The following is a 51,301-nucleotide window of genomic DNA, read 5'->3' as shown; positions in this document are numbered from 1 at the left end:
ATGATGCGCGAAAATACTACCCCCGGAGCAAAAACCATTTTGTTCAAAACAAGGCTTTACAACCCCAATGTGATTATTGGTTATCGGACAACCACCAATAAATCCATGCGTAATTTAAGCCAGGTGGCACAGTTGATCCGGTGGATGAAGATCCAGCGCAACGGTAGCAATTTCAAGGTGTTTACCTCATACAACGGAACCACCTGGCAGCAACGCTATTCCGGCACAATTTACATGGGCGATTGCATCCTGGCCGGTATATTTACCGAAAGTGTGCTGGCCAGCCGTACATCAGTGGCCTGGTTTGACGATGTGGAGGTTGCCTCCGGACTCAAGACGGGTGAAGTTTTCACCCTAACAGAAAGCGATCCGTTGAATGTTGAGATCTATCCCAACCCGGCCGGTGACCTGGTGACTATCCTGATCCCCGGCAACGAAGGCAAAGTCAATTTCACGATTACAGAAATTGACGGAAGACTGATCGAACAATCAAGTTTCACGGGTGACGAAACTACGCTCGATGTCCGCCACTTCAAACCGGGATTGTATGTGATCAGGCTGGAGATTGGAGGAGCGATGGTGACGAAGAGGATTGTGGTAATGTAATAATCATCTGCGATGAGGCAGTCTCAAAAGTCTTTCATTTGGATTTTCAACGTTTTTTAACCCTTGATCCCTTCCCAAAGGGATGCCTTTGGCAAAAGGGAAAACGTTGAAAATCAGGCTCCCTTTTCCCATAGGGATCCCTACGGGAAGGGACGGGGGCACTCCTGATTTTCAACGGTTCGGGTTAAATCCAGACTTTTGAGTTAGCCTCATCGCTATTCTTCAATAAGAGGCTGTCACAAGACTCTTTCAACAATTCATCAAACCAACGGTGTCTATGAGAAATACTCAAAAAGCAATCCGGTAAACTGAATACTTAAATTTTCAAAAAAATGTTGAAGGGCAGTTGATTTAAAATCTACATTTGTTAACCAATTGGAGGGTAAAAATTTGAAATGAATTGTCTTTACTGTTTTTCTTTACAGCGTTTCTCAATTTTAGCTTTAACCAAATTGTCCCTATCCTGCGGTTTGAGAAGATTCAAGCCGGTTTTTACACACCCCGTCTGCCAGGGATTAAAATCCATCACCCCCAACCATGATCCCGTTGAATTATTGGAAGATCTCCATCTGAACTTTTTGTAACACATTAATAATAACTAAAAAGAGGATTGAAAATGAAAAGAAAATTTACGCTGTTAGCAGTCATTGTCCTGCTGCTTTTGATGAAGGACAACATCCACGCCCAGGTTACCTACGGGCTTTTTCCCTGGGATGGTGAAAATAATGTGGTTTCATTCGTTAAGAATGAAATCTCCGGCGCCTGGGAATATTCAGGTATTGCCGGTTCCACCGAAATCCAAATTAATTATGGCTTTGCCCGTAATCCGGTGGATGGTGAATATTACCTGATTGGTGGAACTGAATGGCAAGGACCCACCAGGTACCTTTATCACCTCAATTCATCAACGTTTGCTATTGAAGAACCTCCGATTGCGTTATTGGTGTCGTCCAATGGTGATATTAAGCCCAATGCATTTGCCATCAGCAGCAGCGGTGAGTTTTTCATTGCGTATAGCAATGGCAGGATTGATAATTTTGATGTTAACACACTACAATCAACAGCCCATGCTGATGTGCCTGGATATGGTGCTGCCGGTTTAACCTATGATTTTGATAATGACAGGTTGTTGTATGTTACAAGTCTCGGTCCTGTTGAATTGTATGAAATCCACAGTGCCGGAACAGTCAATCATTTGTTTGATTTTAACACTCCTGGTGATTATGATAATTGTGGCGCACAGGCCATCGCCTATTTGGGTGAAGGTGTTTGCCTCGCTTCTTCGGCCTATAGCTGTGACATTCTCTACACCATCCACCTGAACAACCAGACAACTGAGCTTATAGCCCAGCCTAACGGTTCGCCATTGAGTGATTTAAAAAGCTTAATAGCTCCTAACGAAATTGATATTATTTATGTCACCGTATCTGGCGCTGGAGTTGAAGACGGTAGTAGCTGGGACAATGCTTATCCCGGCGAAATGTTGCAAGAGGCTATTGAGCAGGAGGGTATTGAACAAGTGTGGGTAGCAGTCGGCACCTACACACCTACACTTTATCTCTCTGAGCCAAAGTCTCCACCTGTGAAAGATGGCACAAGCAGCCAGAATCATTTCTGGCTCAAAAATAATGTGGCGGTTTATGGCGGTTTTGCCGGGTATGAGGAATCCTTGTCCGAACGCGTCATGAAAGACAACCCGACCATCCTGAGCGGCGACATAATCGGTGATGACGACTATTCGGTATTTCCTGGCGATTATATGGAGGACAATGTGCAGCACGTGATTTATCTTCCGGAAGGGCTTGATCTCTTTCACTCAGCCGTTCTTGACGGATTTATCATCGAAGGGGGAATTGCGGGAGAGGGTTCTCAAACAATCCCGTTCGGGGGAGGATTGTACTGTGAGAGCAACTCACCCCTAATCCGCAATTGCATTTTCCGCTACAACGCGGCCCTTGGTGGGGGAGGGGGTTATATTGGCGGTGAAGTTTTAGATATGACTTTTGTCAACTGCATCCTGTCAAAAAATTTTAGTTTTGATAATGGAGGAGGTTTCTATGTAGATTGGGGAGCTTCCCTGACATTGACAAATACTACAGTGACAGATAACCATGCTGCATGGGCTGGTGGCGGGATCTTTTCAATTGCAGCCAATGTAGCCATACATAACAGTATCATCTGGGGAAATACTGCCGAAGAAGAAGGAAAACAGATATCCGTCATTCAAGGGGGTAAAAAAGGGTACGGAATCAACATGAATTATTCCTGTTATTCCGATGGAGAAGGTGATATTGATGATTATTGGGAAGAAATTGAGTTCAACAACTGCATTACACAAAATCCGCTGTTTGTCAATCCACTGAACGGCGATTACCGGATGATTGGCTTGTCCCCCTGCGTTGACGCCGGCAATAATGTATACAACAATTTGCCTTTCGATATCCGCGGTGCAGGATATGACCGAATTTTAGACAAAAATGCCGCTAAAGAAGCCATCATTGATATGGGCGCTTATGAGTATAAAAACGGGGAAGACCCAAATCCCAATATCATTTTTGTTGACAAAGACCGTCCTGATGATAGCGGAGACGGCTTTAGCTGGGAATTTGCCAAGAAAACCCTCCAGGGCGCGCTGGATATAGCAGGTGCAGGATTCCAGATCTGGGTAGAAGCCGGTACCTACACCCCAACCTATGATTATGGTGAGGAGGGTGAAGAACAGAACCTGTATCATTTCAGGATGCAGAATGGAGTGGCCATTTACGGCGGATTTGCCGGAAATGAAGACCCGGAAGTCTTTGACCTGGCTGACCGCGATTTTGAAGCCAACGAAACCATCCTCAGCGGCGACCTGCTTGGAAATGATGAATTCGATGTGACTGAAGGCGGGTATCAGAATGGAACCGGCGATGACAACTGTTATCATGTGTTTTACCATCCTGAAGCATACACGCTGGACAATACCGCTATTCTTGACGGGTTTACCATTATGGGTGGGAATGCAAGCTCTGCGGATAATAATCCCAATTATAGTGGTGGTGGCATTTTGAATTATGACAATTGTTCTCCAACACTCACAAATCTTAAAATCATCGCTAATTATGCCCTGCTTAATGGTGGAGGAATTGCAAATATTGCGTCTTTTCCTGTTATCGAAAATGTTGAAATTATTGGTAATTACGCTGACTATAACGGGGGTGGGATTTTTAACAACGGCTCTTCTCCCGGTATGACTGATGTCATTATTAATGGCAATTATTCCAATCATAATGGTGGTGGAATTTGTAATAATGAGGGAGATTATAATAATCTACCATCGTCTCCCAATCTTACCAATGTGTTAATAGAAGCCAATTATGCTGATATAAATGGTGGAGGTATGTATAACAACGGCTCATCACCGATCCTGAACAAAGTTGACTTCATAGATAATGTTGCTGAAGCCAATGGAGGAGGAATTTGCAATAACCAGGGCGTTTTTGCACTTCAACCTTCATCACCCATTCTTACAGATGTCACAATCCAGGGAAATCATTCCACCAATGGTGGAGGGGTATATAACAATAACAATTCGGCTCCCAAATTCACCAATACTTTGATTCATGACAACCAGGCCAGTCAAAATGGTGGAGGTATTTACAATTTTAATTCTTCATCTCCGGAATTCAACAATACAATAGTTATTGACAATCAGGCCGGTCAAAATGGTGGAGGTGTATTTAACAATGACGATGCTTCTCCGGTTTTTATCAATACTACAATCAATAGAAATATAGCTGGTAAATCTGGTGGAGGTGTTTACACCAATTATTATTCAACGGCAACATTTTATAATGTTCTTATCACGAATAATGAAGCCGGTTTAAATGGAGGTGGTTATTTCAATAACCAATCTTCTGAAACGACACTGACCAACGGAACCATTTCCAAAAACAGTGCAGGCCAGTATGGAGGGGGTGCGGCCAATGCAAATGAGGGAGTTGTTACGCTTAATAACTCTATTGTGTGGGGCAATACAGCTACCGGGCTTGAAGGAGACTACGGACATGAATTCTATGTGGTATATGACGCTGCTACAACCCTCAATTATTCCTGTTATTCCAATGAACCGGGGGATGTTTTTGTGGAAGATGGTGGCGTAAAAACGAACACCTTTACAGCAACCAATAACAACACTACCAATGACCCTCTTTTCACAGATCCTGAAAATAACGATTTCATTATTCCCCGAGAATCCCCCTGCGCCGATACCGGTTTGGACGATTACTTTGATATTGAAGAAGAAAACGACATTCGTGGAGTAGGCTATCCCAGAAAAGTAGATAAAAATCATCCAAACGAAATTGGCACTATTGACATGGGCGCCTACGAATTTGGTCCACAGGATGCCTGCTTCAATCCTGATGATGGCGGTGAAATAGGCGAAGTCCAGACCATCCCGGCCAACACCCAGCCTGAATTGCTCTTCAGCATTTCCGAACCATTGGGATACTATGGTCCGCTGGAATTTAAATGGCAGTTCAAAACAGAGCTATCTGACTGGACAGATATTGAGATCAGTGGTACACACACCAACACGTATCAACCTGATGTTCTGACCCAAACCACCTGGTTCAGGCGACTGGCGCAGGTAGGTTGTGTTTCACCCACCTGGGGAAATCCCGCTATAAGCAACGAGGTGAAAATTACTGTAAGCAATTGGCCCTATCCATGGGAAAAATGCAACACAAGCCCGGCAGCCAACGGCTCATCAGATTATAATCCTGAGTTGAACGGGGGTACTTTCCAACTCACCGCCACCGGCCAGTCCACCACCCTCAATGATGTGTATCATTTTGTTTACCAGGATATTTGCGAATCTAAGGTAACAGTTATTGCACGTTTGGCCGATGTTGAAAATGGCGGCTGGGCTGGCGTGATGATGCGTGAAAGTTGTTCGCCCGGTGCAAAAACCATCCTGTTCAAAACAAGACTGTACAATCCCAATGTGTTTATTGGGTACCGTACACTTGACAACAAAGCCATGCGCAATGCGAGCCAGGTAGCGCAGCTGATCCATTGGATGAAGATACAGCGCAACGGCACTAACTTCAAGGTGTTTACCTCTTATAACGGCACAACATGGCAGCAGAGGTATAGTGTAAATATCAGCATGGGAACATGCATTCAGGCCGGTATCTTTACCGAAAGCGTGCTGGCTACGCGGACTTCGGTGGCATGGTTTGATCATGCGGATGTTGCAAAAGGACTGAAGATTGGCGAAGAATTAACCACGTCCGACAATGATCAGGCACAAGTTGAGCTGTATCCCAACCCGGCCGATGACCTGGTTACGATCTCCATCCCCGAAAATGAAAGTGAGGTCAGCTATTCCATTACTGATATGGATGGAAGGGTGATCGAACAATCCGGTTTTACCGGCAATGAGGCCGTGCTCGATGTGAGCAGCTTCAAGCCTGGGTTGTATGTGATCAGAATGGAGATAGGAGGGGAGGTTGTAACAAAGCGGCTTGTGGTGATGTAAAAGTCTTCCAGCGATAGGATCGCCTGGAGCGATCCTATCGCTATATATTACCTACCAATAATGTTCTAACATTCTATTTACATGATGTTCAGGCGAGGCGCTGCCTCGTCTGTTCTATTATGGCAGGCTCCAGCCTGCGAGATCAGTCTGATTTGTTTTTTAGTCGCTCATATAATAAAAAAGTTGTTTATGACCCGATGTTCATACGAGGCTCTGCCTCGTCTGTTCTATTATGGCAGGCTCCAGCCTGCAAGATCAATCTGATGATTTTCTTTGTCGCATTGACAGTTTTTTTCTGACCCGATGTTCAGACGAGGCTCTGCCTCGTCTGGATTATCAAGGCAGGCTCCGGCCTGCAAGATCAACCTGATGATTTTCTTTGTCGAACTGACAGTTTTTTCTCGGCAGAGCCCTGACAGGCAGAGCCTGCAGAAATAGATACGGCTTAGGCTGGAGCCTAAGCCGAACACAGAGAATAAATCAGCCGGGGGTTCATCTCCGGCTGTTTGAATGTAATGGTGAAGCTAATGGTGAATGGGATGGCTTAGGCCGGAATCTTTTGTGGGATTAAAAAAGAAAGCCCGTCAATAATATACAGCCAGATTTTGAAGCCAGTTAATTCTTTTTTTTTCACTTCCTGAGCAGTCATATCTGTTTTCAGCTGCCTGAAGACATAGAAAAGAAATGAGCAGAAAAAAATGAGTAGAACAAAGCCGTCTATCCTTTCAAGTGCAGCATTTGCGGAGAAAAAATTGTTGGCAAGTAAAAAGAGCAACAGCGCTGCTGCGAATGAAAGCGGAATTTCTTTCCACACAGTGCTTGATTGAACCACCAGTGGAGAAATCAGGCCTGCAATTCCGAGGATGGCGAACAGGTTGAAATTGTTGCTCCCAATGATGTTACCAAAGACGATATCCGCCTGTCCCTGCATTGCTGCAAAAACATTGACAACCAATTCGGGCATGGAGGTACCGAAAGCCACCACGGTAAGCCCGATGGCGAGGTCAGATACCTTGAATTTCCTGGCCAGTGACGATCCGCCATCCACCAGCCAGTCAGCTCCTATGATAAGAATGGAAAATCCCAGAACGAGAAGTAAGATTTGTATAAGCATCCCAAAATAGTTTTGAAGTTGGTACGATTATTTTTTTGTAGTTATGTTCTTTCGATTGTCCTGGTTAAAGCAATACTTTTTCAAGGGATTGCGCCAAAGTGTGTTTGTCATCAGTAATCATTTTCAATCAGGCTAGTCCAGTTTATCCAGCAGGTTATATTTAATCTGTCTTGTCTTCCATCTTTCCCTGGCAAATTTTTGCATATCGGTGATGGTGTCTTTTTCGTCCAGTATTTCCAGCCCCAGCAGAGTTTCGATAATATCTTCCATAGTTACAATACCATCCAGCCCGCCATATTCATCCACTATTAGCGCTATATGTTCCTTTTTGTCAAGCAATTCTTCCCACAGGGTGAATAAGACCATCGAACCCGGAGCAAAGATGATGTCTCTCTTAATGTCTTTTAATTTCAGGTTATGATTGTCTTCGGCCAGCTTTTCAAAAACGGTTTGCCTGAAGACATAACCTGTGATATTGTCATCGTTATCAGAATAGACTGGGATACGGGAAAACTTCAGGTAATCCTTGTTTTTGAGAAAATCATTCAATGTCAGATTTTCATCTGCTACCGCCAATACCACTCTTGGAGTCATGATTTCAGTTACTTTGACATTTTTAAGTCTAAGAATATTCTGGATGATCTTGTTTTCTTTTTCTGTAAAAACGCCTTCGTCAACGCCTATGCTTGCCAGGGCTGCAATTTCCTCCCTGCTGGTTGTTAACCCGCTGTTGCTGCCGGAGAATAGCTTTGTGATTATAATCGAAAGCAACACCAGCGGGTAAGTGATCAAAATCATAATTTTGATCGTGTAGTAGGATACCTTTGACAGGCTTCTCCAATATCTGGCGCCAATTGTTTTCGGAATGATTTCAGTAAATACAAGAATCATGATCGTTAAAACAGCTGAAACAACACCGAAATAGGGTTCCCCGAATACTTTGATAGCCTGTGCACCAACTCCGGCAGCACCGACGGTATGTGCGACCGTGTTCAACGTTAAAATGGCAGATAAGGGCTTATCAATCTTTGTTTTTAATTCGATGTAAAATTTTGCCCAACTATGCCCATATTCATTTTTTACGATAAGGAACGATTGTGGCGTGGTGAGCAGCACCGCTTCCATAATGGAACATATGAATGAAACAAAAAGAGCCAGAAAAAGATAAAGTAGTAGTGCCGTCATAATGTCTTACCTTGATTTTTGTTGAAACTTTGCTTCGATTTGCCCTGAAACCAACCAGAATAGCATGTTGATCAAATAGCGTCTGAAATGCCATATGGCACTGGAAAAAGTCACAGGGTGATTTTCATAAATACCGCTTGAGCATTTAGGCATGGCATTTCGAATTTGGCAGTAAAGATAGGTATAATCCAGATTATTAAAAACCGATTTAAAATGTAAGGCAATTGAACATCAGTTTTACGATTGAGCTCATCAGATAGTGGCTTTGTTCCTCCATCATTCAGTACTAAATCAATTGCTCAAAAAGTTCTCCGCTGATCGTCATTTGAAATGTTGCTTTGAACTTCAGTGCATTTGTCATTGAAAGTCTCATTAAATCAACACAACAACTGGTAATCATTTTTCCAGTGTTACTGTTAAACCATTGGAATCAGGATGCAGATTGGCGGGGGGATTTTGGCTGGACAAATGGTGATGAAGCAGATCGTTTCAACCTCGTTAGGTTTTTGCCAAAGTCATTCGTTGGAGGAAATCTGACTGGGTTTCTAATAGAGAAGGCGATTGCAGAAGGGGCTTCAGCCCCCAGGCCGGATCAATAATAAAGCAAAAGAAAAATGACCGGAATAATAATTCCGGCAATGGTTATGACTGCCCCCCGGCGGGTAATGCCGTTTTTCCCTTTCAGGATAAAAAGTCCTGTAATCGCAAGGACGATCATCCCGATGGCAAAGGCATCCGAAAACCAGACCCACCATTTTTTAGGGTTGTAGTGCAGAAAATTTACTGCGTGAAAAATGGGTCTTCGCATTACTTTTTCAATCTGGCCTTCACCCGTGTTGATGTCGATCAACGCACTCCCGCCATGGAGAAACACCTTAAGCGTTTCTTCATTGGCCATCATGTGGTGCTTGTAGCTATCCGCTTCACCCACTTTTTCCAGAAGGTCTTTTACCTCCTGTTTTGTAAGTTTGGGGGCAATGGGATGACCGATTTCGATGGTTTTATTGATGTAAACATAACTTGGGTTCCAATCTCCAATATGGTTGATTGCAATACCTGAAAGTCCGTAAATGATGCACATTGCCACGAAAAAATAACCCAGGTCGCGGTGAGTTGCCCTGTTCCATTTGCGCCATTTGATTTGTGCCATAATCTTAATAATTAAAAAAGGCCGGTAACCTAACCGACCTTAAAAGTTTTAGAATCATGACGATTACTTGATTTCAACAAAACTGGAAGCAATCAGCGAATAAAATGAAAGATGATCATCTTCAGTTTCAGCCAGCATTTCGCGGTAGTTGGCAATCTGATCCCATTCATACTGAACATCTTCTTCGCCATGTTCATGTCCTTCTTCCCCTCTGTGAATTTTCATTTCTGATTCCGGATTATCTGCACGGAGTTCATTTTCCCAGTTTTGCAGGTAGGCTTCATCAATTCTCAACTCGTCGAGCACGCCTTTGACCTCAACCATACTTCCTTCGAGTTCCACGGCAAATGCAGAAATATCGTCACCGGCTTTAATCTGCAAACGATCATCAGGATTTTCGCCAACAATAAACATGCGTTTGCCTCCTTCTTTACACACATGAACAACAACGCCCTGCATAGCCACTTCTTTGCCAACGTATTCGTCCGGGGTAGCCCAAAAATCGTCAACGGTGACTTCAGGAATTTCCGCTACTTCGGCTTCGTCTTTCGGTTTTTCCGGTGCGTTGCCACATGCTGCAATGAAAATCGCAGCAACAGCCAATAAAGTGATTTTTTTAAACATTTTTCCTCCTAATTTAGTTATGTTACTGATTTGATTAGTGATAACCTTTTGGTTCATTAAATTTGTGCAAAAATATTTTTTTTTGGCGAACAAAACCGGGTAAATGAAATTTTTCTGTTAAAATTGCAGTTCACTTTAATTATTCAATGAAATATGGAAGAAAATACGTTAGGAATTGGCTCAAGGGTTAAACATCCCGATTTTGGCGTTGGAGTAGTCATTCAGGCCTCCTCTGATTATTTTGAAATTGTGTTTGCTGAACATGGCTGGCGAAGGATAAAAAGGGATTTTGGCGGCCTTGAAATTATCGAGGTCATGGAACCCGATCGTGACCTGGTCAGCCTCGAGCAGGTGGAAAGCATGATGGTGAAAGTGTTACGACGATTTTCCGACATACAGGAAACAGTGGAAATGGGGGAGAAGTGGATCGGTGGAACCATGATTTTGGAACCGGGACGAAAAGATCTTTCAAATAAGGAAATTCCTATCGAAGCTTTTTTTCACAAGATTGTAATGGTCCGCGACCGGCTAAGGGTAATGGAGCAACGTATCAACAGCAGCGAACTTTCCGACGAAGATAAGGTGAACCTTCAGCAGTACATTACCCGGATTTATGGCAGCCTTACTACCTTCAACGTGTTATTCAAATATAAGGGAGATTATTTTACTGGGGAAAAAACTACCTGAAGATAAGTTTCATTTTCTGATCATGAAACATTGATTTCAACCCCGGTCAACTACCTTTTGATTATTGCTCGGGGGCTGTTTTTCTCATCACCTTAATCCACCAGGCAATGATGAAGAGTATGCCAGGGATCAGGAATGGTAAACCATAATAGATTAATGATTTACTGGCGGAAATGCCTTCGTTTAGTTGCACATAAAATGGCAATAAAACAGCGGATATGGTCAGGAGTAATCCCCCAATAATTTCGATAAACCAACTGAGGATGTATGCGATCAGGCACATCGAGAATAGAATGATTACAAAAGTGAGTTCTTCTCCCTGTATGTCAAATTCTAAAAATCCGGTTGCTGTGAAGTAGGATATAAAAAACACCATTCCAAGCAGGCCGGTGAGCCTTGCCGCCCACCTGTACTGCCTGTATTTGATCATTAAAAGAAACCGTTTCATTATTTCTGAATTTTAGTTGCGAAGAATCTGAGCCGGATTTTTAACCAATTCCTTCAGTAAAGCATAATTCATCACTTCGAGCATCGAGTCCACGTAAACAAAGCTCAGTCCTGTAATGTACTTCTCAGGGATTTCTTTGATGTCCTTTTCGTTTTCACGTGATAAAATGATGGTATCGATCCGTGCTCTTTTGGCGGCCAGAATTTTCTCTTTTATCCCGCCAACCGGAAGTACTTTTCCACGAAGAGTAATTTCACCGGTCATTGCTATTTTATCCCTGACCTTGCGTTGCGTAAAAACTGAGGCAATGGCTGTGAGCAGTGTTATACCTGCCGACGGTCCATCCTTTGGGGTTGCACCTTCGGGTATATGAACATGCAGGTTGTATTTTTGAAAAATATCCGGGTTGATATTGAGCCAGTCAGAATGCGCCTTGATATACTCATAAGCAATGGTGGCCGATTCTTTCATGACTTCGCCCAGGTTTCCGGTCATAGTCATCAGCCCTTTTCCCCGGCTAAGGCTTGCTTCCACAAACAGGATTTCACCACCTACAGCTGTCCATGCAAGACCTGTAACCACTCCGGCAACCTCATTGGTAATCCGCTGATCTTTCTGGAATTTTGGGGCGCCAAGAATTCTGGAGATTTCAGCAGGTGTAATCTTTTTTTCATAGTCTAAATTTTCTGCGATAAACCGCGCTCTGCTTCTGATCAATTTGGCAACATTTTTCTCGAGCAAACGCACTCCTGACTCACGCGTGTATTCTTCAATAAGGGTTTGTAAAGATTGTCTGCTAAATGACAGTTGAGAGGCTTTAATGCCATGCTCTTTAAGTTGTTTTGGAATGAGGTAACGTTTGGCAATTTCAATTTTTTCCTCCAGCAAATAACCGCTGATGTCAATTACCTCCATACGGTCGCGCAAAGCCGGATGAACCGTGCTGAGCGTATTGGCAGTGGCAATGAACAATACCCTCGATAGGTCGTATTCCAGTTCAAGAAAATTGTCATAAAAAGTGGTGTTCTGCTCCGGGTCAAGTACTTCGAGCAGCGCTGCCGAAGGGTCGCCATTGATGTTGGCCCCGATTACTTTGTCAATTTCGTCAAGCACAAAAACCGGATTGGATGATTTGGCTTTTTTAATGCTTTGAATGATCCTTCCCGGCATGGCGCCGATGTATGTTTTTCGATGGCCACGAATCTCGGCTTCATCCCGCAACCCTCCTAACGACATGCGGATATATTTCCGCTCAAGTGCCCGTGCAATTGACCGGCCCAGGGAGGTTTTGCCAACCCCCGGAGGTCCTGTCAGGCATATGATCGGAGACTTCATGTCCTTTTTTAATTTAAGCACTGCCAGATACTCGATGATGCGCTCTTTGACTTTCTCCAGGCCAAAATGATCTTTGTCCAGTATCTTCTGAGCATGACTCAGGTCGAAATTGTCGTTGGTAAATTCGTTCCATGGCAATTCAACAAGTGTTTCCAGATAGTTTACCTGGATAGAATAATCCATCGAATTGGGGTTAATCCGGTGAAGTTTGTTTACCTCTTTATCAAATACCTCCTGTACCTCTTTGGACCATTTTTTTGCAGCAGCCAGCTTTTTCAACTCCTCGACCTGTTGCTGCTGGCTTGACCCGCCCAGCTCCTCCTGAATGGTTTTTAACTGCTGGTTGAGAATGTAGTCGCGATGCTGCTTATCCAGTTCATGTTTCACCTTGTCCTGGATCTGGTTTTTCAGCTCCAGCATCTGTAATTCTTTACTCAATGCAGAAAGTACATTTGTAGCGCGCTGGTTAACATCAGAAATCTCAAGCAGGGTCTGCTTTTCTGAAGTGGTAACATTCAGGTTACTTGAAATGAAATTGACCAAAAATACAGGGCTCTCAATGTTCTTTATGGCAAATGCAGCCTCACTTGGGATATTTGGCGAAATAGTAATTATCTGAATCGAAAGATCTTTTAGCGAAGAAATCAGCGCCTGAAAATTCTTGTCATGGACAAACCGGTTTTGTGATTCATAAGCAGAAACTTTGGCCATAAAGTAGGGTTCGTCGGTAATCATTTCATCGAGTTTAAACCGCTTTTTACCCTGGATGATCACTGTGGTGTTTCCGTCAGGCATTTGCAACACTTTCATAATCGATGCTACTGTCCCTATCCCGAAGAGGTCTTCCGGTTTTGGGTCTTCAATTTCTGCTTCCCTTTGAGCGATTACGCCGATGGGCTTCTTCTTGTTGTAAGCTTCACGTACCAGCCGGATAGACTTGTCTCTGCCAACGGTAATTGGAATTACCACGCCCGGAAAGAGAACTGTATTGCGCAAAGGCAGAATTGGTAATGTTTCAGGAACATCCTCCGAATTGATCAAATCCTCGTCTTCCTGCGAAAGTAGTGGGATAAATTCAGTATCTCCCTCAATGATCTCGCTCAGAATAATGCTGTCATGGCTTGATTGTCCAAACATATTTAAAATGGTGTCAAATTGTCAATTAAAATTTATTTTTTGCCTAACGATGAATGTTAAATAGGCAAATTGAAAGCAATTGGTGATGTTTTATTTAATAACAAATTAAAAATCAAATCTTTAAGTAATAAAAACTAAAGAATGAAACTCTCAATGCCAAACAACATGCCAAATGAATGAACTGGGTCTTAAGAAAATGGCTGATAGTGAGGATTGAAATAAAGGTGTGATGGCTTTCATTGCGTTAAATTCAATGCTCATCAGTCCTATCAATGTAAGAACAGCATTTCGTTATTAAGTTGTGTAAAGGCCGATTAATGATTTAAAATTTGCTTTGAATACAATCGGGATTTTTTTGTGATGGCCCGTAGCTTGTTGTTTTGATTACATTTTTAGGAATGATTAGCCCTATTGACATGAAAATTAGTATCTCCTGTTAATCCTGGTTAATTTGTGAACGTGCCTGAGGATTGCTTCATCCTCTTCAGTAAAATCAACCCCACGTCGTTTGTAAACTAATCTTGCAACATCAATGGCCTTGTCGGCATCATAATGTGAGAAACCGGCTGTACCTCCCCATGAAAATGACGCGATGAAATTGCGCTGAAATCCTGCACCGAAAATGTTTGCATTCACACCAATTACAGTACCAGTATTAAACATGGTGTTAATTGCACATTTGGAATGATCGCCCATGATCAAACCACAGAACTGCAGACCGGTGGACATGAATGTTTGGTTCGGATAATTCCACACTTTCACTTCATCGTAAGTATTTCTGAGATTTGATGAATTTGTGTCTGCCCCAATATTGCACCATTCACCGATCACAGAATTTCCCAGGAAGCCATCGTGAGCTTTGTTCGAATAACCCATAATTACAACGTTGTTTAACTCACCACCCACCTTGGAATAAGGACCCACTGTGGTCGCTCCATAAATCTTGGCTCCCATTTTCACAACTGCTCCTTCACAAAGGGCAAAAGGCCCGCGTATCATGGCGCCTTCCATTACCTCTGCATCCTTACCAATAAATATTGGACCAGTGGAGGTGTTCAGTATTGCGCCATTCACCTTTGCACTTTTGTCAATAAAAAGTTTCCCTTTGCCGAGGACAGTGTTTGAAGAATCAGGTTTTTGGGCACTACGCCCACGGGTCGCAATTGGGAAATCATGCACAATGGCCTCATGGTTATGGGTGAAAATATCCCAGGTGTAGTTCACCTTTATAAATTGCTCACGAAGAGTGATGGATTGTATCTTGTCACTGTCCTGTTCTAGTGTGCCGTCCAGGTTTTCAGTGTTGATGTTCTGGGCAATAATACACTCTTCATTAACAAGCGACTCATTTTCACCAAGCTTCCTGATTTTTCTGATCAACTCTGGGGTTGGTAAAATTGAGGCATTGATCAGTATTGTTCCTTTGGAAGTTTTTACAGGGTATTTCTTTTCCAGATAATCCTCGGTTAGGGTGGTCGTTTTTTCCTTGAGTAAACTCTCCCACTTTTCCCTGATGGTAAGAATCCCAATCCTGAGGTCAGCAACAGGCTTTGTAAATGTTAGCGGCAAAAGGTGGTTGCGCGCATAATCATCAAATAGTACATAATTCATACAATGATTTTTTTTGGCAAATGTAGTATTTTTCCTTTCGCGTTTATCTTCAACCAATCAAAAAATGCTTTATCACCAGCTAAACGCTGATCTCCAAAACAAAAAAGCCCTCAGTTAATCTGAGAGCTGATAAATTTATTAGGTACCTTTCGGTAATTATACTTTGTTTTCGAGATGCTTTTTGTATCTGCTCCTGAATTTATCAACACGACCGGCGGTATCAATCAACTTCATTTTACCCGTAAAGTAAGGATGTGAAGTGTGTGAAATTTCAAGCTTGATCAATGGATATTCTTTCCCGTCTTCCCACTTGGTGGTCTCTTTACTTGTTGCAGTGGACTTGCTTAAAAATGAGTATCCGTTTGAGATATCCTGAAAGACCACGAACTTGTATTCTTTTGGATGAATGTCTTTTTTCATGATAAAAAATCTATTTAATTTGGGGGTGCAAAATTAGTATCTTTAAATTTAAAAACAACAAGCAGGAAAAAAAAATTATTTCAATGCTGATAAAAACTGCAAGGTATCAACTCCATCAGCATAATCAGAAAGCTCTGGAAATTGAGTTTTTCCGGGTGAAACCGAGTTTTTATAAAAATTTGGTTTTCCTGCGGAGACAATGGCCTGTAATTCGTTGCTTCTGCTTTGCAAAAGTAGTTTCAGATCATTGAGACTATTGTACTTTTCATAAAATAGAATTGACATCGGGGAACTAATTCTTGAGTCCTCTTTTAAGATAAGGAAGCCGTTGTCCAAATGGGGAGTTTTATTAATAAGATAAACCGCTTTGTTATAGTCGTAATTGTTTTTGTACCTGTGATGATTGATCACATCAATAAAATCCTGCAATGATTCGTAAAGTTTTTCGAATTTATAGTTTTTCGGTACATATAGCTTCGAAACATTCCGGCAGCCCAATCCGAAATACCTGAAAATATCCTCGCCTAATCCATGCAACTCCTCGTCAGATTCATTGCCATTAATTACTGCAGCAGAATTCCTGTTTTTCCGGATAATGTGGGGGTATTTTTCAAAATAGAATTCGAAATATCGTGCTGTATTGTTGCTCCCTGTAGCAATTATGGCATCAAAACCACCAATCGTACCCTCAGTGAATGTTACCAGTTTGCTGAACCCGGGTTCAATTTTGACAAGAATCCGGTGGAGAAGCGGAAGTAATTTTTTATCATCCGAAGAGAGTTTAGCCAGCAACTGATGACCTGAAATCAATACACTGAGGTAATCGTGAAAACCAACAAGTGGAATATTACCAGCCATGACTACACCAATTTGTTTTGGCGATCGATGCTCTAAGGACCTGGTGCAGTATTTTTTAACCCACTTCTCGAGTTGAGAAACCCTGAGGGATAAACCAATGGCGTTAAGTGCAAATTGAACATCATCAGGAGTGAACCAGGGATTGTCATACTGACTGCTTTGAACCAACTCTTTCAGTTTCCTGATGTCGCTGGCCAAACTACGAAAATACTCAGGATCGGGATTCCTAAGTACTTCACCCAATTTGGCAAATGCATTTATTCTGTTGACGAGGTTCACTTTTTCGGTCAATATTATTGAGGCTGCAAAGCTAAACAGAAAATGAGCACCTGTGCAAAAACCATCTCATTTTTTTCGAAGATGGATGTAAGGATGGGGAATTGAATAAAAATAAAAAATATTTTAGTCAAAGTTTGTTTTAAAGAAAATAAGTGTACTTTTGCACCCGCAATTTCAGAATGCATGTATGCCAATTGTTAGTGAAATTGCACTTTGTTTTTTGAAGAGAAATTTTAAGGAAACCTGATAAAATGAGGTAGTTAAAGGTTTCTAATGGTACAGTAGGTTCAATTGGATCAACTGCCATTTTGCCTCGAAGATCTTGGTGTATCCTTCCTTTTAATTTCCCTCTGATTTATTAACGGCATTTTGCCAAACGAAAAGTTTCAAGATTTTTTATCAATAATCTTGTTTGGTTAAGAATAATTGATACTTTTGCACCCCCAAAAAATTGGGGATTTGTTTAATGAAATTAATATTAAAAGTCTGATTATGCCGACGATACAACAGTTAGTTCGCAAAGGACGCAAGAAGTTGACAGCAAAAAGTAAGTCTCCCGCTCTGGATAGTTGTCCACAGCGGAGAGGCGTTTGTGTTCGTGTTTACACAACAACACCAAAAAAGCCGAATTCGGCCATGCGTAAGGTTGCAAGGGTTAGGCTTACTAATGGGAAAGAGGTGAATGCTTACATCCCGGGCGAAGGTCATAACCTCCAGGAACACTCGATCGTGATGATCCGTGGCGGTCGTGTTAAAGATCTTCCAGGTGTTAGGTACCATATTATCAGGGGTGCTTTAGATACCTCCGGTGTTGATGGTCGTAAGCAAAGAAGGTCAAAATATGGAACCAAACGGCCAAAACAGAAATAATCATTCAATAAAATAACATTCTTAATTAGGAATACTAATGAGGAAAGCGAGACCAAAAAAGAGAATTGTTCTTCCCGATCCAAGGTACAACGATCAACTTGTAACAAAGTTCGTGAACAACATTATGCTTCGTGGTAAAAAAGAGACGGCTTACAGTATCTTTTATGAAGCAATGGATCTGGTAGAAGAAAGAACAAAGGAAAACGCTTTGGAAGTTTGGAAGAAAGCACTTGCAAATGTCACTCCATCTGTTGAGGTAAGAAGCCGCAGGGTGGGGGGTGCTACATTTCAGATACCAACAGAGATTCCACCTTCACGCAAGCAGTCCATAGGTATGAAAAACCTTATTCTGTTTGCACGCAAGCGCAACGAAAAATCAATGGGAAGAAAACTTGCCGCTGAGATCGTTGCTGGATTTAAGGAAGAAGGTGGCGCTTACAAAAAGAAAGAAGATACACACCGTATGGCTGAAGCTAACAAAGCCTTCTCCCATTTCAGGTTTTAATCAATTAAATTGCAGCAAGATCAGTAATTGAGATGCTAAACGAGTTGAAAAATACTAGGAACATCGGAATCATGGCGCACATTGACGCGGGTAAAACCACGACAACTGAGCGGATTCTGTATTATTCCGGCATCAATTACAAGATCGGTGAAGTGCATGACGGAGCTGCTACCATGGATTATATGGTGCAGGAGCAGGAGCGTGGAATTACGATTACCTCTGCAGCAACAACTGTTTTTTGGGATTTCAACAGCCAGCAGCACAAAATCAATATCATCGATACACCCGGACACGTTGATTTTACAGTTGAAGTTGAAAGATCATTAAGAGTTCTTGATGGCGCCATTGCTGTATTTTGCGCTGTCGGAGGTGTAGAACCACAATCGGAAACTGTATGGCGCCAGGCTGATAAATATCATGTTCCTCGGATCAGTTTCATCAATAAGATGGATCGTTCCGGGGCTGATTTTTTTAATGTGGTTGATCAGATTAAAGATAAACTCGGGGCAAATCCGATTCCGCTTCAAATACCGATTGGGGAAGAAGATAACTTCAGAGGAGTTGTTGACCTGATTACAAACAAAGCGTATGAATGGGAAGTTGATTTTTATGGAACCAAAATCATCGAAGTTGAAATTCCTGAAGAAATCAAAGAAACTGTTCATGATTATCGTACCCGATTGATCGAAGGAGTTGCTGAAGAAAGCGACGAATTGTTGGAGAAGTTTCTAAAAGACCCCAACTCTCTTACACCAGACGAAATGCGTCAGGCGATAAGAAAGGCAACCCTTGAGTTGAGAATTACACCGGTGATGTGTGGCGCTGCATTCAAAAATAAAGGGGTACAAAAGCTTCTTGATGCTGTCGCTGCCTATCTCCCCAGTCCCCTCGACCTTCCGCCCGTGGTTGGGATAAATCCCTACACCGAAAAGCAAGAAACAAGAAACGCTGACCCAAGCGAAAATTTTGCAGCTCTTGCGTTCAAAATCAAAACCGATCCATACGTCGGCAAAATTGCCTTTTTAAGGGTTTATTCCGGAGCGATACAATCCGGAGAGCAGGTGTTGAACGCTAACACCGGCAAGAAAGAACGCATTACCCGTTTAATGCAGATGCATGCTAACAAATATCAGCCCCTCGAAAAGGTTGAAGCTGGCAACATTTGTGCTTTGGTTGGGTTTAAAGAAATCAGAACAGGCGATTCACTTACTGCTATTAATCATCCTCTTGTTCTTGAAAATATTAAATTTCCGGAACCGGTAATAAACATGGCAGTTGAGCCTAAAACACAGGATGATGTAGAAAAACTTCAATCCCATCTCGTCAAAATTGCCGAGGAAGACCCGACATTTAAAGTCAGATTGGATGAGGAAACTGGTCAGACCATAGTTAGTGGTATGGGCGAGTTGCATCTTGAAGTCAGGTTAGATGAACTCAGGCGCGATCACAACATCGAATGCAACCAGGGGAAACCGCAGGTGTCGTACAAAGAAGCATTCCGGAATTCGATAATTTACCAGGAAATCTATAAGAAACAAACAGGTGGCAAAGGCAGATTTGCCGATATCACTTTTGAAATCGGACCTGCCGATGATAAAGAAGTCAGAGGCCTTCAGTTTGTTGATCAAATTAAAGGTGGCGCATTGCCCAAAGAATATATAAACGCAGCAAAACGTGGATTTGAAATGTCGATGATGAATGGAGTGCTTGCTGGTTTTTCGGTTTACAACATGAAGGTAGTCCTCAAAAACGGCACTTTCCACCAGATCGATTCTGATCCGCTCGCTTTCGAAATTGCAGCCAAAATAGGTTTCCGAAATGCTGCCCGTTCGATGAGTCTTACACTTCTTGAACCAATTATGCGCCTTGAAGTAATTACTCCCGACCTTTACATAGGAGAAATAAGCAGCGACCTCAACAGGCGCCGTGGACATATCGAAGACGTTGAATCCAAATATAATGCTCAGGTTTTAAGAGCAAAGGTGCCATTGGCTGAAATGTTTGGCTATGTCACCCAACTCAGATCTTTAACCTCAGGTCGTGCGAATTACAATCTGGAGTTTTCTCATTATGCCGACCTGCCAAATGAATTACTGGAGCAGGTTTTATACAAAATCAAAGGATACGTGGTAAAAGTTTAAAGCAAAATTTCAAATCATTTAATAAACATTTACAGTGAGTCAAAGGATAAGAATAAAACTGAAGTCATACGATCACAATCTGGTGGATAAATCAGCCGAGAAGATCGTCAAGACTGTGAAGACTACCGGAGCTGTTGTTAGCGGACCTATACCTCTGCCAACAAACAAGAAAATCTTTACAGTAAACCGTGCGACTTTTGTGAACAAAAAATCAAGAGAGCAATTCGAGCTCTCCTCCTACAAAAGGCTGCTTGACATTTACAGTTCGACTACAAAAACCATTGATGCCCTCATGAAACTTGAGCTGCCCAGTGGTGTTGAAGTGGAAATAAAAGTTTGATCTAAGGAATTGAAAGATTAATTTGGCAACATAAAACATTATCGAATAATGTCAGGAATAATTGGAAAGAAAATTGGAATGACCGGAATCTTTGATGAGAATGGCAAGAATGTGCCATGTACCATCGTTGAAGCAGGTCCATGTGTGGTAACACAGGTAAAAACAAAAGAGGTTGATGGCTATGATGCCATTCAACTTGCTTACGAAGACAAGAAGGAAAAGCATACCAACAAGCCCCTGGCTGGTCATTTTAAGAAAGCAGGTGTTACACCTAAAAAGATAGTAAGAGAGTTTACCAGGTTTGAGCCGGGTCATCAAAAAACATTTGGTGAAGAGGTCAACGTTGATGTATTTATCGAAGGTGAATTTATTGATGTGGTTGGTATTACGAAAGGTAAAGGTTTCCAGGGCGTTGTCAAAAGGCATGGGTTTAGTGGTGTTGGTGGAGCCACACATGGTCAGCATAACCGTCTCAGAGCCCCTGGTTCAGTAGGTGCATCTTCATGGCCTTCACGTGTTTTTAAAGGTATTCGCATGGCTGGTCATACCGGACATAGCAGAGTTAAGATGATCAACCTCAAAATAATGAAGATCATCCCCGAAGAGAATTTATTATTAATCAAAGGATCGGTTCCAGGACCAATAGGATCATATTTAATCGTAGAAAGATGGAGCTAACAGTTTATAAAATCAACGGCGAAAAAACAGAACGTACTGTCGTGCTTGACGATTCCGTATTTGGAATTGAACCAAACGATCATGCCATCTACCTCGATGTGAAGCAAATCATGGCAAACAAACGCCAGGGTACGGCCAAATCAAAACAAAGAGGCGAAATTGCTGGAAGTACGCGTAAGTTAAAGAAACAAAAGGGTACCGGTGGAGCACGTGCCGGTAGCATTAAAAACCCATTGTTCAGAGGAGGAGGTCGTGTTTTTGGCCCCCAACCTCGTGATTATGTCATGAAGCTTAATAAAAAACTCAAACGCCTTGCACGTAAGTCAGCATTGAGTTACAAAGCTGAAAACGGAAAAATCCTGGTTTTGGAAGATTTCAGTTTTGATCAACCCAAAACGAAGAGTTTCCTTGAAGTGCTCAAAGCATTCAAGTTAGATAATACCAAAGTGTTGCTTCTGACACCCGGTGTGGACAACAACATCTACCTCTCAACGCGTAATCTTGGGAGCGTTACCCATCTGAACGCCAAAAGCATCAACACTTATGAGGTGCTCAAGGCAAACCAGATCATGATCCTCGAAAGTTCGCTTAAAGATGTTGAGGAAATGTTTAATAACTAATTGATAGACCTAATCCAAAACAGGAATAAATCATGAAAATTCTAATCAGGCCGATTATAACCGAGAAGTTCACCGAAGTGGGCGAAAAGATGAACAGGTATGGTTTTATCGTTCAAAAAACCGCCAATAAACTGCAGATCAAAAAGGCTGTTGAGGACTTGTACGGAGTTAAAGTTGAAGCTGTGAATACGATCAGGTATTCAGGCAAAAACAAATCACGAAATACCAAATCAGGCGTGATCGTTGGCCGAACTGCATCATTAAAAAAGGCTATAATTAAAGTAGCCAGTGGAGAAAAAATTGATTTTTACAGCAATATTTAAGATAAATGGCTTTAAAAAAATTCAAACCGACAACATCCAGTCAGCGCTTCAAAGTAATCAGTGCGTTTGATGATATTACTACCGACAAACCTGAAAAGAGTTTGCTGGAAGTTAAAAAGAGATCAGGTGGTAGAAATAATAGTGGTAGAATGACCATGCGCTACATGGGTGGTGGTCACAAGCAAAAATACCGGATTATCGATTTCAAACGTGATAAAGAGGGAATGCCCGCCGAAGTGCTGACCGTTGAGTACGATCCAAACCGCAGTGCACGTATTGCGTTGGTATCTTACACCGATGGAGAGAAAAGATACATTCTGGCGCCAACCGGAATAAAAGTAGGACAAACCATTGTTTCAGGAAAAGGAGTTTCACCCGATATCGGCAATACACTTTATCTGAGTGAAGTCCCTTTTGGAACGCTGGTTCATAACATCGAACTTCGTCCAGGACAAGGTGGGAAGATAGCAAGAAGCGCAGGCTCCTATGCACAGTTGATGTCAAGAGACGGCAAATTTGCCATTCTCAGGTTCCCTTCGGGCGAAACAAGAATGATACTCCAGGCTTGCAGGGCTACCATAGGAACCATATCCAACCAGGACCACAACCTTGAAGTATCAGGAAAAGCAGGACGAAGCCGTTGGCTGGGTCGCAGACCTCGTACCAGGGGTGTTGTAATGAACCCGGTAGATCACCCCATGGGTGGTGGCGAAGGCAGAGCGTCAGGTGGTATTCCAAGATCAAGAAAAGGGATACCGGCAAAAGGCTATAAAACACGTTCAAAGAAAAAAGCTTCGAGCAAATACATTATTGAAAGACGGAAAAAGTAATTCTTAAATCAAAGATAAGATGAGTCGTTCGCTTAAAAAAGGTCCTTATATCCATTTCAAGCTGGAAAAGAAAATTGTTGAGGCACAGGAATCCAAGAAAAAGAGTGTGATCAAAACCTGGTCAAGGGCTTCAATCATCTCCCCGGATTTTGTCGGATTAACCATTGCGGTGCACAACGGGAACAAATTTATACCTGTGTATGTAACCGAAAATATGGTAGGTCATAAACTTGGTGAATTTGCACCAACACGTCAGTTCAGAGGTCATTCAGGTAAAAAGGATAAAGGCAAAAAATAAAGGAATCAAATCATGGGTACACGAAAACATAATACAGCAGAAGAGAGGAAGTCGGCAAGAAAGACTCTGTACATTGCAAAACTGAACAATTGCCCCACATCGCCAAGGAAAATGAGGCTCGTAGCCGACCTTGTCAGGGGTAAAGATGTTGAAGCTGCACTCAATATTCTGAAATTCACTCAGAAAGAGGCTTCAGGAAGACTTTACAAACTCATGCTTTCGGCCATTGCCAACTGGCAGGTGAAAAATGAGGGAGTCAGAATGGAGGAGAATAACCTGTACGTGAAATCCATTATGGTGGATAGCGCACGACAGCTCAAACGGATAAGGCCTGCTCCCCAGGGACGTGCTCACAGAATCAGAAAGCGTTCGAATCACGTTACCTTAGTGCTGGACAGCCGCAACAAACCGGAAGTTCAGGAAGTAGAAAACATTCAAACAGAAAAATAAAGTAATCATCAATATTTCAATACTTAATGGGACAAAAAACTAATCCAATAGGTCTTAGGTTAGGCATTATCAAAGGATGGGATTCCAACTGGTATGGCGGAAAAAACTTCAGCGAAAAGCTGATCGAAGATGACAAGATCAGAAAATACCTGTTAGCCCGTCTTTCGAAAGCCGGCGTTTCGAAAATAATGATCGAGCGTACACTTAAACTTGTAACAGTTACCATTCATACAGCACGACCTGGTATTATCATCGGGAAAGGCGGACAGGAAGTTGATAAGCTGAAAGAGGAGCTGAAAAAACTTACAGGTAAGGAAATTCAAATCAATATTTCAGAAATCAAACGTCCGGAGTTGGATGCTAATTTGGTGGCCAACAACATAGCCAGACAGATCGAAGGACGTATTTCATTCCGCAGAGCCATCAAAACATCGGTAGCCTCCACAATGAGAATCGGTGCGGAAGGTATCAAAGTGTTGATTAGCGGAAGGTTAGGAGGTGCTGAAATGGCTCGTAATGAGATGTATAAAGAAGGTCGTACACCATTACATACTTTAAGAGCCGACATTGACTACGCACACGCCGAGGCGCACACAACTTACGGACGGATTGGAATTAAGGTTTGGATTTGCAAAGGCGAAATATTTGAAAAAATCGACCTTGTTCCAATGACCGGAAGTGAAAAGAAACCAAAAGGAATTTCAGTCGGTCCAGCTCCCGGACGTCGTCCAAGGGCAAAAGCAAGGTTCAACGAGAAATAAAAATCATAATACTCTGACTAACATAATACATAGAAATAATGTTACAGCCAAAGAAAACTAAATACAGAAAGCAGCAAAAGGGCAAGATGAAAGGAAATGCTCAACGGGGCCATGAACTTGCTTATGGTTCTTTCGGTATCAAAACCATGGAAGAGGCCTGGCTCACAGGACGACAGATCGAATCTGCCCGTCAGGCAGTAACACGTTACATGAAACGTGAAGGCCAAATCTGGATTAAAATATTCCCGGATAAACCAGTGACCAAGAAACCTGCTGAAGTGCGTATGGGAAAAGGAAAAGGCGCCCCCGAATACTTTGTTGCCCCGGTCACTCCCGGACGCATATTGTTCGAAGCCGATGGCGTACCATTGGCCGTTGCCAAGGAAGCTTTGAGACTTGCTGCCCAGAAATTGCCGGTAGCCACTAAATTTGTCGTCAGAAATGATTACGTAGAATAATACCTGAATAGCAATGAAACAAACTGTTATAATAGAATTGTCAAATGATGATTTACTCGAAAGATTAGAAGAGGAATTAAAACAACTCTCCAGGCTTAAGTTGAATCATGCGGTATCAGATCTGGAAAATCCACAAAAGATTGTTTATTACCGCAGAACTGTAGCACGGTTGAAAACAGAAATTCGAAAAAGACAACTTGAAGGAAAATTAAAATAATTCAGCATAATGGAAGATAAATTAACAAGACCATTACGGAAAGAAAGAACCGGTCTGGTAGTAAGTAACAAGATGGAGAAAACCATCATCGTTCAGGTTGACCGCCGGGTGAAACACCCGATTTATGGAAAATTTGTCCATAAAAGTACCCGTCTGATGGCCCAGGATGATAACAATGAATGCAACATCGGCGATACCGTGCGCATTAGCGAAACCAGGCCATTGAGCAAAAATAAGTGTTGGAGATTAACCGAAATTATCGAAAGAGCTAAATAGTCATGATACAGAAAGAATCAAGATTAACAGTTGCCGACAATAGTGGAGCAAAAACAGTGTTGTGTATCAGCCTTCTTGGCGGCACGCACAGGCGCTATGCCTCCATTGGCGATACCATTGTGGTTAGCGTGAAAAGTGCCATTCCTTCAGGAAATATTAAAAAAGGTACTGTGTCAAAGGCTGTGGTTGTGCGAACCAAGAAAGAAATACGCCGTCCCGACGGCAGCTACATCCGCTTCGACGACAACGCCGTTGTATTGCTGAACAATGCTGGAGAAATGTCCGGAACACGTATCTTCGGACCTGTTGCCCGCGAATTAAGGGAAAAACAATACATGAAGATTGTTTCACTCGCACCCGAAGTGCTTTAAATATTGAACAATGATGAAAAAGCAAAAACTGCATATTAAAAAAGGCGATAACGTTTTGGTGCTCTCAGGCGATTCCAGAGGACAAAAAGGGAAAATTCTTGTGGTTGACTCTGACAAGAAGACAGCCATTGTTGAAGGAGTTAAAATGGTAAGCAAGCACACCAAACCAAACAAAGATAATCCTCAAGGCGGGATTGTTAAAAAAGCATCGCCAATCCATGTTTCAAATCTGATGATTGTTGACGGCTCTGGAAAGGCTTCACGCGTTGGACGCAAAATGGATGAAAAGAAAAATAAACTGGTTCGCTATTCTAAAAAATCAGGGGAGGTAATTAAATAATGAGTTACGTACCAAGACTAAAGGAGAAATATCGTGGCGAAATTCATCCTGCATTATTGAAGCAGTTTGAGTTTAAAAGCCCGATGCAAGTACCCAGACTACTTAAGATAGTAGTTAATCAGGGACTTGGCGATGCTATCGCCGACAAAAAACTGATCGATTCCGGACTTTCCGAAATGTCGATGATCACAGGTCAAAAAGCTGTTGCTACAAAATCGAAAAAGGACATCTCCAACTTCAAACTCAGAAAAGGAATGCCCATAGGTGTTAAAGTGACTCTGCGCGGTAATATGATGTATGAATTTCTTGATCGTCTGATCTCGGTTTCGATACCACGTGTGAGAGACTTCAAAGGCATTAACGATAAAGGTTTCGACGGCAGAGGCAATTACACACTCGGTGTAACTGAACAGATCATTTTCCCGGAGATCAACATCGACAAGATTACCAAGATCAACGGGATGGACATTACTTTCGTTACTTCAGCCAGCAACGATAAAGAATCACTTGCTTTGCTCAAAGAATTCGGACTACCATTTAAAAATCAAAAATTATAACTGATCTATGGCAAAAGAATCAATGAAAGCCAGAGAAGTCAAGAGGAAAGCACTCGTTGACAAATACGCGGAGAAACGTGCAGCACTTTTGGCAGCCGGAGATTATGAAGGGCTGCAGAGAATCCCTAAAAATGCTTGCCCGATACGTCTTCACAATCGTTGCCAGCTTACCGGCCGGCCAAAAGGTTACATGAGGCATTTCGGAATTTCACGTATCAATTTCCGTGAAATGGCGCTGAAAGGACTAATCCCGGGCGTAAAGAAAGCAAGTTGGTAAAATCAGCATTAGAAAATAAATAATTAATCAAGGAAATATGTTAACTGATCCCATTTCAGATTATATCACAAGAGTCAGGAACGCCATAATGGCCGGCCATCGTATTGTGGAAATTCCTTCATCAAACATGAAGAAAGAGATCACCAAGATCCTCTTCGAGAAAGGATACATCCTGAACTATAAGTTTGTTGATGATCAATTTCCTCCTGTGATAAAAATCGCATTAAAGTATCACCCCGTTACCAAACTTCCGGCAATCAACACTTTGAAAAGAGTGAGCCGTCCCGGACTGCGTAAATTCGTTGGTGTAGATGAATTGCCGAGAGTTTTAAACGGACTCGGTGTTGCAATCATCAGTACATCATCAGGATTGATGACCGATAAAGAAGCCAGGAAACAGAATGTTGGCGGTGAAGTAATTTGTTACATCAGCTAAGGAAGGAGAATAAAATGTCACGAATAGGAAAATTACCGGTAAATATCCCCGCAGGCGTCGAAGTCAAAGTATCCGACAAAAACCTTGTTACAGTAAAAGGTAAGCTCGGAACACTCGAACAGCAGGTTCATCCGGATATAACTGTAAAAGTTGAAGGCAACACCATACACGTGCAGCGCCCAACAGAACAAAAGAGGCACAAATCAATGCACGGTCTCTACCGTTCATTACTCTCCAACATGGTTCATGGAGTTTCTGAAGGCTATAAGATTGAGCAGGAGCTTGTAGGTGTTGGTTACAAAGCTACAGCTACCGGAAGAGCGTTAGAACTTTCATTGGGATTCTCCCACAACGTTGTGGTGCTGATGCCTAATGAGGTCAAAGTCGAAACGGTCACCGAAAGAAGTAAAAACCCAATCATTACGCTGACCTCACACGATAAGCAACTTGTTGGACAAATTGCTGCCAAATTGCGCTCACTGCGTAAACCCGAACCATACAAGGGTAAAGGTATTAAATACAGAGGCGAAGAGATTAAGCGCAAGTCTGGTAAAGCTTCAGCTAAATAGAACATTGAGTTAAATAAGTTTATCAAATAAGATAAAACCCATTGAGAAAATGGCAATTAAAGACAAAAAGAAATACAGAAGATTTCGGATCAAAATGCGGATCAGAAAAGGTGTTTTTGGAACCTCCCAAAAGCCAAGAATGACCGTGTTCAGAAGCAACAAAGAGATTTATGCTCAGTTAATTGATGATCTGAATAACAAAACGTTGGTTTCTGCCTCTTCGATAAACAAAGATTTTGAGAAGGAAAAGATGACCAAGATCGAGCAGGCTAAACGGGTAGGAACCCTGGTTGCTAAAAAAGCCACAGAGGCCGGTATCGAAACCGTTGTTTTCGACAGGAATGGATATTTGTATCATGGCCGAATTAAAACTCTCGCTGATGCAGCAAGAGCCGCAGGTCTAAAATTTTAATTAAACTATGGCAAACGTAAACGTAAAGAGAGTAAAATCAAGCGAAATCGAATTTAAAGACAAGCTTGTTCATATCCAGAGAGTTACAAAAGTAACCAAAGGAGGTAGAACATTCAGTTTTTCTGCAATCGTAGTTGTTGGAAATGAGCAGGGCGTAGTTGGTTATGGCTTAGGAAAAGCTAAAGAGGTTACTGCTGCTATTGCCAAAGGAATTGATGATGCAAAAAAGAACCTGATCAGTGTACCCATCCTCAATGGGACTTTGCCACACGAAGGAATGGGAAAATACAGCGGAGCGAAGATATTTATGAAGCCAGCTGCGGCAGGAACCGGGGTAATTGCCGGAGGAGCCATGAGGGCCGTTCTGGAAAGTGTCGGTGTAAAAGACGTGCTGGCCAAGTCTAAAGGTTCGTCTAACCCGCATAGCGTTGTCAAAGCTACGATAGACGCTTTGATGAAAATGCGCGATCCATACACCGTTGCGCAGGTAAGGGGTGTAAGTCTTGAAAAAGTATTTAACGGTTAATCAAGGATAAATAATGAGCAAGATCAGAGTAAAATTGGTGAGAAGCGGCATCGGTCGCCCGTCGAAGCAAAAACTAACCTTGCAGGCACTTGGTCTGACCAAACTGAATAAGGTAGTTGAGCACGAAGCAACCCCCCAGATACTGGGTATGGTTGATAAAGTAAAACATTTACTTGTAGTTGAAAACGTATAAACTTTGCAAACATTCTTAAAACGATGGATTTATCAAATCTGAAACCAGCAGAAGGTTCAACAAAGAACAGAAAAAGAATAGGTCGCGGACAGGGATCGGGTAGGGGCGGAACCTCCACCAGAGGTCACAAGGGCGCCAGATCAAGATCAGGCTATAAATCTAAAGCCGGTTTTGAAGGTGGACAGATGCCATTGTATCGTCGTATTCCCAAAGGCGGCTTCAAAAATATTAACCGTGTAGAATATCGTGGTATCAACCTCGATGCACTTCAAAAGCTTGTTGACGAGAAAAACATCACCGTTTTCGACCTCGATGTGTTATTCAACAATGGCCTCGCCCAAAAGAAAGACCTGATCAAGGTGTTGGGAAGAGGCGAGTTGAAAACCACCATCGAAGTGAAAGCGCATGCTTTTTCAAAATCAGCAATTAAAGCAATAGAGGACCAGGGAGGTGTTGCAACAAAAATCTAATTCTTGATGAAAAAATTTATAGAAACCATTCAGAATATTTATAAGATTGAGGACCTGAGAACCAGGATAGCCTATACCTTAGGTATTATCCTGTTGTATCGTTTAGGTTCTTTTATTGTGTTACCCGGTGTTGACCCGGCCATGCTTAGCTCTTTGCAGCAACAGGCATCCTCTGGTTTACTCGGATTGCTCAATATGTTTTCAGGAGGTGCATTTTCCAATGCTTCCATTTTTGCGCTTGGTATCATGCCCTACATTTCGGCATCCATCGTTGTGCAGTTGCTTGGAATGGCCATACCATATTTCCAGCGATTGCAGAAGGAAGGGGAGAGTGGCCGTCGGAAAATCAACCAGATCACAAGGTATTTGACAGTAATTATTCTTATTTTCCAGTCGCCGGCCTACATCGCTAACCTGGTAATGCAACTTCCACCGGAAGCCATTTATCCTTTTGATCCGGCAACTTCCTCGCATTCGGTCTTTTCATTCTTTGGCATTTCCTCAATCATTATGCTTACCGCAGGTTCATTGTTCGTAATGTGGCTGGGTGAGCGTATTACAGATAAAGGTATTGGTAATGGTATTTCAATCATCATTATGATCGGAATCATCGCAAGGTTACCATTCTCATTGTTTGCCGAATTTGTTTCAAGACTTGAGGAGCAGGGTGGTGGACTTGTAATTTTTATTGTTGAAATTATCGTTCTTGTCGGAGTGATCCTGTTGACTATTCTCCTGGTACAGGGGACCCGCCGAATCCCGGTGCAATATGCCAAGCGGGTGGTAGGTAATAAACAATATGGAGGAGTTCGTCAGTACATACCTTTGAAAGTGAATGCTGCCGGAGTAATGCCGATCATTTTTGCACAAGCAATTATGTTCCTGCCGCTCACGCTGGCCCAATATGCACAAAGTGATGCGCTGACCGGTTTTGCTTCAGTATTTACTGATTTCACCGGTTTCTGGTACAACTTCACTTTCTTTATCATGATTGTGTTGTTTACTTACTTCTATACTGCCATCACGGTTAATCCTAACCAAATGGCTGATGATATGAAAAAGAACGGTGGTTTTATCCCGGGTATCAAACCAGGAAGAAAAACTGCCGAATTTATTGATAATGTAATGTCGCGAATTACTTTACCGGGGTCATTATTCCTCGGACTGGTTGCCATTATGCCTGCATTTGTAGGTCTTGCCGGTGTCAGTCAGCAGTTTGCGCAATTCTACGGTGGTACCTCCCTTTTGATTCTGGTTGGGGTTGTACTCGATACATTAGACCAGATCAACAGTCATCTCTTAATGCGTCACTATGATGGATTGACCAAATCTGGAAGGATTAAGGGAAGATCAGGAATGTAAGTTCTTAACCCTCCTGAAAATTTCCGGAAATGATTCATTTGAAGACCGAAGAAGAGATAGAATTAATACGCGAAAGTTCTTTACTTGTTGGTAAAACGCTTGCTGAAGTTGCCAGGTTTATTGCACCCGGAGTAACTACCGGAAAGTTGGATAAGATTGCAGAAGAGTTTATTCGTGACCATCATGGAGAACCTGGTTTTAAAGGTTATCATGGATTTCCGGCAACACTCTGCACCTCTGTAAACGAAGTGGTAGTGCATGGTATTCCGGGAGGATACGTGCTAAAAGAGGGTGACATTATCTCAATTGATTGTGGAGTGAAAAAAAACGGATTTTTTGGCGACTCTGCCTATACATTTGCCGTTGGTGAAGTTGATAATGAGATTTTGTTGCTCATGCATCGAACAAAGGAGTCACTCTACCTTGCTATCGAATCAGCAATTGCAGGTAACAGGATTGGCGACATCGGATACGCAGTGCAGCATCACGTCGAAAGTTTTGGCTACACAGTGGTTCGTGATTTAGTTGGACACGGCCTTGGCAGGGCACTTCATGAGAAACCTGAAGTTCCAAACTATGGACGACGTGGTAACGGCAAGGAATTAAAGGTCGGAATGGTGCTTGCAATCGAACCGATGATCAACCTGGGAGTAAAAAATGTTTACCAGGATAAGGATGGATGGACGATCAGGACTTCAGACCATAAGCCTTCTGCGCATTACGAACATGATGTGGTGATTCGCAGAGGCAAAGCGGAGATTTTATCAACATTTGATTTTATTGAAGAAGTTTTAAAGAGTAAAAATAATTAGTAACAGTATTTTTTGCGAATGGCAAAGCAGGCATTAATAGAACAGGACGGAACAGTAATTGAATCGCTGGGAAATGCGATGTTCCGGGTCGAACTTGAGAACGGGCACGTGATCATTGCTCACATCTCCGGCAAGATGCGGATGCATTACATAAAAATTCTACCTGGCGACCGTGTGAAGATAGCCATGTCGCCTTATGATTTATCGAAAGGTCGTATTACATTCAGATACAAATAATTGATAGCAATGAAAGTAAGAGCATCAGTAAAAACGAGAACACCGGACTGCAAGATTGTCCGTCGTAAAGGGAGATTGTACGTGATTAACAAAAAGAATCCAAAGTACAAACAAAGACAAGGTTAATAATAATTAAACAGATAAATTACTATGGCACGTATTGCAGGTATTGATTTACCAAAAAATAAGCGGGGCGTAATTGGTCTGACCTATATTCATGGTATCGGCAGAAGCCTGGCAACGGAAATCCTTGGCAGAGCAAGTGTTGATGTGAATAAAAAGGTACAGGATTGGACTGATGACGAACAAAACAGCATCAGAGCGCTCATCAGCGATGATTACAAAGTGGAAGGTGCACTGCGCTCCGAAACACAAACAAACATCAAGCGTTTGATGGACATTGGCTGTTACCGCGGTATCCGCCATCGTCTTGGCCTGCCACTCAGAGGACAGTCAACAAAAAACAATGCCCGTACCCGTAAAGGAAGGAAAAAAACCGTTGCAAACAAAAAGAAAGCACCAAAAGGCTAATTCATCGCATCTTGTCAACCTTTTGGTTACGTTGCATAATTAAAGTCATCAAGGAAAATAGAATATGGCAAAAACATCGAAAACAAGTAAAACCACGAAGAAACGGATTGTTAAAGTTGATACCCAGGGTAAAGCCTTCATCAACGCTTCCTTTAACAACATTATCGTAACCCTCGCCAACAACGACGGTCAGGTTATCTCGTGGTCATCAGCCGGAAAAATGGGATTCAGAGGCTCAAAGAAAAACACCCCATATGCTGCCCAAACCGCCGCCGAAGATTGCTCAAAGGTTGCATACGATCTGGGTTTACGTAAGGTGAAGGTGTTCGTTAAAGGACCTGGCGCCGGAAGAGAATCTGCGATCAGAACCATCCACTCTGCTGGTATTGAGGTGCTCGAAATTAACGACATCACCCCATTGCCACACAACGGATGCCGTCCGCCAAAACGCAGAAGGGTTTAATTATTATTGTTTATCAATTAAATTTTACATAGAAATGGCAAGATACATTGGGCCAAAAACAAAGATTTCAAGAAAATTTGGAGAACAGCTCTTCGGATCAGATAAGAATTTTGAAAAAAAGAACTATCCACCGGGACAGCATGGTTTGAACAAAAAACGCAAAAAACCTACTGAGTACGGTATTCAGTTAGCCGAAAAGCAAAAAGCCAAATATACTTACGGTATCCTGGAGCGTCAGTTCCGTAATACATTCGAAAAGGCCAGCCGCAAGAAAGCAGGTATCACAGGGGAAGTGTTGCTGCAACTTATCGAGACCCGTCTTGACAATGTTGTTTTCCGCCTTGGAATAGCTCCAACCCGTGCTGCTGCGCGTCAACTCGTGTCACATCGTCACATCACAGTTAACGGCGAGGTAGTCAACGTACCATCTTATGCAGTAAAACCCGGGTTTGTGGTTGGTGTTCGCGAAAGGTCAAAAACACTCGAAGTGATTACCGATTCCCTGGCATCGCGTCGTTCGCTTTTGCCCTGGCTTGAATGGGATCAGGACAAAGTGGCCGGTAAAGTACTTAACTACCCGCAAAGGGACGAAATACCAGAAAACATCAACGAACAGGTGATCGTTGAGCTTTATTCAAAATAACACCCATCAATTATTTGCAAACCTAAAGGTTTAATTATGGCAATTTTAGCATTTCAAAAACCTGAAAAAGTAATCATGCTCGAGGCAAATGATTACAAAGGTAAATTTGAATTTCGTCCTTTGGAACCCGGTTTTGGAATTACCATCGGTAATGCCCTTCGCAGGATTTTGCTCTCTTCTCTCGAAGGTTTTGCGATTACCAGTATCAAGATCGAAGGCGTTGACCAGGAATTTTCTACGATCAAAGGCGTTGTAGAGGATGTGGTTGAGATTATTCTCAACCTCAAACAAATCCGCTTCAAACGTTTGGTTGAACAGGAAAGTTCTGAAACCGTCAAGATTGTGATCAAAGAACAGGAAGTGTTCAAAGCTGGTGATATCAATAAGTATTTATCCGTTTTTCAGGTACTTAATCCCAATTTGGTGATTTGTAATCTGGAGCCCTCTGTAAAGTTGACCATGGAAATGACAATAAACAAGGGCAGAGGGTACGTACCGGCTGATGAGAACAAAGACCCCAATGCACCCATCGGAACCATTGCCGTGGACTCGATTCATACTCCAATTGTCAATGTGAAGTATGAAGTTGAAGATTTCAGGGTTGAACAAAAAACTGACTACGAAAAGCTTATTTTCGAGATCACCACCGATGGATCCATTCAGCCGAAAGATGCGCTGAAAGATGCTGCCAAGATTTTAATACACCACTTCATGCTTTTCTCTGACGAAAAGATAGCTGTGGAAAAAGAAGAAAAGAACGTTACTGAAGAATTTGACGAAAATTCGCTCCATATCCGTCAGTTGCTCAAAACCAAGCTGGTTGATCTTGACCTTTCGGTCAGGGCACTCAATTGCCTGAAAGCAGCAGATGTTGAAACTATGGGTGATCTGGTAACCTTTAACAAAAATGATTTACTGAAATTCAGGAATTTTGGGAAGAAATCGCTCACCGAATTGGAAGAGTTGGTTAGAAATAAAAATCTTGAATTTGGAATGAATGTTTCGAAGTATAAATTAGACAAGGAATAATCGAACAATGAGACACCTAAAAAGTTTTAATCATTTAGGCAGGACAAGTACACACCGTAAAGCGATGCTTTCGAATATGGCCACATCGCTCATCCTGCACAAGCGAATAACGACAACTGTGGCCAAAGCAAAAGCGCTCAGGGGCTATGTTGAACCGCTTATCACAAAATCAAAGCAAGATACAACACATTCGCGCAGGATAGTATTCAGCTATTTACAGAGCAAGGAAGCAGTAACTGAGCTTTTCAGGGAAGTTTCGCCGAAAATTGCTGATCGTCCGGGGGGATATACCCGAATTATCAAAACCGGCAACAGGCTTGGTGATAATGCAGATATGTGCCTGATCGAACTTGTTGACTTTAACAAGGTTTATGTTTCGGGCGATTCCGCTGCTGCTGAAAAAGCTGCAGGTCGTCGCAGAAGAAGAGGTTCAGGTAAAACTAAAAAAGAAGTTGCAGCTGTACCGGTAGTTGAAGAAGCTAAGGCGGCTCAACCTGAAATAGTTGAAGAAGTTCAGCCAGTTGAAGATATCGTTGCTGACACTTCGCCAGCTGAAGTTGAACCTGCTGAAACACCTGTTGCTGAAACAATTGCCAATGCAGTAGAAGAAACTGAAAAGGCACAACCTGAAAGCGAACCAGAAGAAAAGAAACCTGAATAGCCACAACTATTCATCATATTGAATTTATTCGGGATAAGGCGTAATTCGTATGCTTTATCCCTTTTTCATAAAAAGTAACCAATAAAAAATTTAATTATGAGTACAATCGTAAATATTCATGCAAGACAAATCCTCGACTCAAGAGGTAACCCGACCATTGAAGTTGAAGTTTTAACCGAAAATGGCGTGGTTGGACGCGCTGCAATACCCTCCGGTGCATCTACTGGTATCCACGAAGCTGTTGAACTTCGCGATGGTGAGAAAGACCGCTATTTGGGAAAAGGTGTTCTGAAAGCTATAAACAATGTGAATACCGTTCTGAATGAAGAGTTGCATGGGTTCTATGTCTTCGATCAGATAGAGATTGATCAGAAGATGAACGAACTGGATGGAACACCAAACAAAGCCAACCTTGGCGCCAATGCCATTCTTGGCGTATCGCTTGCCTGTGCTCATGCCGCTGCAACCGAGTCCGGTCAAACCCTTTACCGTTACATCGGTGGCGTAGGAGCCAACACGCTTCCGATCCCTATGATGAACATTCTCAATGGCGGCTCACATGCCGACAACAGCATCGACTTCCAGGAATTCATGATCATGCCGGTTGGTGCACCCACATTTGCTGAAGCTCTCCGTATGGGCGCTGAAGTATTTCACAACCTGAAAAGTGTTTTAAAAAATAGTGGTTATTCGACTAACGTTGGCGATGAAGGCGGTTTTGCTCCAAATCTCAAGTCCAATGAGGAGGCCATTACAGTAATTCTGAAGGCGATAGAAAAAGCAGGCTATAAACCCGGCGTTGATATTTACCTCGCCTTAGACCCTGCAGCCTCTGAGTTTTTCATTACCGAAGAAAATGTTTACCACCTCAAATGGTCAACCGGCGATAAATTAACCCCTGCGCAAATGGTAGATTACTGGAAAGCCTGGGCTGACAAGTACCCGATCATTTCCATCGAAGATGGCATGGCCGAGGATGATTGGGACGGCTGGAAACTGATGACAGAAAAAATGGGAAGTAAAATCCAGCTGGTTGGCGATGATCTTTTTGTTACCAACACCGAAAGACTGAAAATGGGCATTGACAAAGGAATTGCCAACTCAATTCTTGTTAAGGTAAACCAGATTGGAACACTCACCGAAACCATTAATGCCGTGAACATGGCCTACCGCAATGCTTACACAGCAGTAATCAGTCACCGTTCGGGCGAAACCGAAGATACAACCATTGCTGATCTTGCAGTGGCTTTGAACACCGGATTGATCAAAACCGGATCAGCCAGCCGTTCCGACAGGATTGCAAAGTACAACCAACTCCTTCGCATTGAAGAGCAACTTGGAACCGCCGCTTACTATCCCGGCAAAAATTTCAAGTACGCCAGATAATCCAAAATAATTCTGAAAAAAAGCTCCGGTTTCCGGGGCTTTTTTGTTTTTTGGAATTTAGTTCTACTTTAACCCAACTTGCAGTTTTTATCCTCCGAATTGTTAAAAGATTAAAATAGTTGTATAAAAAATCGCTATTTAAATATCTCATTAGTGTTTTCGGTAGATTTGTGATGAAGGTAAGTGTTTCATTTTCAATGTTGGTCTTGTTGGGAATTTGGTTTGTAGTGCTCAGGGGGGTGGCCTTGATAAAGGTATGTGGCAGTACCTTTGGCGCATGTATTTCAGGGTAAGTTTACGTCATAATCCGGTTACCGGAAAACATTCGGGCTATTACCGTTTGGTTGAAAGCTACCGCAATACATTGGGGCGTGTTTGTCATCGCACCATTTTGAGTGTTGGTTTTCTGGATGGGCTTAGGACTGATGAGCTGAACCGGATCCAGAAAGGGTTAAACGAACGGGTTCAGGGACTTGGGAATGAACTATTTGCTCATGACTGTGATCCCAGGATACAGGCCTATGTTGATGACATTTACGAGCAAATTGTTGCAAAACAGCGACTTGACATTCACCGCAAGCCATCTCAGACAAAAGACTGGCAGACCATAGACATGAACTCTGTACGTAACAAAAATGTGCGTGAAGTGGGAGCAGAATGGTTGTGCTATCAGGCCATCAGGCAATTGGGCATTGACACTTTCCTGGAAAACCGGGATTGGGACGATGATGATGTTTCGCTGGCCATGACCCATTTGATCAGCCGGGCAGTATATCCGGCATCAGAGCTAAAGACCAGCCGGTGGATCAAAGAAAATTCTGCCGTTTGCGAGCTAACCGGTTTTGAAATCAACCGCATCACCAAGGACGCTCTTTATCGCATTAGCCATAAGCTCTTTGCCGAGAAAGAAGCCCTGGAGAAGCACCTCTCGTGTCGTACCAACGAGCTGTTTGATTTGCAGGACAAGATCATGCTGTTCGATCTGACCAATACCTATTTCGAAGGCGAAAAGCTTCACAGCAGTTTGGCGCGTTATGGCCGGAGTAAAGAAAAACGAAACGATGCAAAACTGGTTGTACTGGCCTTGGTGATCAATCCCGAGGGGTTCATCAAGTATTCCACCCTTTTTCAGGGTAATAAATCCGATAGTACCACTCTGCCGCACATCATCGAAAAATTACGCAAGGCAACATCAACAGGCGCAGGCAAAGCCCTTGTGGTGATTGATGCCGGTATAGCTACCCAGGACAACCTCAAACTGATCAGTGAAAAAGGGTACGATTACCTGTGCGTATCACGTTCGACACTGAAGGAATATACAGTGAATTCGGCAAATAACCAGGTAGTCATACACGATAAAAAGCATCGTACCATTGAACTTTGCCATGTGCAGGCCAATGAAAGCACCGACTATTTTCTTCGGGTAAAAAGTCAAGGTAAAGAACACAAGGAACGCTCGATGAACAGCCTGTTCAAAGACCGTTTTGAAGAGGGATTGCAAAGCATACAAAACAGTTTATCCAAAAAAGGTGGGGTAAAAAAGCTCGAAAAAGTGCATGAACGCATCGGAAGACTCAAACAAAAATACCCCTCCATCCATCGCTATTACCAGATCGACATCACAAGCAACGAAAAAAACATCGTCACATCCATCTCATGGGAACTCAAACCAATTACCGATCCCGATCACACCAGTGGCATCTATTTCCTGCGCACCTCAATTTTACCCGAAAACGAAATCATCGTCTGGACGTTCTACAACATCATCCGAGAGGTTGAAAACACCTTTCGCACACTTAAAACCGATATAGACCTGCGTCCGATCTTTCATCAAAATGACGACGCCACCATGGCACACCTCCATCTGGGACTGCTGGCCTACTGGCTGGTCAACACCATACGTCATCAGCTTAAGAAAGCGGACATCCGTTCGGGTTGGAGCGAGATCGTGCGCATCATGAACACCCAGAAATGTCTAACCACCATCGCTCAAAACAAACATGACGAAATCATCAATATACGCCGTTGTTCCGAACCCGAAGAGAAAGTAAAGCTGATATACACTGCCCTCAAATACAAACATGCCCCCTTCACCCGCAAAAAATCTGTAGTGCTCAAACCAACACCAAAAAAAATCCTATCCCCTCAAAACAAGTCAATTATCAGAATTTAGCTGCAAGTTGGGTTAACACAATTGTTTTTTCTGCCTTTCTACCCCACCCCTAAAGTGAGAATGCAGAAAAATCAATTCAAACTCCCTTAAGGGTTGGGGTAAATTTGAATTGATTTTTCATTCATGGTTTTGATCGGTTAAAGTAGATTTAGATCACTTCATAATGCTTAAATGTCTATTTTTGCTCTCTCAACTTTTAAAGCTACATTTTTGACAATTTGCTTGTAAAAGATAAACGACTAAACATTAACTAATTAAACTATGTCGCTTACAGAGCAGCATTTTAAACCATTCCGCGATCATATCATCGGTATTGACCAGGAATTTCAGTCACCTTTTGGTATGCAAAAAATCTTGTATGGTGATTGGATTGCAAGTGGCCGCCTGTATCACCCCATCGAAGATAAGCTGTGCAATCAGTTCGGGCCTTTTGTTGGTAATACACATACCGAAACCAGCGAAACAGGCACGTTGATGACCAACGCCTATCATCTGGCACATCGAAAAATTAAAGAGCATGTCAACGCAGGTCCGGATGATGTGATTATTACCGCAGGGTCAGGGATGACTACGGTGATTAACAAGTTTCAGCGCATCCTCGGTTTCAGAACAATGAAAAGTATGGATGCACACAACTGCCTGCCCGAAGAAGAGCGTCCGGTAGTTTTTATCACCCACATGGAACACCATTCCAATCATACCTCATGGTTTGAAACTATTGCTGATGTTGTGCAACTCAAGCCTGACAAGAATTTGCTGGTTGATATGAACGAACTGCGCATCGAGTTGGATAAGTACAAGGATCGTAAAATGAAGATTGGCAGTTTTACTGCATGTTCCAATGTCACCGGTATTTCAACTCCCTACCATGAAATGGCTAAAGTGATGCATGAGAATGGCGGGATATGTTTTGTTGACTTTGCTGCCTCGGCCCCTTATGTTGACATGAACATGCACCCCGATGATCCGATGATGGCGTTGGATGCCATTATGTTTTCGCCTCATAAATTCCTTGGAGGACCCGGCACTCCGGGTGTATTGGTTTTTAATTCATCGTTATATAAAAATCCGGTTCCTGATAACCCCGGTGGCGGAACGGTTGACTGGACAAATCCCTGGGGTGAATTCAAGTATGTGGATGATATTGAATTGCGTGAAGACGGCGGCACCCCTCCATTTCTTCAAACCATAAAAGCCGCACTTTGTATTGAGCTGAAAAATAAAATGGGTGTTCATCAGATCGAACAGCGCGAAAAAGAACTGGTGAAGATCGCTTTTGAAGAAATGCCTAAAATTCCTGGTATTCATATCCTGGCCGATAATGTAACCGATCGGCTTGGTGTCATCTCATTTTACTTTGATGATATTCATTTTAACCTTGCTGTGAAATTGCTTAACGATAAATTTGGAATACAGGTCAGGGGAGGCTGCGCCTGTGCAGGTACTTATGGCCATTTTCTGCTTGACGTAAGTTACGACAAATCCCGGCAGATTACCGACCTGATCAATCACGGCGACCTCTCCCAAAAGCCAGGATGGATCAGGTTATCCTTACATCCAACCATGACCAATGACGAACTTTACTTTATTATTGATGCACTGAAAAGCCTAAAAAAGCATCACAAGGAATGGGGAAAGCAATATGTGTACAGTTGCAAAAAAAATGAGTTCCGCCATTTCCGCGAACCAGAGGATAGAAGTGCCCTCGTTGAGCATTGGTTCGATTTATAAGCGGGTTTAGGATTTCGTGTAGAATTGTCACTTTTTACATGAAAATTTTGCAATATGCTGACAAATATGCACTTACCAACTGTTTTGCTGTTTTACCTTAAAGTCCGACGTTTTTTTATCTCTCTCTCTCAATATTTATTTCTCAATCAATATTTTACTCCATAAATTGGGTTTGATTAGTTGAGTTGCTGGTTTATTATTTGCCAATTCCACTCCATCTGGTATTTTTTTTGCCCACCGCTTAGTTGAAAATTAATCTGATGTTTAACTTAAAATTAGGAGGACAAAACCATGACATTAGTAAAATTCAGAAACAGAGATTTGTTCCCGACCATGTTCAGGGAATTTTTCGACAGGGACATTTTTGATGCAGCAAATGCAGGCTTCAACGACTCGACCATGCCGGCGGTAAATATCAAAGAAGGAAAAGATGATTTTGTGGTAGAAGTTGCTGCTCCGGGGATGAAGAAAGACGATTTCAAGATTGAATTGGACAACAACATGCTGATGATTTCCTCGGAGAAAGAAGATCGCAGGGAAGAAACCAAAGAAGGGCAGTACACACGCCAGGAGTTCAGCTACCGGTCGTTTAAACGTACGTTCACGTTACCGTCGACAATTGATGAAAAAGACATCAAAGCAACCTACAATGATGGTATTTTGAACATCGTATTACCAAAGAAGGAAGAAGCCAAAGAGAAGCCAAAAAGGATGATCGAAATTGGGTAATCCGCATCGGATAGACGGGAATTAACGGGGGGTAAAAACATCCCCCGTTTTTTTTATGTAAAGAGTTCGAAGACCGTGATTTCTGGTAAAATGCCCACCCTTCCTGGATAGCCCACAGTTCCAAGTCCGCGGTTGACGTAAAGGTATTGACCTGTGGAGTTGTTTTCATACAACCCTGCCCAGTATTTATACGCATATTGAGCAGGGCTCCATTTGAAATTCTTCATTTCGACACCAAACTGAAATCCGTGGGTATGTCCCGAGAAGGTTACATCAATGTCAGGATGTTCAGTGCTGATTAATTTTTCCCAATGCGAAGGGTCATGCGAAAGCAGAAGTTTTACATCAGCATCATCTGTATTCATTTTTGCTTGTTCAATGTCGCCGTATTGTGGAAAACGGGCAATGGCACCCCAGTTTTCTACGCCAATAATGGCAATTTTTGCTCCATCGCGTTCTATGATTGCATGATTATTTTTTAGCAGTTTCCATCCAATGCGACGATACAAATTGAACAGATCGGTCATATTTTGGGTTTTAGCCTCTGCAGAAGGCCATCGCGAATAGTCGCCATAATCATGGTTCCCGAGTATGGCGAATACCCCGTAGTTGGCATTAAGTGTGGAAAGAATTTTTTCAAAACGATATGCTTCATCGGTTTTGTAATCCACCAGGTCGCCGGTGAAGAAGATTACATCGGGTTTCAGTTCATTGATCCGGTTGAAAGCCACTTCTAATTCGTCTTTAGCAGACCAGCTCCCGAGATGGATGTCCGAAATTTGTATGATCCTTAATCCATCAAAGGATTTGGGTAAATTTGGAAGTTTGAGTCGGTGCCTGTGAATTTTAAAATCGTGCACCCATTTTATCATTCCGGCCAAAAGTCCTGTAAAAAGCAGCCCTCCGCCCACCAGACCAATTTGTTGGATAAAACGGCTACGGGTAATCAATTCCCCGTTTTGCTTTGCAGTATCTTTCTGGTGTTTGCTGTGGATTTTCTTGATTAACAACCTGGAACCTTTGATAATGTCAGCCAAAATAAGGAATAATACCGGAAGTAACTTCGCTGCATAAGCACTAAATATGAAACCCTGTAAAAGAATGCTTAATCTCTCATCTGCAATCAATTCAAAAGCAATCATCCGGCTGCTGACCGTGATAGACAGAACAATCAAAGGAAGCCAATATAGAAGAAACAACAGGGATTTGATGAGGTTACCCTGCCTCTTGAACCAGGTATCAAAGGATCGCCAGAGGTAATAATCACTCAAAAACAGGATGACTAAGAAAGGGAAACGTCCGGCTTCTTTGGGGAATTGATTAAGGATAACGAGGTAAGAAATAACGAGGAACAGGATGAAACCTGCGACTTTAAAAACTCTTTTCATGAACTCAATTAAAATCTAATGCCTAATAAACAGCAGAAGAGTGTTTTTGTTGCTTCTTAGGTTTTTTTGAAAATATCATCGAAAAAATTTGCTTGTACTACTTGTTTTAGTATTTTTGCACCCCCAAATATGATATTTGGGAGTTCATTGATGGCATGATAATTATCTCAAAGGAGAGGTGCCTGCCAGACCGAAGTCAGGCTGGGGTGAGTGGCTGAAACCAATCCCGTACATACGGGACTAAACTGTCGTACCTATCAGTTCTTTTTCATTCTTGGAGAGGTGGGTGAGTGGCTGAAACCAACAGTTTGCTAAACTGTCGTACCTAAATACGGGTACCGGGGGTTCGAATCCCCCTCTCTCCGCCAGTTCTTTACAAAATTCGGGGTATAGCGTAGTCCGGTTATCGCGCCTGCTTTGGGAGCAGGAGGTCGTAAGTTCGAATCTTACTACCCCGACAACTGAAAATCAAAAGGTTAAGCGTTCAAAGACACTTAACCTTTTTTGTTTGGTGTAAACATGGTGTAAACATTACCAACTGGAGCAAGATTTCACTCTGAAAAACCATTTAAATTCAAAAATTGCCCTGGAATCATTCAAATTATAGCCAAAAAAGGCCAAATCCGTTAAGGTTTGCCCTGAAAAACAGCATATTTTGCCCTATTTTTAATCGAAAAAAAACTTAGTTGTTTGATAATCAATGATTAAACCCTCTCAAAAAACATTCGCAGAATTTTGATTGTTAAAAGAGGCCGACCCGCCCCGAAACCGGATTGCAATTGCTTTTCATCTTTCAAAATGGATTTGTGACGGAAAGCACTGAAAACCAATAAAAAAGGCCTCAATATTGAGGCCTCTAAAATGTTCTTAGGAATGAATTTCTATTTCTCTAAAAATCCTCTTTCCTTTATGAAGGTATCAAAATCCAACATCATTGCTCCAATATCTCCTTTGTCAAAATATTGGGTTGCAGTTAATGGTTTGCCTCCTTTTTTGTAGTTCTGGAGTACATAATCTGCGATTGCTTTCGCTACATTTTCGCCGGTAACCTCCTCAACTCCGCCCAATCCTGGGCAGCCATTGCATTCAATTACATAGGGTTTCCCGTTGTCGGTTGCATCTCTCATTATATCAACTCCGGTAACTCCAAGCCGGAATATTTTAGCACAATCAATGGCCATTTGGCGCTCCTCTTCAGTTAGTTCAACTTTTTCACCTGCTTTTGATTTGCTGTAATTTGCCCGAAAATCTCCGTCCAGGGTAAATTTTTTGTAAGCAAATATTTTCGGCTCCTTTGTTTCAGCTCCAACTACAAAAACCCGTAAATCTCCTTTTGGTTGCCCGGTATCAATGTACTGGTTAAGAACAATTGAAATATTCTGCTTTGAGAAAGCTGCAAGGGTGGTACTTGCTGCCAGTTCGCCCTCAAGCCAAAAAACTCCATCGCCTTTGGAACCGTTCAAAGTTTTACCCACTGCCGGCAGGCCGCCCACAAGATCAAGCGTTTCTTTAAAGTCCTTTGGTTTGAAACTCATAACCTGTTTGGGTATTCTGATACGGTTTGCGCTCAATATCTGGCATGTCCGAAACTTATCGCTGCAAGCTCTTAGGCCGGGTTCCGTGCCAGTTGAAAACTTTTGCATGTTCTCATTTATCTGTTTGACAATGTACAAACCATGCTGAAAAATTTCAGTTCCGGCAATACGTGGAATTAGCGCATCAAACTCTTTTGATTTGATTTGAATACTTTCATCGCCGGACTTTCGATAAAGCCTGTCAAATCCTTTATTGGTTGCTGACAGGTAGCAAAAGAGGTCAACCGGTGAAATTATCTCAACTTCTGGTTTCTCTTTGTGTGTTTTTAATTCGTGGGCTATTCTCCTAACTGAATAGTCCTCAATTCTCGATAAAATCAATACTTTCATAATAGTTCAATTTATTTGGTTAATAATTACGCTTTTGGCGTTGTTGGAAAAAAGTTAGCAATAATCTTTTTCAGGTTGCTTTCTGGTATTACGTCCTGGTTATCCTCAATCCATTGCAAGGCCTCCGTTTTGGTTATTTTTTTCGGAAAATCCAAAGCTGAATGAAGGTAAAAATTGCCATTACTCGCATAAAGAGCGTTTGCAAAAAAATCTTTGAAAACTACAACCGATCCGTAAGGAATAGCGTTACCGGGCTCCGGCTTAATACCGAAATGTTTTTTCAGTATTTCCTGGTATTTTGTTTGGGAAATGGTGTTGCTGTGGATTTCAACAAATTCAATTGCTTCACCCTGATTACATGGCAAAATCTTAAATTGTTTGGGTGGGTCTTCCTGGAGGATGAAAAACCGTCCGTTTTTAAATTTCAATAGCGCCCGTTTTCCGGATTGGCCGTTTGCTTCTAAAATCTTTTCTGCTTTCACGGTATCGTATTGGATACCATTTACTAATTTAAACATAATGGTTTGATTTTGAAATTATTAATTTAAGTTTAAAAATTCCTGCAAATACTGGTTTGGTGTAATATGTAAACCGTTTTCCCTGTTGAGGTCTTCGGTTAAAATTCTCAAATTGTAGCTTGTTATGACAGGATGTTTTTCGGGTGCAATAATCCAGTTCTTTGGGTTAAGTTGCTGCCATTGTTCCCGTATCAGGTCCGGAAGGGTCTTTTTGTGTTCCTGGAATAATCGAGGGTTAAAGTTGATCAAATAATCAGCCAGGTCTAACCCTTTTGCCCGGTCGCCTGGGGTGCAATTCTTTTCCAATAGATCAGAAACAGTTATTCGGGTTCCTGGGAATTCCCGTAGAAGTTCATTTGCTTTGTTGCTCCATCGGTCGAAACAATTCAGATCAGGCCACAAAACCACTTTGCCGCCGGCCAACGGTTTGAATTTTTCTGCATTGATATTGGTTAAGCTGCCAACGGCTAACCAGGTGAATTGAGGTAGATAAACACTGGCAATAATGGCTGTCTTTTCACTTTCAACAATTGCAGCGGGTGTTGATTTATTGACTGTCAGCAGGTGTTCACCAAAGTAGCATTGTTTCAAATTGAAGTTTTGCAATTTGGCGGCCTTGTGTACCCAAGTAATATGGGCAAAAGGTAATTTGATCCTTTTGCCTGTGGCCTGGTCATAAAGCATAATTTTTCCGGTGTGGATCATTCCGTTTTGATCAATCTGCCAAAATACGGTTGCGCCTGGCCAGTGCTTACTGGTTCCGATATGGTAGCGGTTAACAAGCTCGTTCACGGTTGCCAGGTCAAACAGTGAGCTTAACCAGGTGGTAAAATTGTTCTGGTTGTAGTTCTTTAGTGACTGCCTGAATAGTTTCTGGCTTATGTAGGTCGGTGGCTGTGGCTTTGGGGGTGGTGGTGGGTTCCAGTGGCTTTGTTCCTGGTCGGTCAAATACCCGGCTTTGTATGGGTTCAAATGATAACCACAATTTATTTCCCGGTCACAACGTCCGAAACGCTCCGGGAGTAGTTCGCCGGTTTCGCTATCAAAGTAGCGGACAAATCGCTGTTTTCCGCACGCCGGGCAAAGGTGTTTTTTGCTGCCTGGTTGTAATTGATATTTGAATTCTGTTTTCATTTAACTGGTTGCATTGTTTGCATTATTTGCATTTTGCGCTCAAAGTGCAAGAAGTGCAAGAAGTGCAAGGGGTGTTTAATATTTCTTTTTATATTTTCCATGTTCGATCCGGTCAAAAAATGTTCGATCATTGAGAAAATATTTCAATGATCTTTCACTGTATTCAAATTGTTCTGCTATCCTCAAGGCGGTATCTGTTTTGAATTCATCTGGTAATTTCAAATAGATTTCCCTTTTCCTTTGGTCTAATCCCTCAATTGGGGTATTATTCAGGATTGCATTAACTCGCCGGGCTGTTTTGCGGAAATATTCAGTTAGCTGAATAGCTGATTCAGTGGCCGAAACTCCAATCTTTTGGGGGTGTAAGTTTTCGTAAATCTCAATTACTTTGTTTTTGTCACCCGCTTCATAAGCTGTTTTTAGTTCGTTGAAAATTTCCGCTCCATTTGATAAATTTGAGGTGTCCGGGTGGCATTTAAATGAAGCTTTGCGAAAAAGAACCTGAATATCCAATTCAGCATAATTCTCTTTTTCATTTACACCGGTGGCCTGTTGAAGTAGTTCAAAGATCAAAGCAAAGCGGATACAATAAATTTCCAACTTTGAATAAATGCCGGCTAAAGTATCGCTATAAGTATCGTTAATAATATCAGTATTCCGCTTTTGCCATGCTTTCAGAACATCTTTAGCGGTTTCTGAAAACTCCAAGGTTGTTGGCAGAATATCCCCGCTTTTATCCGTTCTTAATGGCATATTGAGCAATTTGTTAACAACCTGGTTCCAATAAGCTGTTAAGCTGTCTGATAGTTCGTTTTCGCTCCAGTAGTGTTTTTGCAATGTTTCAGGAAGGGCAAACAAAATTCGATCAATAAAACCGTTCTGGGCCCGGTTATCTCTTTGCAGCTCCTGGAGTATTCCGGGCTGAATGGATCCGCAAACAGAAATTGAGGGTTTCGTTATTAAAATAGGATCCTGGTTTTTTCGATCTATTGTTATGGGTGTTCCTGAAAAGTTGCTTAACCAAAATTCGGTTGCACTGCCTGTACTGTATCGGTTGAAGTTTTTTACCCATTGGTTGAGCTCATCAGCATAAACGCCAAGGCCTCTTAAATTGAACCTATGAATTTCGCTCAATGCTTCTGGTGTAAAATCGGAAATAATTATCCTTTTCCAAAATGGTTTTGCTGGTAGTTCTTCAACTCCATCAACTTTGGCACGGTTAAGAATACCCTGGTATTCTGCTTTAGCTTTACAGTATTCTTTGTGGGTTTCGCTATCCTTTTTCAAAATTGGTTCAATCCCAAATTTCAAAGGGTGTGTTTTATTTGTTCCGGAACGTCCAACTAAAGCAATGTAGAGGGTTGCGCCCTCTGTCCAGTTGTTCATAACCTTAACCCTGTGAGTATTCCCTATGGCAATGGCAGAAGCAAAAAGCATGGAACAACCGACAAAATCAATTGGAAATTTCAGGCTTTCATTCGTGGCTTTGATAATCCATTGAATTTGATCCGGAAAAGCGGCAACCGGAAAACTGTTATCAAATTCCTGCAATATGCTTTCCATGTGGCCTGAAATTAATTCGGGTGTAATTGCCTGGTTCATGGCTTACATTGTTTCTTTGTTACTCAAAAGCCATTGATCAATTGCTTTGCGTTCAAAGAACCATTGTTTCCCGGTGGGTTTGTAAGCTCCAGGGATACGGCTTTCCATGCTCAATTTATAGAGGAATGATTTTGAAAAGCCGGTGTATTCGGCTAATTCCTCAAATGTAAGTACCGGCTTTTGGGATAAAAGCAGGGTTTCAATTTTCGCCTGGCGGCTTTCAATTGAATTTAGCTTGCTAATAATTTCAATATTTTCCATTGTCGTGTTTTTAAATTCACGGCAAAGGAAATACACGGGCAACCCTTTTCCGGGTTGTAAAAGGTTAACTAATTTTCCAACCCTTTTTTAAATCCATAATGAAATCAACATAATTTATTAATTCTCTGGGAATTACTTCACTATTCTCATGTTTTGGAAGTCTTGAAGCTATTGGGGTTTTTCCCTTTGTTTGAATATCAAATTTATCAGCTAATACGGTCCAAAGTTTTGGGGTTTTCCTGTCTGCAATCCCAGGAAAAGAAAATTGATTAACTCCATCTACCTCTAAATTATAGAATCCATAAAAAAGCTTGACAAATAAATTCATCGAACATTCCCATTTGATTTTTGTAAATGATCTGTCAGGGGTGAAAATCTTTTCAAAGTTCTCTTTTGTGGTTTCAAAGCATCGGCCATTCAGCCCGAAATACACAAATGAAATATATTCCTGCCTCTGCTTTTCGTCTTTTATCGGCAAACGTATGTAGCTGGCTGGGGGTGAATTTTTGCGTTGTTCAATTTCACTGGTTAATATTTTGATCAAACTGTTAAATGATTCCATCAATTTATCATACTTATTCCTGACCTCTAAAGCATAATAGTTGAATACTTTTTCAATCCTTTTTATCCAGTAATTGATTTCTTTGATATCCCATTCCTTTTTGAATTGCTCAACAAATGTTTTTTGATTTAAAATTGAAATATCTCTGAACTCGTGCGAAATTTCTTTTTCCATTTCATCAAACAGGATCAGTTTTTCATTTTCATTTGTGAAAAGCTGCCTTTCAATTTCAATTTTCCCATCAAATTTTCTCACTGCCAAAAACTTCAAGTAAGTATTAACTGAAAAACCAGGAACCCATTGATCCAGCATAAAAAAGTTTAACCAACTATCAGTTTCAATCCCTTGCCATTTCTTAAACATTTGGTGGTATCGGTTTTTGAAATATTCATGTATTTCACTGGTTTGGAAATCAAATTGCCGACCGTTAACAGTTACACTATTAATCAAAATAAAACAGGTTGCAAATGTATCGTTATTGTCCTGGAGTTTAAAGTACTCCTTTGCCCGTTTTGTTAACTCAAGTAGCTGTTTTTGTTCACTTTCGCCGGCTTTATTAAGTACTGGCAAAGATTGTTCTATCAAAATGCTCAATTGGTTAAAACTGGGTTGTGTTTCTGTTTCATGCTTTTTCAAACCGGGGTCTAATTTAAGCAGTATTTCCACAATCTGTTTATGTAGCTTCGTTACTATTGGGTTCAATTGTTCTGGTTTCATAATTATATCAATTTAGCGGCTGCTGCTGTTTTAGTTGAATTATCAAAGCTATCCAAATAGGTTTGTGTTACGCTTTCGTTTGCGTGTGCCATCATTTCCGAAATTATGGCCGTTGGTATCATTTCCTTTTTGAGGATTGTAGCAAATGAATGTCGGGCAACATAACTGGTTAACCTTTTATCAATTTCCAATTTCGCTGCTATGTCATTCATTTCCTCATTTACCTTTTTCAGTGCTGTTTTAATCCGGGTTTTGATTTGCTGCGGGCTTTGGTGGATTTCCTGGTTAAGTATTGGGAAAATGTATTTGCTGCCAAAATTCTGATTGGTGTAAATATCAATAATTTTCAATGCTTGTTCTGAAAGTGGAACCCTGACAATTCGTTTTGTTTTTGACCTGTAATAAACCAGTATTTTTTGCCCTTCATCAGTAGAAATATTTTTGGGCTCCAGTTTTGCAAGGTCAATAAAATTCAATCCAAAACATAAGTAGCTTAAAATCCAATAGTTTCTGCTATCAAACCCTGGTTTGCCTTGCTCAATTTCATGGTGGTAAATTTTTAAAAGATCAGTTTTTGAAATTGCCCTTTTTTCGGTTTGAAGGTTCAACTGGCTCCAGTCAAATTTTTCAAAAGGATAGTTTTCTAAACCTTCTTCTTTTCTGGCTTTGTTGAATAAAGCTCTCAGGGTTCTTAACCTTACACTGATTGAAGTATCTTTTTGACCTTCTGACTGGCATTGTTCAACAAATTGGTTAATTTTTTTCAAAGTCAGGTTTTTCATTTCAATATCAGTTTCTAAGAATTTAACAAACTGGTTTTTTGTATCTAAATAGGTTGCGGCATTTCCTACTTTGTTGGCTGCTATTAACCGATTGTAGATTTCATCAAAGTATTTGAAAAGCATTAACCTTTCTTTACTTTCTTTAAACCTTTCAACAAATTCATCATGGGTAAAACCCTTGTCATTATTTTTCCGGTTTAATTCCATACAAATTTCCCTGGCTTTTGACAGTGCCTCGTCCAGTCGTCTATTGGCTTTGTCATAATTAGGGTATGTAGTTTTAAAACATGAGCTATTTTTATTCCATTGATTTTTTAAACAATGGAAATTGTCAGGAAATCTGAAATTTCTTACTTTTCGATCAATGGTTAATCGAAGTAAAACAGGGCTGGTTTTATCCTTTAGTTTTTTACTGGTGAAATGAATAATTTTGAGGTTTGCCATAGCTTTAAATTTCCTTTGGTGTAAACATAGTGTAAACAAAAGTACATAAAATTTGATTAACAAAGGAAAATAAAGAAAATATTTGCTTAATATAAATAATTGAATAACAGTCAAATAGGATATAAAATGAAAATATTTGAAAAATATAGGAAACAAAAAAAACCTGTTTTGGGAGCAGGAGGTCGTAAGTTCGAATCTTACTACCCCGACAAGTGAAAATCAGAAGGTTAAGTGTTTATAAATGCTTGACCTTTTTTTATTTGGTGAAAACATAATTTGGTCGGTTATCGCGTCCCGACCTGGGGTCGGGAAGGT

57 protein-coding genes and 3 tRNA genes are annotated in these 51,301 nt (G+C 41.7%); 43 read left to right on the top strand and 17 right to left on the bottom strand.

The genetic code is table 11. The features are described from left to right. Both IH598_03685 and IH598_03680 read left to right on the top strand, forming a co-directional pair. Positions 1-606, top strand: a 606-nt coding sequence (locus IH598_03685; GenBank protein MBE0637600.1) for a T9SS type A sorting domain-containing protein, incomplete at its 5' end; no start/stop codon positions are given. A 616-nt stretch (positions 607-1,222) separates the two neighbouring features. Further along, positions 1,223-6,130, top strand: a complete 4,908-nt coding sequence (locus IH598_03680) for a T9SS type A sorting domain-containing protein (GenBank protein ID MBE0637599.1) — start codon at positions 1,223-1,225, stop codon at positions 6,128-6,130. A 544-nt stretch (positions 6,131-6,674) separates the two neighbouring features. Here IH598_03680 and IH598_03675 read toward each other — a convergent pair. The 4 genes from IH598_03675 to IH598_03660 all read right to left on the bottom strand — a co-directional run bounded on the left by IH598_03675 (position 6,675) and on the right by IH598_03660 (position 10,203). After that, on the bottom strand, positions 6,675-7,244 hold the full coding sequence (locus IH598_03675) for a hypothetical protein (protein ID MBE0637598.1): 570 nt from the start codon (positions 7,242-7,244) through the stop codon (positions 6,675-6,677). 132 nt (positions 7,245-7,376) lie between these two features. Then, on the bottom strand, positions 7,377-8,429 hold the full coding sequence (locus IH598_03670; protein ID MBE0637597.1) for a DUF21 domain-containing protein: 1,053 nt from the start codon (positions 8,427-8,429) through the stop codon (positions 7,377-7,379). Between the two features lie 592 nt (positions 8,430-9,021). Continuing rightward, positions 9,022-9,579, bottom strand: a complete 558-nt coding sequence (locus IH598_03665; protein MBE0637596.1) for a PepSY-associated TM helix domain-containing protein — start codon at positions 9,577-9,579, stop codon at positions 9,022-9,024. Between the two features lie 63 nt (positions 9,580-9,642). Then, positions 9,643-10,203, bottom strand: coding sequence for a hypothetical protein (locus IH598_03660; protein MBE0637595.1), 561 nt, complete (start codon positions 10,201-10,203; stop codon positions 9,643-9,645). Positions 10,204-10,356: 153 nt separating this feature from the next. Between IH598_03660 and IH598_03655 the strand changes: the two genes are divergently transcribed. Continuing rightward, positions 10,357-10,890, top strand: coding sequence for a hypothetical protein (locus tag IH598_03655; GenBank protein ID MBE0637594.1), 534 nt, complete (start codon positions 10,357-10,359; stop codon positions 10,888-10,890). Between the two features lie 61 nt (positions 10,891-10,951). Here IH598_03655 and IH598_03650 read toward each other — a convergent pair whose 3' ends face one another. The 5 genes from IH598_03650 to IH598_03630 all read right to left on the bottom strand — a co-directional run bounded on the left by IH598_03650 (position 10,952) and on the right by IH598_03630 (position 16,978). Further along, positions 10,952-11,338, bottom strand: a complete 387-nt coding sequence (locus IH598_03650) for a hypothetical protein (protein MBE0637593.1) — start codon at positions 11,336-11,338, stop codon at positions 10,952-10,954. 12 nt (positions 11,339-11,350) lie between these two features. Then, on the bottom strand, positions 11,351-13,810 hold the full coding sequence (gene lon, locus IH598_03645; GenBank protein ID MBE0637592.1) for an endopeptidase La: 2,460 nt from the start codon (positions 13,808-13,810) through the stop codon (positions 11,351-11,353). A gap of 423 nt (positions 13,811-14,233) precedes the next feature. Next, positions 14,234-15,421, bottom strand: a complete 1,188-nt coding sequence (locus IH598_03640) for a GlmU family protein (protein MBE0637591.1) — start codon at positions 15,419-15,421, stop codon at positions 14,234-14,236. 156 nt (positions 15,422-15,577) lie between these two features. Then, a complete protein-coding gene (locus IH598_03635; protein MBE0637590.1) occupies positions 15,578-15,841 on the bottom strand; it encodes a type B 50S ribosomal protein L31 in 264 nt (87 codons plus the stop codon). A gap of 75 nt (positions 15,842-15,916) precedes the next feature. Next, positions 15,917-16,978: an acyl-CoA reductase gene (locus IH598_03630; GenBank protein ID MBE0637589.1), complete on the bottom strand. Its 1,062-nt coding sequence runs from the start codon at positions 16,976-16,978 to the stop codon at positions 15,917-15,919. Between the two features lie 492 nt (positions 16,979-17,470). Between IH598_03630 and IH598_03625 the strand changes: the two genes are divergently transcribed. From IH598_03625 to IH598_03445, 37 genes are all read left to right on the top strand, one after another. Then, positions 17,471-17,848, top strand: a complete 378-nt coding sequence (locus IH598_03625; protein ID MBE0637588.1) for a 30S ribosomal protein S12 — start codon at positions 17,471-17,473, stop codon at positions 17,846-17,848. A gap of 37 nt (positions 17,849-17,885) precedes the next feature. After that, complete coding sequence (gene rpsG, locus IH598_03620) at positions 17,886-18,353, top strand: 30S ribosomal protein S7 (GenBank protein ID MBE0637587.1); 468 nt, start codon at positions 17,886-17,888, stop codon at positions 18,351-18,353. A gap of 32 nt (positions 18,354-18,385) precedes the next feature. Beyond that, positions 18,386-20,494: an elongation factor G gene (gene fusA / locus IH598_03615; GenBank protein MBE0637586.1), complete on the top strand. Its 2,109-nt coding sequence runs from the start codon at positions 18,386-18,388 to the stop codon at positions 20,492-20,494. Between the two features lie 34 nt (positions 20,495-20,528). Then, on the top strand, positions 20,529-20,834 hold the full coding sequence (gene rpsJ, locus IH598_03610) for a 30S ribosomal protein S10 (GenBank protein ID MBE0637585.1): 306 nt from the start codon (positions 20,529-20,531) through the stop codon (positions 20,832-20,834). A 48-nt stretch (positions 20,835-20,882) separates the two neighbouring features. After that, entirely contained in the window at positions 20,883-21,512 is a 630-nt protein-coding gene (gene rplC, locus IH598_03605) for a 50S ribosomal protein L3 (protein ID MBE0637584.1), read from the top strand. Continuing rightward, the gene (gene rplD, locus IH598_03600) at positions 21,503-22,132 is read left to right on the top strand and encodes a 50S ribosomal protein L4 (GenBank protein MBE0637583.1); all 630 of its coding nucleotides are present in this window, start codon (positions 21,503-21,505) and stop codon (positions 22,130-22,132) included. The genes rplC and rplD overlap by 10 nt, the downstream gene beginning before the upstream one ends. 32 nt (positions 22,133-22,164) lie before the next feature. Further along, positions 22,165-22,455 carry a 50S ribosomal protein L23 gene (gene rplW / locus IH598_03595; protein ID MBE0637582.1) on the top strand — a complete coding sequence of 97 codons (291 nt, stop codon included), beginning with the start codon at positions 22,165-22,167 and terminating at the stop codon, positions 22,453-22,455. A gap of 5 nt (positions 22,456-22,460) precedes the next feature. Continuing rightward, positions 22,461-23,285: a 50S ribosomal protein L2 gene (gene rplB / locus IH598_03590; GenBank protein ID MBE0637581.1), complete on the top strand. Its 825-nt coding sequence runs from the start codon at positions 22,461-22,463 to the stop codon at positions 23,283-23,285. Between the two features lie 19 nt (positions 23,286-23,304). After that, the gene (gene rpsS, locus IH598_03585; GenBank protein MBE0637580.1) at positions 23,305-23,583 is read left to right on the top strand and encodes a 30S ribosomal protein S19; all 279 of its coding nucleotides are present in this window, start codon (positions 23,305-23,307) and stop codon (positions 23,581-23,583) included. A gap of 12 nt (positions 23,584-23,595) precedes the next feature. Further along, complete coding sequence (gene rplV / locus IH598_03580) at positions 23,596-24,033, top strand: 50S ribosomal protein L22 (protein ID MBE0637579.1); 438 nt, start codon at positions 23,596-23,598, stop codon at positions 24,031-24,033. 26 nt (positions 24,034-24,059) lie between these two features. Beyond that, entirely contained in the window at positions 24,060-24,794 is a 735-nt protein-coding gene (gene rpsC, locus IH598_03575) for a 30S ribosomal protein S3 (protein ID MBE0637578.1), read from the top strand. 38 nt (positions 24,795-24,832) lie between these two features. Continuing rightward, positions 24,833-25,252 (top strand): 50S ribosomal protein L16, encoded by a 420-nt coding sequence (gene rplP / locus IH598_03570; protein MBE0637577.1) that lies wholly within the window; start codon positions 24,833-24,835, stop codon positions 25,250-25,252. Positions 25,253-25,265: 13 nt separating this feature from the next. Continuing rightward, a complete protein-coding gene (rpmC, locus tag IH598_03565) occupies positions 25,266-25,469 on the top strand; it encodes a 50S ribosomal protein L29 (GenBank protein ID MBE0637576.1) in 204 nt (67 codons plus the stop codon). A gap of 9 nt (positions 25,470-25,478) precedes the next feature. Beyond that, entirely contained in the window at positions 25,479-25,745 is a 267-nt protein-coding gene (gene rpsQ, locus IH598_03560) for a 30S ribosomal protein S17 (protein ID MBE0637575.1), read from the top strand. A 2-nt stretch (positions 25,746-25,747) separates the two neighbouring features. Next, positions 25,748-26,116, top strand: a complete 369-nt coding sequence (gene rplN, locus IH598_03555; protein ID MBE0637574.1) for a 50S ribosomal protein L14 — start codon at positions 25,748-25,750, stop codon at positions 26,114-26,116. Positions 26,117-26,144: 28 nt separating this feature from the next. Continuing rightward, positions 26,145-26,456, top strand: a complete 312-nt coding sequence (rplX, locus tag IH598_03550; GenBank protein ID MBE0637573.1) for a 50S ribosomal protein L24 — start codon at positions 26,145-26,147, stop codon at positions 26,454-26,456. Then, the gene (gene rplE / locus IH598_03545; GenBank protein MBE0637572.1) at positions 26,456-27,013 is read left to right on the top strand and encodes a 50S ribosomal protein L5; all 558 of its coding nucleotides are present in this window, start codon (positions 26,456-26,458) and stop codon (positions 27,011-27,013) included. Before rplX ends, rplE begins: the two co-directional genes overlap by 1 nt. A gap of 7 nt (positions 27,014-27,020) precedes the next feature. Further along, on the top strand, positions 27,021-27,290 hold the full coding sequence (rpsN, locus tag IH598_03540; GenBank protein MBE0637571.1) for a 30S ribosomal protein S14: 270 nt from the start codon (positions 27,021-27,023) through the stop codon (positions 27,288-27,290). A gap of 37 nt (positions 27,291-27,327) precedes the next feature. Next, a complete protein-coding gene (gene rpsH / locus IH598_03535) occupies positions 27,328-27,726 on the top strand; it encodes a 30S ribosomal protein S8 (protein MBE0637570.1) in 399 nt (132 codons plus the stop codon). A gap of 14 nt (positions 27,727-27,740) precedes the next feature. Next, positions 27,741-28,295 (top strand): 50S ribosomal protein L6, encoded by a 555-nt coding sequence (rplF, locus tag IH598_03530; GenBank protein MBE0637569.1) that lies wholly within the window; start codon positions 27,741-27,743, stop codon positions 28,293-28,295. 49 nt (positions 28,296-28,344) lie between these two features. Further along, positions 28,345-28,707: a 50S ribosomal protein L18 gene (rplR, locus tag IH598_03525; protein MBE0637568.1), complete on the top strand. Its 363-nt coding sequence runs from the start codon at positions 28,345-28,347 to the stop codon at positions 28,705-28,707. Between the two features lie 7 nt (positions 28,708-28,714). Continuing rightward, complete coding sequence (rpsE, locus tag IH598_03520) at positions 28,715-29,233, top strand: 30S ribosomal protein S5 (GenBank protein MBE0637567.1); 519 nt, start codon at positions 28,715-28,717, stop codon at positions 29,231-29,233. Positions 29,234-29,246: 13 nt separating this feature from the next. Further along, a complete protein-coding gene (gene rpmD, locus IH598_03515; protein ID MBE0637566.1) occupies positions 29,247-29,426 on the top strand; it encodes a 50S ribosomal protein L30 in 180 nt (59 codons plus the stop codon). A 23-nt stretch (positions 29,427-29,449) separates the two neighbouring features. Beyond that, positions 29,450-29,896, top strand: a complete 447-nt coding sequence (gene rplO / locus IH598_03510; protein ID MBE0637565.1) for a 50S ribosomal protein L15 — start codon at positions 29,450-29,452, stop codon at positions 29,894-29,896. Positions 29,897-29,902: 6 nt separating this feature from the next. Continuing rightward, positions 29,903-31,258 (top strand): preprotein translocase subunit SecY, encoded by a 1,356-nt coding sequence (gene secY / locus IH598_03505; GenBank protein MBE0637564.1) that lies wholly within the window; start codon positions 29,903-29,905, stop codon positions 31,256-31,258. 29 nt (positions 31,259-31,287) lie between these two features. Then, on the top strand, positions 31,288-32,070 hold the full coding sequence (map, locus tag IH598_03500) for a type I methionyl aminopeptidase (GenBank protein ID MBE0637563.1): 783 nt from the start codon (positions 31,288-31,290) through the stop codon (positions 32,068-32,070). A gap of 18 nt (positions 32,071-32,088) precedes the next feature. Beyond that, positions 32,089-32,307 carry a translation initiation factor IF-1 gene (gene infA / locus IH598_03495; GenBank protein ID MBE0637562.1) on the top strand — a complete coding sequence of 73 codons (219 nt, stop codon included), beginning with the start codon at positions 32,089-32,091 and terminating at the stop codon, positions 32,305-32,307. A 9-nt stretch (positions 32,308-32,316) separates the two neighbouring features. Then, entirely contained in the window at positions 32,317-32,433 is a 117-nt protein-coding gene (gene rpmJ / locus IH598_03490) for a 50S ribosomal protein L36 (GenBank protein MBE0637561.1), read from the top strand. Between the two features lie 24 nt (positions 32,434-32,457). Further along, positions 32,458-32,838: a 30S ribosomal protein S13 gene (gene rpsM, locus IH598_03485; GenBank protein MBE0637560.1), complete on the top strand. Its 381-nt coding sequence runs from the start codon at positions 32,458-32,460 to the stop codon at positions 32,836-32,838. A gap of 64 nt (positions 32,839-32,902) precedes the next feature. Then, complete coding sequence (gene rpsK, locus IH598_03480; GenBank protein ID MBE0637559.1) at positions 32,903-33,301, top strand: 30S ribosomal protein S11; 399 nt, start codon at positions 32,903-32,905, stop codon at positions 33,299-33,301. 34 nt (positions 33,302-33,335) lie between these two features. Continuing rightward, the gene (rpsD, locus tag IH598_03475; GenBank protein ID MBE0637558.1) at positions 33,336-33,944 is read left to right on the top strand and encodes a 30S ribosomal protein S4; all 609 of its coding nucleotides are present in this window, start codon (positions 33,336-33,338) and stop codon (positions 33,942-33,944) included. 36 nt (positions 33,945-33,980) lie between these two features. Continuing rightward, positions 33,981-34,973 carry a DNA-directed RNA polymerase subunit alpha gene (locus tag IH598_03470; GenBank protein MBE0637557.1) on the top strand — a complete coding sequence of 331 codons (993 nt, stop codon included), beginning with the start codon at positions 33,981-33,983 and terminating at the stop codon, positions 34,971-34,973. Positions 34,974-34,980: 7 nt separating this feature from the next. Continuing rightward, positions 34,981-35,634: a 50S ribosomal protein L17 gene (gene rplQ / locus IH598_03465; protein ID MBE0637556.1), complete on the top strand. Its 654-nt coding sequence runs from the start codon at positions 34,981-34,983 to the stop codon at positions 35,632-35,634. Positions 35,635-35,730: 96 nt separating this feature from the next. Further along, a complete protein-coding gene (gene eno / locus IH598_03460) occupies positions 35,731-37,020 on the top strand; it encodes a phosphopyruvate hydratase (protein MBE0637555.1) in 1,290 nt (429 codons plus the stop codon). A gap of 277 nt (positions 37,021-37,297) precedes the next feature. Beyond that, positions 37,298-39,193: an IS1634 family transposase gene (locus tag IH598_03455; GenBank protein ID MBE0637554.1), complete on the top strand. Its 1,896-nt coding sequence runs from the start codon at positions 37,298-37,300 to the stop codon at positions 39,191-39,193. A 261-nt stretch (positions 39,194-39,454) separates the two neighbouring features. Continuing rightward, positions 39,455-40,924, top strand: coding sequence for an aminotransferase class V-fold PLP-dependent enzyme (locus IH598_03450; protein MBE0637553.1), 1,470 nt, complete (start codon positions 39,455-39,457; stop codon positions 40,922-40,924). 291 nt (positions 40,925-41,215) lie between these two features. After that, the gene (locus IH598_03445) at positions 41,216-41,653 is read left to right on the top strand and encodes an Hsp20/alpha crystallin family protein (GenBank protein MBE0637552.1); all 438 of its coding nucleotides are present in this window, start codon (positions 41,216-41,218) and stop codon (positions 41,651-41,653) included. 53 nt (positions 41,654-41,706) lie between these two features. Here the strand turns inward: IH598_03445 and IH598_03440 are convergent, their stop codons facing one another. Beyond that, on the bottom strand, positions 41,707-43,041 hold the full coding sequence (locus IH598_03440) for a metallophosphoesterase (GenBank protein MBE0637551.1): 1,335 nt from the start codon (positions 43,039-43,041) through the stop codon (positions 41,707-41,709). Between the two features lie 276 nt (positions 43,042-43,317). On the opposite strand from IH598_03440, the gene IH598_03435 reads away from it, so the two are divergent. Together IH598_03435 and IH598_03430 are read left to right on the top strand one after the other, a co-directional pair. Next, positions 43,318-43,409, top strand: a tRNA-Ser gene (locus IH598_03435). Between the two features lie 15 nt (positions 43,410-43,424). Beyond that, a tRNA-Pro gene (locus tag IH598_03430) sits at positions 43,425-43,499 on the top strand. 423 nt (positions 43,500-43,922) lie between these two features. On the opposite strand, the gene IH598_03425 is transcribed toward IH598_03430, so the two are convergent. The 7 genes from IH598_03425 to IH598_03395 form a co-directional block, all read right to left on the bottom strand. Then, positions 43,923-44,966, bottom strand: coding sequence for an ATP-grasp domain-containing protein (locus IH598_03425; protein ID MBE0637550.1), 1,044 nt, complete (start codon positions 44,964-44,966; stop codon positions 43,923-43,925). 26 nt (positions 44,967-44,992) lie between these two features. Continuing rightward, positions 44,993-45,484 carry a hypothetical protein gene (locus IH598_03420; protein ID MBE0637549.1) on the bottom strand — a complete coding sequence of 164 codons (492 nt, stop codon included), beginning with the start codon at positions 45,482-45,484 and terminating at the stop codon, positions 44,993-44,995. Between the two features lie 21 nt (positions 45,485-45,505). Next, entirely contained in the window at positions 45,506-46,618 is a 1,113-nt protein-coding gene (locus IH598_03415) for a hypothetical protein (GenBank protein ID MBE0637548.1), read from the bottom strand. Between the two features lie 75 nt (positions 46,619-46,693). Then, complete coding sequence (locus IH598_03410) at positions 46,694-48,181, bottom strand: DUF3987 domain-containing protein (GenBank protein MBE0637547.1); 1,488 nt, start codon at positions 48,179-48,181, stop codon at positions 46,694-46,696. 42 nt (positions 48,182-48,223) lie between these two features. Continuing rightward, complete coding sequence (locus tag IH598_03405) at positions 48,224-48,481, bottom strand: helix-turn-helix domain-containing protein (protein ID MBE0637546.1); 258 nt, start codon at positions 48,479-48,481, stop codon at positions 48,224-48,226. A 64-nt stretch (positions 48,482-48,545) separates the two neighbouring features. Then, positions 48,546-49,760: a hypothetical protein gene (locus tag IH598_03400; GenBank protein MBE0637545.1), complete on the bottom strand. Its 1,215-nt coding sequence runs from the start codon at positions 49,758-49,760 to the stop codon at positions 48,546-48,548. A 2-nt stretch (positions 49,761-49,762) separates the two neighbouring features. Further along, positions 49,763-50,986, bottom strand: coding sequence for a site-specific integrase (locus tag IH598_03395; protein ID MBE0637544.1), 1,224 nt, complete (start codon positions 50,984-50,986; stop codon positions 49,763-49,765). A 115-nt stretch (positions 50,987-51,101) separates the two neighbouring features. Here IH598_03395 and IH598_03390 point away from each other — a divergent pair. Next, positions 51,102-51,195 (top strand) — tRNA-Ser (locus tag IH598_03390). Positions 51,196-51,301: the final 106 nt, after the last annotated feature.

The organism is Bacteroidales bacterium (assembly GCA_014860585.1).
Classification (GTDB): domain Bacteria; phylum Bacteroidota; class Bacteroidia; order Bacteroidales; family 4484-276; genus RZYY01.
Note: the sequence above shows the minus strand (reverse complement) of the source record. Positions and strands in the feature narration are given on the sequence as shown.

Coding starts and splice junctions, on each gene's coding strand:
- rplC (MBE0637584.1), top strand. CDS start 20,883: ATGTCAGGAATAATTGGAAAGAAAATTGGAATGACCGGAATCTTTGAT.
- rplB (MBE0637581.1), top strand. CDS start 22,461: ATGGCTTTAAAAAAATTCAAACCGACAACATCCAGTCAGCGCTTCAAA.
- rplR (MBE0637568.1), top strand. CDS start 28,345: ATGGCAATTAAAGACAAAAAGAAATACAGAAGATTTCGGATCAAAATG.
- IH598_03665 (MBE0637596.1), bottom strand. CDS start 9,579: ATGGCACAAATCAAATGGCGCAAATGGAACAGGGCAACTCACCGCGAC.
- IH598_03455 (MBE0637554.1), top strand. CDS start 37,298: ATGTATTTCAGGGTAAGTTTACGTCATAATCCGGTTACCGGAAAACAT.
- IH598_03450 (MBE0637553.1), top strand. CDS start 39,455: ATGTCGCTTACAGAGCAGCATTTTAAACCATTCCGCGATCATATCATC.
- rpsE (MBE0637567.1), top strand. CDS start 28,715: ATGGCAAACGTAAACGTAAAGAGAGTAAAATCAAGCGAAATCGAATTT.
- IH598_03400 (MBE0637545.1), bottom strand. CDS start 49,760: ATGAAACCAGAACAATTGAACCCAATAGTAACGAAGCTACATAAACAG.
- rpsS (MBE0637580.1), top strand. CDS start 23,305: ATGAGTCGTTCGCTTAAAAAAGGTCCTTATATCCATTTCAAGCTGGAA.
- map (MBE0637563.1), top strand. CDS start 31,288: ATGATTCATTTGAAGACCGAAGAAGAGATAGAATTAATACGCGAAAGT.
- IH598_03405 (MBE0637546.1), bottom strand. CDS start 48,481: ATGGAAAATATTGAAATTATTAGCAAGCTAAATTCAATTGAAAGCCGC.
- rplD (MBE0637583.1), top strand. CDS start 21,503: ATGGAGCTAACAGTTTATAAAATCAACGGCGAAAAAACAGAACGTACT.
- IH598_03655 (MBE0637594.1), top strand. CDS start 10,357: ATGGAAGAAAATACGTTAGGAATTGGCTCAAGGGTTAAACATCCCGAT.
- rpsC (MBE0637578.1), top strand. CDS start 24,060: ATGGGACAAAAAACTAATCCAATAGGTCTTAGGTTAGGCATTATCAAA.
- IH598_03625 (MBE0637588.1), top strand. CDS start 17,471: ATGCCGACGATACAACAGTTAGTTCGCAAAGGACGCAAGAAGTTGACA.
- IH598_03420 (MBE0637549.1), bottom strand. CDS start 45,484: ATGTTTAAATTAGTAAATGGTATCCAATACGATACCGTGAAAGCAGAA.
- rpsM (MBE0637560.1), top strand. CDS start 32,458: ATGGCACGTATTGCAGGTATTGATTTACCAAAAAATAAGCGGGGCGTA.
- IH598_03395 (MBE0637544.1), bottom strand. CDS start 50,986: ATGGCAAACCTCAAAATTATTCATTTCACCAGTAAAAAACTAAAGGAT.
- IH598_03660 (MBE0637595.1), bottom strand. CDS start 10,203: ATGTTTAAAAAAATCACTTTATTGGCTGTTGCTGCGATTTTCATTGCA.
- rplN (MBE0637574.1), top strand. CDS start 25,748: ATGATACAGAAAGAATCAAGATTAACAGTTGCCGACAATAGTGGAGCA.
- rpsD (MBE0637558.1), top strand. CDS start 33,336: ATGGCAAGATACATTGGGCCAAAAACAAAGATTTCAAGAAAATTTGGA.
- rpsG (MBE0637587.1), top strand. CDS start 17,886: ATGAGGAAAGCGAGACCAAAAAAGAGAATTGTTCTTCCCGATCCAAGG.
- rplE (MBE0637572.1), top strand. CDS start 26,456: ATGAGTTACGTACCAAGACTAAAGGAGAAATATCGTGGCGAAATTCAT.
- rpmJ (MBE0637561.1), top strand. CDS start 32,317: ATGAAAGTAAGAGCATCAGTAAAAACGAGAACACCGGACTGCAAGATT.
- IH598_03640 (MBE0637591.1), bottom strand. CDS start 15,421: ATGAATTATGTACTATTTGATGATTATGCGCGCAACCACCTTTTGCCG.
- fusA (MBE0637586.1), top strand. CDS start 18,386: ATGCTAAACGAGTTGAAAAATACTAGGAACATCGGAATCATGGCGCAC.
- IH598_03415 (MBE0637548.1), bottom strand. CDS start 46,618: ATGAAAACAGAATTCAAATATCAATTACAACCAGGCAGCAAAAAACAC.
- IH598_03650 (MBE0637593.1), bottom strand. CDS start 11,338: ATGAAACGGTTTCTTTTAATGATCAAATACAGGCAGTACAGGTGGGCG.
- rplF (MBE0637569.1), top strand. CDS start 27,741: ATGTCACGAATAGGAAAATTACCGGTAAATATCCCCGCAGGCGTCGAA.
- rplW (MBE0637582.1), top strand. CDS start 22,165: ATGAAAATTCTAATCAGGCCGATTATAACCGAGAAGTTCACCGAAGTG.
- rplV (MBE0637579.1), top strand. CDS start 23,596: ATGGGTACACGAAAACATAATACAGCAGAAGAGAGGAAGTCGGCAAGA.
- rpmD (MBE0637566.1), top strand. CDS start 29,247: ATGAGCAAGATCAGAGTAAAATTGGTGAGAAGCGGCATCGGTCGCCCG.
- IH598_03680 (MBE0637599.1), top strand. CDS start 1,223: ATGAAAAGAAAATTTACGCTGTTAGCAGTCATTGTCCTGCTGCTTTTG.
- IH598_03440 (MBE0637551.1), bottom strand. CDS start 43,041: ATGAAAAGAGTTTTTAAAGTCGCAGGTTTCATCCTGTTCCTCGTTATT.
- rplO (MBE0637565.1), top strand. CDS start 29,450: ATGGATTTATCAAATCTGAAACCAGCAGAAGGTTCAACAAAGAACAGA.
- IH598_03410 (MBE0637547.1), bottom strand. CDS start 48,181: ATGGAAAGCATATTGCAGGAATTTGATAACAGTTTTCCGGTTGCCGCT.
- IH598_03425 (MBE0637550.1), bottom strand. CDS start 44,966: ATGAAAGTATTGATTTTATCGAGAATTGAGGACTATTCAGTTAGGAGA.
- rpsK (MBE0637559.1), top strand. CDS start 32,903: ATGGCAAAAACATCGAAAACAAGTAAAACCACGAAGAAACGGATTGTT.
- rpmC (MBE0637576.1), top strand. CDS start 25,266: ATGAAACAAACTGTTATAATAGAATTGTCAAATGATGATTTACTCGAA.
- IH598_03670 (MBE0637597.1), bottom strand. CDS start 8,429: ATGACGGCACTACTACTTTATCTTTTTCTGGCTCTTTTTGTTTCATTC.
- rpsQ (MBE0637575.1), top strand. CDS start 25,479: ATGGAAGATAAATTAACAAGACCATTACGGAAAGAAAGAACCGGTCTG.
- IH598_03445 (MBE0637552.1), top strand. CDS start 41,216: ATGACATTAGTAAAATTCAGAAACAGAGATTTGTTCCCGACCATGTTC.
- rplQ (MBE0637556.1), top strand. CDS start 34,981: ATGAGACACCTAAAAAGTTTTAATCATTTAGGCAGGACAAGTACACAC.
- lon (MBE0637592.1), bottom strand. CDS start 13,810: ATGTTTGGACAATCAAGCCATGACAGCATTATTCTGAGCGAGATCATT.
- infA (MBE0637562.1), top strand. CDS start 32,089: ATGGCAAAGCAGGCATTAATAGAACAGGACGGAACAGTAATTGAATCG.
- rplP (MBE0637577.1), top strand. CDS start 24,833: ATGTTACAGCCAAAGAAAACTAAATACAGAAAGCAGCAAAAGGGCAAG.
- secY (MBE0637564.1), top strand. CDS start 29,903: ATGAAAAAATTTATAGAAACCATTCAGAATATTTATAAGATTGAGGAC.
- eno (MBE0637555.1), top strand. CDS start 35,731: ATGAGTACAATCGTAAATATTCATGCAAGACAAATCCTCGACTCAAGA.
- IH598_03470 (MBE0637557.1), top strand. CDS start 33,981: ATGGCAATTTTAGCATTTCAAAAACCTGAAAAAGTAATCATGCTCGAG.
- rpsN (MBE0637571.1), top strand. CDS start 27,021: ATGGCAAAAGAATCAATGAAAGCCAGAGAAGTCAAGAGGAAAGCACTC.
- IH598_03675 (MBE0637598.1), bottom strand. CDS start 7,244: ATGCTTATACAAATCTTACTTCTCGTTCTGGGATTTTCCATTCTTATC.
- IH598_03635 (MBE0637590.1), bottom strand. CDS start 15,841: ATGAAAAAAGACATTCATCCAAAAGAATACAAGTTCGTGGTCTTTCAG.
- rpsH (MBE0637570.1), top strand. CDS start 27,328: ATGTTAACTGATCCCATTTCAGATTATATCACAAGAGTCAGGAACGCC.